The 57,671-nt window shown below is 40.1% G+C and carries 51 protein-coding genes, 3 tRNA genes and 1 pseudogene (1 of these 55 running past the window's edge); 14 read left to right on the top strand and 41 right to left on the bottom strand.

Going from position 1 to position 57,671, the window contains the following annotated elements:
* The 7 genes from AN395_RS16630 to AN395_RS19535 form a co-directional block, all read left to right on the top strand.
* Window positions 1-1,615, top strand: the 3' portion of a protein-coding gene (locus tag AN395_RS16630; protein WP_054983664.1) for a DUF262 domain-containing protein. It extends 176 nt beyond the left edge of the window; only the last 1,615 of its 1,791 coding nucleotides appear in the window; its start codon lies off the left edge, out of view; its stop codon occupies window positions 1,613-1,615.
* A 9-nt stretch (window positions 1,616-1,624) separates the two neighbouring features.
* Window positions 1,625-3,679, top strand: coding sequence for a BREX-1 system phosphatase PglZ type B (gene pglZ, locus AN395_RS16625; RefSeq protein ID WP_054983663.1), 2,055 nt, complete (start codon window positions 1,625-1,627; stop codon window positions 3,677-3,679).
* 10 nt (window positions 3,680-3,689) lie between these two features.
* The gene (locus AN395_RS16620) at window positions 3,690-4,379 is read left to right on the top strand and encodes a DUF6977 family protein (RefSeq protein WP_054983662.1); all 690 of its coding nucleotides are present in this window, start codon (window positions 3,690-3,692) and stop codon (window positions 4,377-4,379) included.
* Window positions 4,380-4,391: 12 nt separating this feature from the next.
* Window positions 4,392-5,285, top strand: coding sequence for a DarT ssDNA thymidine ADP-ribosyltransferase family protein (locus AN395_RS16615; protein ID WP_235576588.1), 894 nt, complete (start codon window positions 4,392-4,394; stop codon window positions 5,283-5,285).
* Window positions 5,286-5,310: 25 nt separating this feature from the next.
* Window positions 5,311-6,531: a hypothetical protein gene (locus AN395_RS16610; RefSeq protein ID WP_054983660.1), complete on the top strand. Its 1,221-nt coding sequence runs from the start codon at window positions 5,311-5,313 to the stop codon at window positions 6,529-6,531.
* A gap of 94 nt (window positions 6,532-6,625) precedes the next feature.
* Window positions 6,626-7,342 (top strand): zeta toxin family protein, encoded by a 717-nt coding sequence (locus tag AN395_RS16605; protein ID WP_054983659.1) that lies wholly within the window; start codon window positions 6,626-6,628, stop codon window positions 7,340-7,342.
* Window positions 7,343-7,355: 13 nt separating this feature from the next.
* Complete coding sequence (locus AN395_RS19535; protein WP_167378567.1) at window positions 7,356-7,514, top strand: hypothetical protein; 159 nt, start codon at window positions 7,356-7,358, stop codon at window positions 7,512-7,514.
* A gap of 76 nt (window positions 7,515-7,590) precedes the next feature.
* On the opposite strand, the gene AN395_RS16600 is transcribed toward AN395_RS19535, so the two are convergent.
* The 23 genes and pseudogenes from AN395_RS16600 to AN395_RS16490 form a co-directional block, all read right to left on the bottom strand.
* A complete protein-coding gene (locus AN395_RS16600; RefSeq protein ID WP_054983658.1) occupies window positions 7,591-8,049 on the bottom strand; it encodes an SEL1-like repeat protein in 459 nt (152 codons plus the stop codon).
* Window positions 8,050-8,093: 44 nt separating this feature from the next.
* A complete protein-coding gene (locus AN395_RS16595; protein WP_054983657.1) occupies window positions 8,094-9,965 on the bottom strand; it encodes a DEAD/DEAH box helicase family protein in 1,872 nt (623 codons plus the stop codon).
* Window positions 9,966-9,969: 4 nt separating this feature from the next.
* A complete protein-coding gene (locus AN395_RS16590; protein WP_054983656.1) occupies window positions 9,970-11,949 on the bottom strand; it encodes a hypothetical protein in 1,980 nt (659 codons plus the stop codon).
* Window positions 11,950-12,035: 86 nt separating this feature from the next.
* A complete protein-coding gene (locus AN395_RS16585) occupies window positions 12,036-12,410 on the bottom strand; it encodes a hypothetical protein (RefSeq protein ID WP_157683956.1) in 375 nt (124 codons plus the stop codon).
* A 67-nt stretch (window positions 12,411-12,477) separates the two neighbouring features.
* A complete protein-coding gene (locus AN395_RS16580) occupies window positions 12,478-12,738 on the bottom strand; it encodes a hypothetical protein (RefSeq protein WP_054983654.1) in 261 nt (86 codons plus the stop codon).
* 117 nt (window positions 12,739-12,855) lie between these two features.
* Complete coding sequence (locus AN395_RS16575; protein ID WP_054983653.1) at window positions 12,856-13,386, bottom strand: hypothetical protein; 531 nt, start codon at window positions 13,384-13,386, stop codon at window positions 12,856-12,858.
* Window positions 13,387-13,452: 66 nt separating this feature from the next.
* Window positions 13,453-14,118 (bottom strand): DUF6998 domain-containing protein, encoded by a 666-nt coding sequence (locus tag AN395_RS16570; protein ID WP_054983652.1) that lies wholly within the window; start codon window positions 14,116-14,118, stop codon window positions 13,453-13,455.
* Between the two features lie 21 nt (window positions 14,119-14,139).
* Entirely contained in the window at window positions 14,140-15,381 is a 1,242-nt protein-coding gene (locus AN395_RS16565; RefSeq protein ID WP_054983651.1) for an integrase domain-containing protein, read from the bottom strand.
* A 187-nt stretch (window positions 15,382-15,568) separates the two neighbouring features.
* Window positions 15,569-15,658: transfer RNA gene (locus AN395_RS16560), tRNA-Ser, on the bottom strand.
* Between the two features lie 166 nt (window positions 15,659-15,824).
* Window positions 15,825-16,865, bottom strand: a complete 1,041-nt coding sequence (gene nadA / locus AN395_RS16555) for a quinolinate synthase NadA (protein WP_004589501.1) — start codon at window positions 16,863-16,865, stop codon at window positions 15,825-15,827.
* Between the two features lie 150 nt (window positions 16,866-17,015).
* Window positions 17,016-17,099 (bottom strand): annotated as a pseudogene (locus AN395_RS16550).
* Between the two features lie 72 nt (window positions 17,100-17,171).
* Window positions 17,172-17,247 (bottom strand) — tRNA-Lys (locus AN395_RS16545).
* A 285-nt stretch (window positions 17,248-17,532) separates the two neighbouring features.
* On the bottom strand, window positions 17,533-18,282 hold the full coding sequence (gene ybgF, locus AN395_RS16540) for a tol-pal system protein YbgF (RefSeq protein ID WP_004587278.1): 750 nt from the start codon (window positions 18,280-18,282) through the stop codon (window positions 17,533-17,535).
* Between the two features lie 13 nt (window positions 18,283-18,295).
* Window positions 18,296-18,838 carry a peptidoglycan-associated lipoprotein Pal gene (gene pal / locus AN395_RS16535; RefSeq protein ID WP_004587277.1) on the bottom strand — a complete coding sequence of 181 codons (543 nt, stop codon included), beginning with the start codon at window positions 18,836-18,838 and terminating at the stop codon, window positions 18,296-18,298.
* Between the two features lie 36 nt (window positions 18,839-18,874).
* Complete coding sequence (tolB, locus tag AN395_RS16530; RefSeq protein WP_004587276.1) at window positions 18,875-20,233, bottom strand: Tol-Pal system beta propeller repeat protein TolB; 1,359 nt, start codon at window positions 20,231-20,233, stop codon at window positions 18,875-18,877.
* Window positions 20,234-20,242: 9 nt separating this feature from the next.
* Window positions 20,243-21,169, bottom strand: a complete 927-nt coding sequence (gene tolA / locus AN395_RS16525; RefSeq protein WP_024032176.1) for a cell envelope integrity protein TolA — start codon at window positions 21,167-21,169, stop codon at window positions 20,243-20,245.
* A gap of 4 nt (window positions 21,170-21,173) precedes the next feature.
* Window positions 21,174-21,605: a protein TolR gene (tolR, locus tag AN395_RS16520; protein ID WP_004587274.1), complete on the bottom strand. Its 432-nt coding sequence runs from the start codon at window positions 21,603-21,605 to the stop codon at window positions 21,174-21,176.
* Window positions 21,592-22,296, bottom strand: a complete 705-nt coding sequence (gene tolQ, locus AN395_RS16515; protein ID WP_004587273.1) for a protein TolQ — start codon at window positions 22,294-22,296, stop codon at window positions 21,592-21,594. Before tolQ ends, tolR begins: the two co-directional genes overlap by 14 nt.
* A gap of 1,279 nt (window positions 22,297-23,575) precedes the next feature.
* Window positions 23,576-24,583, bottom strand: coding sequence for a Holliday junction branch migration DNA helicase RuvB (gene ruvB, locus AN395_RS16510; RefSeq protein WP_054983650.1), 1,008 nt, complete (start codon window positions 24,581-24,583; stop codon window positions 23,576-23,578).
* Between the two features lie 7 nt (window positions 24,584-24,590).
* Window positions 24,591-25,208 (bottom strand): Holliday junction branch migration protein RuvA, encoded by a 618-nt coding sequence (gene ruvA / locus AN395_RS16505; RefSeq protein WP_054983649.1) that lies wholly within the window; start codon window positions 25,206-25,208, stop codon window positions 24,591-24,593.
* A gap of 2 nt (window positions 25,209-25,210) precedes the next feature.
* Window positions 25,211-25,735 (bottom strand): crossover junction endodeoxyribonuclease RuvC, encoded by a 525-nt coding sequence (gene ruvC / locus AN395_RS16500; RefSeq protein WP_004587270.1) that lies wholly within the window; start codon window positions 25,733-25,735, stop codon window positions 25,211-25,213.
* A 128-nt stretch (window positions 25,736-25,863) separates the two neighbouring features.
* Window positions 25,864-28,365 (bottom strand): ABC transporter permease, encoded by a 2,502-nt coding sequence (locus tag AN395_RS16495; RefSeq protein ID WP_054983648.1) that lies wholly within the window; start codon window positions 28,363-28,365, stop codon window positions 25,864-25,866.
* Window positions 28,355-29,068, bottom strand: coding sequence for an ABC transporter ATP-binding protein (locus AN395_RS16490; protein ID WP_004587268.1), 714 nt, complete (start codon window positions 29,066-29,068; stop codon window positions 28,355-28,357). The genes AN395_RS16495 and AN395_RS16490 overlap by 11 nt, the downstream gene beginning before the upstream one ends.
* On the opposite strand from AN395_RS16490, the gene AN395_RS16485 reads away from it, so the two are divergent.
* From AN395_RS16485 to AN395_RS16475, 3 genes are all read left to right on the top strand, one after another.
* Window positions 29,069-29,692 carry an arylesterase gene (locus AN395_RS16485; protein WP_024032180.1) on the top strand — a complete coding sequence of 208 codons (624 nt, stop codon included), beginning with the start codon at window positions 29,069-29,071 and terminating at the stop codon, window positions 29,690-29,692.
* Between the two features lie 163 nt (window positions 29,693-29,855).
* Window positions 29,856-29,932: transfer RNA gene (locus AN395_RS16480), tRNA-Pro, on the top strand.
* 90 nt (window positions 29,933-30,022) lie between these two features.
* Complete coding sequence (locus tag AN395_RS16475) at window positions 30,023-30,346, top strand: DUF2845 domain-containing protein (protein WP_054983647.1); 324 nt, start codon at window positions 30,023-30,025, stop codon at window positions 30,344-30,346.
* A 58-nt stretch (window positions 30,347-30,404) separates the two neighbouring features.
* Here the strand turns inward: AN395_RS16475 and AN395_RS16470 are convergent, their stop codons facing one another.
* From AN395_RS16470 to AN395_RS16460, 3 genes are all read right to left on the bottom strand, one after another.
* On the bottom strand, window positions 30,405-30,653 hold the full coding sequence (locus AN395_RS16470; RefSeq protein ID WP_004587250.1) for a hypothetical protein: 249 nt from the start codon (window positions 30,651-30,653) through the stop codon (window positions 30,405-30,407).
* A gap of 164 nt (window positions 30,654-30,817) precedes the next feature.
* Window positions 30,818-32,386 carry a hypothetical protein gene (locus AN395_RS16465; RefSeq protein WP_054983646.1) on the bottom strand — a complete coding sequence of 523 codons (1,569 nt, stop codon included), beginning with the start codon at window positions 32,384-32,386 and terminating at the stop codon, window positions 30,818-30,820.
* Window positions 32,387-32,559: 173 nt separating this feature from the next.
* A complete protein-coding gene (locus tag AN395_RS16460; RefSeq protein WP_054983645.1) occupies window positions 32,560-35,067 on the bottom strand; it encodes a UvrD-helicase domain-containing protein in 2,508 nt (835 codons plus the stop codon).
* Between the two features lie 297 nt (window positions 35,068-35,364).
* Here AN395_RS16460 and AN395_RS16455 point away from each other — a divergent pair, with 297 nt between their 5' ends.
* The 3 genes from AN395_RS16455 (at window position 35,365) to AN395_RS16445 (ending at window position 37,590) form a co-directional block, all read left to right on the top strand.
* The gene (locus AN395_RS16455) at window positions 35,365-35,949 is read left to right on the top strand and encodes a hypothetical protein (protein WP_054983644.1); all 585 of its coding nucleotides are present in this window, start codon (window positions 35,365-35,367) and stop codon (window positions 35,947-35,949) included.
* Between the two features lie 64 nt (window positions 35,950-36,013).
* Window positions 36,014-36,928 carry a M14 family metallocarboxypeptidase gene (locus AN395_RS16450; protein WP_054983643.1) on the top strand — a complete coding sequence of 305 codons (915 nt, stop codon included), beginning with the start codon at window positions 36,014-36,016 and terminating at the stop codon, window positions 36,926-36,928.
* Between the two features lie 251 nt (window positions 36,929-37,179).
* Window positions 37,180-37,590, top strand: a complete 411-nt coding sequence (locus AN395_RS16445) for a hypothetical protein (protein ID WP_054983642.1) — start codon at window positions 37,180-37,182, stop codon at window positions 37,588-37,590.
* Window positions 37,591-37,608: 18 nt separating this feature from the next.
* Here the strand turns inward: AN395_RS16445 and ccoG are convergent, their stop codons facing one another.
* From ccoG to AN395_RS16395, 10 genes are all read right to left on the bottom strand, one after another.
* The gene (gene ccoG / locus AN395_RS16440; RefSeq protein WP_054983641.1) at window positions 37,609-38,991 is read right to left on the bottom strand and encodes a cytochrome c oxidase accessory protein CcoG; all 1,383 of its coding nucleotides are present in this window, start codon (window positions 38,989-38,991) and stop codon (window positions 37,609-37,611) included.
* A 144-nt stretch (window positions 38,992-39,135) separates the two neighbouring features.
* Window positions 39,136-40,554 (bottom strand): sigma-54-dependent Fis family transcriptional regulator, encoded by a 1,419-nt coding sequence (locus AN395_RS16435; RefSeq protein ID WP_024032193.1) that lies wholly within the window; start codon window positions 40,552-40,554, stop codon window positions 39,136-39,138.
* Window positions 40,555-40,611: 57 nt separating this feature from the next.
* Entirely contained in the window at window positions 40,612-41,931 is a 1,320-nt protein-coding gene (locus AN395_RS16430) for an AarF/ABC1/UbiB kinase family protein (RefSeq protein ID WP_054983640.1), read from the bottom strand.
* 115 nt (window positions 41,932-42,046) lie between these two features.
* A complete protein-coding gene (locus AN395_RS16425) occupies window positions 42,047-42,604 on the bottom strand; it encodes a DUF1439 domain-containing protein (RefSeq protein ID WP_054983639.1) in 558 nt (185 codons plus the stop codon).
* Window positions 42,605-42,697: 93 nt separating this feature from the next.
* Window positions 42,698-45,379: a DUF349 domain-containing protein gene (locus AN395_RS16420; protein ID WP_054983638.1), complete on the bottom strand. Its 2,682-nt coding sequence runs from the start codon at window positions 45,377-45,379 to the stop codon at window positions 42,698-42,700.
* Window positions 45,369-45,650 carry a YeaC family protein gene (locus AN395_RS16415; protein ID WP_004587239.1) on the bottom strand — a complete coding sequence of 94 codons (282 nt, stop codon included), beginning with the start codon at window positions 45,648-45,650 and terminating at the stop codon, window positions 45,369-45,371. The genes AN395_RS16420 and AN395_RS16415 overlap by 11 nt, the downstream gene beginning before the upstream one ends.
* Before the next feature lies 1 nt (window position 45,651).
* Entirely contained in the window at window positions 45,652-45,978 is a 327-nt protein-coding gene (locus AN395_RS16410; protein ID WP_004587238.1) for a hypothetical protein, read from the bottom strand.
* 59 nt (window positions 45,979-46,037) lie between these two features.
* Entirely contained in the window at window positions 46,038-47,705 is a 1,668-nt protein-coding gene (locus AN395_RS16405) for a sodium:alanine symporter family protein (RefSeq protein WP_004587237.1), read from the bottom strand.
* Between the two features lie 158 nt (window positions 47,706-47,863).
* Window positions 47,864-48,991: a M14-type cytosolic carboxypeptidase gene (locus tag AN395_RS16400; RefSeq protein ID WP_004587236.1), complete on the bottom strand. Its 1,128-nt coding sequence runs from the start codon at window positions 48,989-48,991 to the stop codon at window positions 47,864-47,866.
* Between the two features lie 316 nt (window positions 48,992-49,307).
* Complete coding sequence (locus tag AN395_RS16395) at window positions 49,308-50,750, bottom strand: glyceraldehyde-3-phosphate dehydrogenase (RefSeq protein WP_004587235.1); 1,443 nt, start codon at window positions 50,748-50,750, stop codon at window positions 49,308-49,310.
* 174 nt (window positions 50,751-50,924) lie between these two features.
* On the opposite strand from AN395_RS16395, the gene AN395_RS16390 reads away from it, so the two are divergent.
* Window positions 50,925-51,725 (top strand): DUF2989 domain-containing protein, encoded by an 801-nt coding sequence (locus tag AN395_RS16390; protein WP_054983637.1) that lies wholly within the window; start codon window positions 50,925-50,927, stop codon window positions 51,723-51,725.
* A gap of 89 nt (window positions 51,726-51,814) precedes the next feature.
* Here AN395_RS16390 and ihfA read toward each other — a convergent pair whose 3' ends face one another.
* From ihfA to AN395_RS16365, 5 genes are all read right to left on the bottom strand, one after another.
* Entirely contained in the window at window positions 51,815-52,114 is a 300-nt protein-coding gene (gene ihfA, locus AN395_RS16385; protein ID WP_002960690.1) for an integration host factor subunit alpha, read from the bottom strand.
* A 2-nt stretch (window positions 52,115-52,116) separates the two neighbouring features.
* Complete coding sequence (pheT, locus tag AN395_RS16380; RefSeq protein ID WP_054983636.1) at window positions 52,117-54,504, bottom strand: phenylalanine--tRNA ligase subunit beta; 2,388 nt, start codon at window positions 54,502-54,504, stop codon at window positions 52,117-52,119.
* A gap of 15 nt (window positions 54,505-54,519) precedes the next feature.
* Window positions 54,520-55,500, bottom strand: a complete 981-nt coding sequence (gene pheS, locus AN395_RS16375; RefSeq protein ID WP_054983635.1) for a phenylalanine--tRNA ligase subunit alpha — start codon at window positions 55,498-55,500, stop codon at window positions 54,520-54,522.
* An 82-nt stretch (window positions 55,501-55,582) separates the two neighbouring features.
* Window positions 55,583-56,293, bottom strand: coding sequence for a DnaA regulatory inactivator Hda (gene hda / locus AN395_RS16370; RefSeq protein ID WP_004587231.1), 711 nt, complete (start codon window positions 56,291-56,293; stop codon window positions 55,583-55,585).
* Complete coding sequence (locus AN395_RS16365; RefSeq protein ID WP_054983634.1) at window positions 56,293-57,348, bottom strand: DUF2066 domain-containing protein; 1,056 nt, start codon at window positions 57,346-57,348, stop codon at window positions 56,293-56,295. The genes hda and AN395_RS16365 overlap by 1 nt, the downstream gene beginning before the upstream one ends.
* Window positions 57,349-57,671: the final 323 nt, after the last annotated feature.

Below are 57,671 nucleotides of genomic sequence, written 5' to 3'. Positions count from 1 at the left end.
CATAAATCAAAGTTTAGATTCATTAAAGATCCAGGAACTAGAATTAGTAGATGGCCAGCAAAGAATGACTACTTTATCTTTGTTAATGGCAGCTATCTACAAGTGTTATGGCAACTTAGAGTTAACTCTCGATATGCCGCAACAGATAGAACTTTATAACTTAAAAAATAAACTAATATTAAAAAACTCCCCAGAGCTGACTCGTCTAACGCCTCAAGTTCAAAATAACAATCAACAGGATTATTTTTGGGTGCTTAAACAAGCCGGTATTTTAGAAAATGCTGAACATATCTCAAATGCTGGAAATCGACGTGTATTGCGAGCTTTTAGACATTTTTGTAGAAGGATAGACGACGTTTTATATCAAGCTACCGATCAGCTTGCAGCGCTTTCTGAGTTAATAGATAAAGTAAATACAGCCACCTTAGTGAAAATTGAAGTGGCTAGTCATTCTGATGCATATACTTTGTTTGAATCTTTGAATAACAGAGGGGTACCACTTACTGCTATTGATTTAATAAAAAACAAGTTGTTGGCAAAACTTGAGTCGGATGATGCAGGGCAAATAGATAAGCACTTTAATAATTGGATGAAAGTATTAGCTTATCTTGGTGATGATTATGGAATACAAGAACGATATTTTAGGCAGTACTACAATGCATTTAAACCTGAATTAAAGCATATTGTTAGTGTTCCTGTTGCGACTAAATCCAACCTTATTCATATTTACGAAAAACTGATCGCCAATGATGCTAGCAGTTTCTTAAAAACAATGATGGTGCATGCTAATTTGTACGCGCAAATTATTGGCAATAAAGAAGTTCCGGATAACCCTAAATTAACAGGACTGCTGTCTAGCTTAGAAAACATTCAGGGTGTTCCATCGTATCTATTATTACTCCTACTGTTTAGTAAACAAGAAACACTAGAGTTGAAATCAGAACATTTTGAAAAAATTGTTACTTTGTTAATTGCTTTTTTTGTGCGTAGGAATACTACAGATACACCTGCCACGAGAGATTTAACAAAAATATTTATGTCCCTCTCTGATGAGGCTACAAAGCTAAAAGGTGATGCGATTTATGACCTTATTTGTAAGTCATTAGTAAATGTAAGTGCATCAGATGAAGACTTTATTAAAGGGCTATCTGGCAACCTATATGATGATAATAAAGCGGTATGTCGTTTTGCTCTTTGTGCCATTGAAGAGAGTGTAATGACAAGGGAATCAACCGTTAATTTATGGGCGATTGAGGGCAAACAATATGTTTGGACAATTGAACATATATTCCCACAGGGTGACAACATACCTGAGTCTTGGGTTAATATGATAGCTAATGGTGACAAAGAACTAGCCCAAACATACAAACAACAATATGTTCACTATTTAGGGAATCTTACAATTTCAGGCTACAACAGCACATTAGGTAATAAGAGCTTCGAAGAGAAACGTGATAGAACAAATCGGAAAGGCAACCCGGTTGGATATAAAAACGGTCTGTATCTAAATAGTAAATTAGCTTCGGAAACCAGCTGGTCTGTTGATAAAATCAAAAATAGAACAGAACTTTTAGTATCTAAAGTAGTTGAGCTCTTTAAATTACCTAGTATTTGAGTGTATTAAATGCAATTAATTGATTACCTAGCTTCGCAACTGCGAAACTCAGCAACCTATAATTCAGCGGTGCAAGTAGCCCCTGCTGCTATTTTGTGGACTGACATTGAGCGTCAGTGGCAACCTGCTATGCCGTTTATAAAACAACATATACCTGAACTCATTGAGCTAGGTACTTATAATCCAGAAGAGCGCATTGGCCCTGCTATTTGGATAAAGTGTGCGATAGCTGGGATGTTGGAAGATTGTGAATTACCTAAAGATAAAACCCCAATAATTTATTTACCGGGGGTTGGTCGTAAGGATTTACGTGCAATAGAGCAATGCCCTGATGAATTAAGACCTTTAGCCGAATTGCAATACAGAGGCTGCTGGTGGGCTTACAACTCTGCAGGTAGAGATTGGAGTGTTGGCTCATTTTTAACAAACCCGCGTGTGGGCTTAGAGCTTGATGTTGCCAAAGATAAAAAAACGCAAGAAGCCATACTCAATATTTTACCCGATTTACTTGAAACGCCAGCAGAACAATTAAAAGGTAAAAAGCTAGAAGCACAGGACTTTATAAGCATTGTAATGGATGACCCGGCTAAAGATATTTTAGCCTGGTTAAATAACCCAGAGGCAAAAAAACAAGCTTGGGGTGAAAGTAAATGGCCTGTGTTTAAACAAGCCTGTATAAGCCAATTTAACTTTGACCCTGATGCAATAAGCGATATAAGCGGAATTACTTACAACTTATGTGAGGCTGAAGGCGAATGGCAAGCTGTGTGGGAGCGATTTAAAGACACTGCACACAACCTCCCCTGTTTAGTTGAAAAGCTTAAAACTATCACACCTACTGGTTTAGCATTTGAGGCCAGCCATTTTTTATCTGAAAACTTAAAAGATGAAGCGGAGTTAGCAAATAAATTAGCTAACATTATCAGTGAAACGCCAACCGAGTTAAGACAGCAATTAACGAATTTGTTTAAATTACATGAACAGCGTAAAAGCTGGTTATGGCAAAAGCTCGATATGTCGCCTTGGCTGAATATATTAGAACAACTAGTAAACGTTGCTCAGCATACTCAAATTAATTTTACAGGCCCAAATGCAGAGGCAATGGCACAAACCTACAAAGAGCGGTTCTGGCAAGCAGATGCTGCAGCAATTAACGCAATGGCAGCTGCTACTGATTTAAACCAGGAGCAAGTAGTTGCTGATATTCTGGCTGTAATTTATACCCCGTGGCTTGAAGCTGTTACGTTGAACTTTCAGCGCTTAGTAAAGGACGAAGGCTACCCAGGTAAACCAAGTAGTGCCGGTGAAATTAATGAGTCGACCGCAACGTATAGCACCAACGGCCAAGCTGTATTTTTTGTTGATGGACTACGTTTTGATACTGCAAAAATGCTTGAGAATAAGCTTAGTAAATTAAACATAAATGTTAATTTAACAAGTAATTGGTGTGCCCTGCCCTCACTAACTGCAACCGCTAAGGCTGCCGTAACGCCTGTGGCCGATATTTTAAGTGGCGCACAAGAAAACGATAACTTTATTCCCCAGATAACCGACTCTGGATCTGAGTTTAGCTCTTATCACTTAAGTAGTGCATTAGGCAAAAAAGATTGGCAGTTTTTAAAAGAGTTAGACACTGGCAACCCATCTATAAATGCATGGCTACAAACTGGCGATTTAGACAATATGGGGCATAAGCAACAGCTAAAAATGCCGCGCTATATTGATAGTATCTTAAATGATGTAGTCACCCGTATTGAAGGCTTATTAGCTGCTGGCTGGAAAAATATACGCATTGTGACCGACCACGGTTGGTTGTGGGTACCGGGTAAATTGGCCGAGGCTAGTATTTCAAAAAACCAGGTTAAAAAACGTTTAGCACGTTGTGCTATTTTAAAAGACAATGTAAGCACTGAAGAGTTAAAGGTACCATGGCATTGGAACGAAAACGTCTCTGTAGCCATGGCTCCTGGTATTGCAGGTTATGTGGGTGGGGATTATTACAACCATGGTGGTTTAAGTATACAAGAGTGCTTAACCCCTGTGATTAACATAACAACACCCTAAGGTTGATTAAGTGGCTACTAGACCCGTTTTTAAAGTGATTAAGCCGTTTCCTTATGTACAGGAAGAGCTTATTGACTTTGAATGGCATAAAGGAATGGCAGCCACACAAAAACAAAAATCTGTTCGCTCTTTACATAACGCTGCGCATAACTTGTTTAATGATTTAAATGTACTTGAAATCTCGACAAAAAGTGAGAGCACCTTGGGTGTAAGCCTAAGTGCTTTCAATTTGCTTGTTACATTAAAAAATGGTCGCGAAATTCCACTTGAGAATATTTTTCATGCAGCTAAAGTGTTTGAAAATGGCGGTCCTTTTAAAGAGCTTCTAACAATTCCGACACATGAAGTTAAACGAGATAGCCGTTTAGTTGAGAGCGGCTGTTTAACTGGCTTTTTTAGTAATGGAAAAACCTGGCCACTCACACCTAAAACTATATTTTATGATTGGATTTACATTAATACTTTAAAATTAAACAAAGAACTACACTCTCAAATTATTCAATATAATGCGTTTACTGATATTGAATTTAACCCTAAAAAAAGCGTTAATTGCCAGGCTAGAGCAGCTGCTTTATATGTTTCTTTAGTCAACAATGGCACTTTAGAACAAGTTACTCGCTCTGCTGATGAGTTTATAGCTCACTTAAGCCAAAGCATCGGAAGTTGCGCCTCCCCTGTACAAAAGGATTTATTTATTTAAATGGAAATTAATATGTTTGAGCCAATGTTAAACAAGACATTAGCCCTTTTACCTACTCCAGCTATTGCAGCTGAATTTGTAGTAAATGAATTATCTTTCGCTAACAAAAGCTCTCTCCTGGTTCGTAATTTTGCTAAATCCAGTGGTGTAAAACTAAAGACTGAGATGCCACTGCTGGAGTTAAATAGCCCTAACATTCTGTTTTCAACTTTAATAGCTGACTTAGGCAGCTATCAAAATACTATTTCATTACGTCTTGAATTAATTGATGCCGTAATGAAGCATTATGGATTAGGTAAATATGCGAATATTGATGATAAAGAGCTTATTAAACAATTTTGTAGCGAGCGTGGAATTACTACATTAATACACTTTACAAAAGTAAAAAACCTTAAAAGCATTTTGGATATAGGCCTTAATAGTAAAGATTATAATAACGAAATATCTAAAGGTCATATTTACAACGATGCTAATCGATTTGACTACAGAACTCACATGATTTCGTTATCTGTGTCCTACCCTAACGACAAGATGTTTTATAAGTATAGACAAGCACAACCAGAAGAAAGCTGGGCTGTGTTAGAAATATCTGCCCGTGTTTTATGGGAGCTTGACTGCTTATTTTGCCCCGCAAATGCTGCTAGCTCTCCTATAGCATCAGCAACTGAGGCATCCCTTTCAGGAAGTGTGGCATTAAAACAGCTTTTTAATAATCAACCTATCAATTTACGAGCTTGTGACCCTACTGACTCACAAGCCGAAATTCTCGTTAATAGTCATATTCCAAAAGAATATATCCAATCAATATATTTGGATAAACCTAGCGAGTTATTAGCAAATACCGATTTTAAAATCAATAATACTTACTTTCACAATCGACAGTATGCTCTTTCGCACTGCTTTTAGCTCAACCTTATTATAAGGAAATAATATGTCTCTATTTAGCTTTTTCTCAAGAATTAAAACGGACCCTAAGGCAGAAGCCCAAGGTGAACAATTCTTTCGCCAAGCACTTCAGTATCATCAATATGGCAATCAAGATGACGCTATTTTATTCTTTACAAAATCACTTGAAGTCAGCCCAAACCATTCAAACGTATATTTAAATAGAGCTGGCTGTTTCATGATTCAAGAAAGGTACCTTGAAGCGTATGATGATTACCTTCAAGTTATAAAGATGGAAAAAAGAAAGCAGTCTCTCGATGATGGGCAAGCATCTCCGATGGCTTTACAAAACCTAGAGCGAATAAAGCTATTTCTGAGCTTTGAAGAACAAAATGGCGATAAAATTAGAGGGCAACTAACGAGTGATGGCTTCGAGCATTTTACAACTCGCTGGGCTGAAGTTTTAAGTAATACACATTTAAAAAACGATTTTAATGCTATTAAGCACTTTGTGAATGAGGAGATAAAAGAGCTTGAAGAAATGGGTGGAGTACACCAAGAGTATGCTTTAAATTGCGGTATTGATCATTCTGAGTTTGTAAATGTTACTGAAACTAGTAGTACTCAACAGGCTTTTGTCTTTTTTAAAGGCATTCTTTGTTGCTTCAGCCGTGACCCGCAGAAAATGTTTGAAATTAGAACAAAGATACTTAATAAATTAATTTCAATAAGCAAGTATTCTAAGACCGTTAATAAAATTAGCAATCAGAAGATCAATTACAATGGTGGAATGAGGCTAGTAGAAGCTGAAGTCGATATAATGTTTATCGTTAAAAATGGTGAGGTTATGTATGTTAATAATGAAACCTCCCACCTATATGAAATTGATAACGATGGTGATATGAAGCTAGACGGTAGAGTAGTTAACTTTATCTTTAAAGATTCAAATGAAGTCATTGAGATATTTGTTGCATTTGATGATCAAGATTCGCATTCAATGTTTACAATGAATATGGGCCGGGATGAAAGATTAAACTATGTCGCTCAAGCTATTTTTCAATTTATAGCGAAAAATAATATCACCAATGTATTTTCAGCTACTGCGACATATTCAAGCCAATACCACTATGCATTTAAGCTTTATAAAAAGAATGATAAGCACTTTATGGTTAATAACAATCAATCTCAAGCTTACTTGATAAGTGAAAACTTATATAAAAACAATAATGCTGATGATATTAAATCTGAGTTTTGGGGGATGACCTAAGCCAAAAATGTAAAGTGATCTTTAGTATACAACTGGATTTAAAGGGGTTTTTAACCCCTTTATTTATGTTAATTAACCTTAAATTTGATACATTATGACAGATGAAGAAATTACAAAAAAAGCGCTAGTAAAAGCTAAGGCAATGAAGAAAACCCTTGCCAAAAGTATGATTGATCATTTGCCAGAAGAAGAAAGTGCTGTATCTGTTTTTATGGCGGGCTCCCCTGGTGCAGGAAAAACAGAGACTGCTAAAAGTATTATTTCGCAATTTAAAAAAGAGCATGGGGTTGATGTTGTTCACATAGAAAATGATGAACTAAGAAAGGAGTTTGATGACTACCAGGGGTTAAACTCTCCGCTATTTCAAACACCTGCAACTATTTTAGTGGAAGCAATACATGACAGAGCTTTAAAGAAAAAGGTTAGTTTTTTACTCGACTCTACGCTTTCAAGTTTTGAAAAGGCAAAGTCGAATATTGAACGTTCTTTACGTAAAGATCGCTACGTTTTGGTTATATTTGTTTACCAAGATCCCGAACAAGCTTGGTGCTTAGTAAAGGCTCGCGAAATAGTTGAAGGAAGAAGGGTTCCACCTGAGGTTTTTGTAAATCAGTTCTTAGAGTCTCAACGTGTGGTCAGCGAATTAAAAAATATTTTCAAGGATGATATAGATATTATTTTTATGGAAAAAAACCTTGATGGAACAAAAGAAAAGCCTTACTTTAATGTAAGTGATATTGACGCTCTACTTGGCAAAAAGTATAATCGCGCGTCCTTAGAGCGTATAGCCGGTATAGGTAATTCAACATAAATAGGAGTATGGCATGTTAGTTCAATCTCGTGAAAAAGTTAAGTCTACGCCTTTTTCTGAATTTGTACGTAACGGTTCAGCGAAAGAAAAGAGAAAATTCTTCGACAAAGTAATCAAAGAAACAGTAGCTGTTCAACGTGCGATGATCGAAGAATCAAAAGCCTGTAGATAGTTAACAAACAGGTTTGTTATAAAAGCCGTTCAAATAGAGCGGCTTTTAAAACGTACTAACTTATATTAGTTCAGGTTTAAAACGCCATACGGAATAATTCTTCACAATCCTCTAATGCCTTTTGTGAGTTTAAATCACCATTTTGCGCCGCTTTCTCATACCAAAACTCCGCCTGTTTTAGGTATTTGTGATCAGATTGGTGCAATTTACCATCTGACAAATCTACTTTATTTAAGTAAAACTTTGCTAAGTTAAATTGAGAACCAATATCATTATTTTCTGCGGCCATAGTTGTAAAAGTTGTAAATGTTTCCTCTACTTCCAGGGGATAGTCTTTATTCTCATAACTATCTAAATGTAATAAAGAAGCCATAGATATAAAAGTCTGGCAATCGACACTGCCAGCAAATGCTGCTTCTCTTATGATCCTACCAAATTCATTTCCGCTTTTAGTTTTTTGAAGTATTTTAAGGTCCTTATCTGTTATTTTTGATAAGTCCGTTAAATCCACTTTTTTCTTAAATATCCCAAACATCTTTTCTCCCTGTTTTTATACTGACAAACCATAATACTGAATACTTATTTCTGTTGTTTAAAAATAGACTTAAATTGTACTCTTGAAAACAACACTTCTAAGCTATCTTGCTTTTCTACTGTTAACTCATCTGAATATTCACCGCGTAAAAACAATAAAATTATTGTATCGTCAAGTTCAACGCCCAATAGCTCACTTACCTCTTGCAAATCGTCATCATCCATTGAACGCTTAAACGCATCAGTTTTTTTAGATAAATTATATACACTAAATACACTTGCCATAACGCGTTTATCTTTTGTTGTCTCTCCACCACCGGGGTTAACTACTTTATTGAATTCTAATGGATGACCTTGATCTAATAATGAAGTGAATTCTATTGCTCTGCTTTTTGCACAGCTTGGAGTGTAATCATCATAGGTAACACCGTTTACCCATTGCGCTTTGATCCAATTTTGATGCTCACCTTTAAGGGCTCTACCCTGCTTTCTGTGTGGGCCATCCTCCTTTAACAGCTCAGCCCTAATAAGATCAATAGCATCAAGTAATAAAGGGTTTTGGGTGTATATTGAGTAATCGTAGTTTGGTGTAGTTAACTTACCTGGAACAGCTAAATAACTTTGGGTTAAATATGTTCGAGTATCATCTTTCTTCCGAGAAGAAGTGGAATATTCCTTGTTTGATGAGATTTGAATTCCTCTATCAAAACCTCTTACATCATATTTAGCGCAAATATTTTCAAAAACGGCATGTAAGCCTTCGAAGTCGCTTTTATCACTGTTTAATTCAAGGTGATTAAGTAAATCGCTGTAAGCTTTAATAGCGTCAAGGTTAGTATAGTGTTTGGCCTGCGTATTACAGTGATACCCACAAGCACGCCCAATATTGGCCTGGACAATTGCAGCTATATTAGCAATTGTGCTATCCCAGGTATTAATAAGCGTGCTCTTCATTTCTTGACCAAAATTAATGCCAGCTCTAAAGCCTGCAACAGTAATTGCAATGACTTTATCGTCAAACATCGCTGCTGCTTCATATTCACGTTTAAAATCGTCAATACTTGCTAAGTCACTTTCCTCAACTCCCACCAGCTTTTGGCCAATAACCATAATTTGCTCTTCAGCTATGCCGTTTTCTAGAAGGATATTTTTTGCTAAGTTTGCCTGGCTACTAGGAACCCTAATCAATGACCATCCTGATGAAGGATGCTCTTTGAACTGCCTTATGAAACGCTTACGTAGTAAAGAATCATCACAAAAATTACGCTGTTCTTCTGTTAACTTTACTATTTGGTTGTTGCGATGCATCTCCCTGATGCCCAAATACTCATCACTTGTTTTATGAAAAACAAGACTGGTTTTAAAATCGTGACGAAGTATCGAATCTGCGCCTGCTGAGTAAAGTGCGCTAAAAGGTGTGGCTGAAATAAAAGCAACTTTACAGTTTGTGTTTTCTTTTTCAAGATACTCAAAAACCTTAGCATATCTTACAGCTTCTGAACCGGCACCATAGTGGCACTCATCTATTATAATGAGCTTAGGCGGTTGAGCTTTAAAGTTACTTGAGAGTGCGAAACTCATATTAGTAAAGTTACTCACAACAACATTATTACATTTGGCAAGATCTTGCTTGGCCTGCTCTTGTAGCGACAAATCAGCCATGGTGACTAAATAAAGTGTATCTTTTAATTTTGAGCGCTCACAAATATCTGTATCTGATAGACTAAGTCTTTGTAAAGCAGCTAATACTAATGCAATACCAGACTTCCCTGATTGCATTTCAGCAGTTATTACAACAGCACGACTACCTTCTTCAAAATGGCTAAATGCTCTTTGTGCAGCATGCTGTTGATGTTCGAAAGTATCACTAGATACTATTTTCTCTAGATACTCTCTGTGCTTTTCTGCTTGATTCATAGACTCATTTAACCGAAAACTGTGATTCGTCACTCAATGTACCTGACTTTTCAGGTAACTCATTGTGAGATTTTTTTGCTAACGTTCTATCTAAGTCGTACTCACCACGCTTGTATAATACAAATAGAGTATCGTCATGAGGGATATCAAAATAATCACACATGTCCCATACATCTTTTTCCGTCATTATTGTTTTAGACACTTTACGTCTTGATATGTTGTAAACGCTAAACACCGTTGCTGTAACTGACTTATTCTCAGTTAATTCACCAGAACCTGGGGCTACGACTCTATTAAACTCAACATATTCATCATTATCTAACATGCTTGTAAGCATTATTGTTCTATCTTTTTGAGGGCCGTCTACACCAGCTTTTTCTGGATTATCATAGCTATCACCATTAACCCACTGGGCTTTTATCCAGTTTTTCTTTTTACCTCGCATGGCTCTGCTACCTTTTACCGACGGCGCTCCATTTTTGATAAACTCTTCCCGTAAGACCGTTATAGCACTTAAAAGAAGCTTATCTTGGGTATGCTGGGAAAAGTCGTAGTCTTGGTCCAGGAGCCTTGCAGGTACTGCTACATAGTGATCTGTTTCGAATGTTTCAACATCACCTATGGGCCTACGCCTTTTATATTTTATTGTTAAACCTACATCCAAACCATTTACTTGGTACTCTTGGCATACGTCTTCAAAGAACTCTCTTAAACCATCAAAATCAGACGCAGCATGATCGGAGCATGTGCGTTCTAGATAATCCAATATAGCGCCATAGGCTTCAGCTGCATTCCCATTTGTGAAGTGCATTGAAGTATTGTTACCGTGATACCCACACGCACGACCTACATTAGCCTGTACCACAGCTGCAACACTTGCGACTGTGCTATCCCAGGTAGAAATAAGGTTATTCTTCATTAAATTGCCGAAGTTTATTCCTGCCCGGCAACCTGCAACTGTAATCGCGACTAACTTTTCACCAAACAATTCACTGTCTTCAAATGCTTTTTTAAACCTATCAATAGTAGATAGCTCGTCCTCAGGTACACCTGATAGCGAATTTCCTAGTATATAGATGTTCTCTTCATCAACACCTTCAGATATGAAGAACTGCTTTGCATCCATTGCTGTCCCTGCTGGAACTCTAACTAATGACCAGCCCATACCTTCATGGGCATTGAATTGCTGCATAAAGTTTTTGCGGTGTACAGAGTCAACCAGAAAGTTCCTTTCTTCGTCATTTAAATTGTGTAAGCGATTGTTTTTTAGCATCTCCCGTACGCCGTAGTATTCATCACTGGTTTTATGAAAAACCAACCGAGTACCAAAATCACGACGTAAAATAGAGTCTTTAAGCGCTTGATTAGCCGCTTGAGTTGATTCTTTTAAAAGTTTATCGTTATGATCTTCTTCAGCTTCAGAACTAACCTCTAGCGCTTCTTCGTATTCTGTTTCTGCACCATATAGAGCGCCAAAAGGTGTCGCAGAGATAAACACCACTTTACAAGAGTCATTTTCTTGTTCTAGATAGTCAAACACAGAGCTATATCGGATACCGGTAACATTAGAACCATAATGGCATTCGTCGATGATGATTAATTTAGGGGGGTTACCTTTAAAATCTGTTTCTAAGGCTTTTTCGAAATTAACAAAGTTACTAACAACCACATTCTTTGCAAGTCTTAAATCATCTTCTGCTTGATCTCTCAAAGCCGTATCTGGCATTGTAACTAAGTATAATGTGTCTTTAAGTGAGCGCTTTTGGCAAATTGTTTCATCATCAAGGCTTAAACGCTGCAAACAACACAAAGCTAACGCTATTCCAGATTTACCAGCTTGCATTTCAGCTGCTGTTACTACAGCTCTCACATCATTAGAGAATGCATTAAATGTTTTTGTGGCAGCACTCACTTGGTGACCATGTAAAGTATTGCCGTCGAGGATTTCTTGAACTTTTTTGCGGTGCACTTCAGCTTTATTCATAAAACTAGCTCCTTGTCTTTGTTGTAATATTATTTATTGAAGGGGCCTCAAGCTATTTCTAACATTGAAGCTTTTTGTAAAAAGCGTTATACATTCTCACAACTAACGAGCTCTATAGCTTCCTCTTCACTAATTCCAGCCGCGATAAATACATTAAAGTTGTCGCTTTCTACTTCTTTTAAAGTGTTTTTACCCGTCCAAGAGGTATGTGTTGCTAAATTCCAACCCGCTGGTAAATTTCTAAACTTTTCAGTATGGCTTATTGAAACTGCATAATGCTCTTTTTTAAGCTTTTTATATAGCTTCAATGCCTCGCTAAAAGTAAGGACAAAAGCCAATTCTTGCTCAGGCTCTGCATTACGATTTTCATCAGTAATGATTCTGACATTTTCTTTTTTTAACCATATTGATGATTTAATTTCTTCAAACTTTGCCTTCATGGCGTCTTTATTATTTGACACTTGATCTCCCAATCAATTTCATGCTCTTGTAAATCTTTATAATTTTAAATTAATATTCGGCTAAAAATTACTTTGGCGATACCGCTCCGCCTGACACTGTCCACACACTTGCCTTTCGCTTATTAGGATTTTTCTTCTTTTTTGTATTTTTAACTTTGTTAATTAACACCTTTTTCGTATTAAGGCTTTTCTTTGCTTTCAATCTTTTTATATTTTCTTCCCTTTCTATTAGGACAAACCTACAAGCCTCTTGATAACTAAAATGAGGATTAGCTTTTAGTACTTTTATAACCCTTTCTTCAATTGATTTTCGCTTCTTCCTTGACATAAACAAGCACCCACCTTGATATCTTTTATTTGTTAATTAGATAAATTGACTCTCAAAGCTCAGTGCTTTTTAGAGAAGATTTAAAGAACCGCTTAACTTCAAGCATTCAAGAAAACGCTATTTCTTTTTTCCTAAGCTTGGTAAACCTCCTGATCTCACAGCTCTAACGCCAGATTTAAAATATACATCCATAATATCGTTAGACATATTTTTATCTGGCTTTAACTTGGAGTTTAAGTCACGAACAGCGGCTTTTCTTAAATTTTTCTTATCAGATTGTGATACTTGATTTTGTATAGATGAAAAGGCATGCGATATAGCTATCAGTCTTTTTAACTCTTTATCAGAACAGTTCTCGTTAAAGGCTAAAATGGATTCTAGTCGCTCAATTTCCTTTGCTAATTTTTCCTTAGGTGTACTGGTAAAAGCTATCTTTAATTTATTTGATGTAGCCTTGTTACTTTGAAGTAAAGCCCATTCATAAGTCCCTTCTATTGTTCTTCTTGCCTTCAAAAGGCCCTTGGGAATATCACTTTTATAAGATGGCCCTGCAAGATAGGCCTTACGGACACATCTTTTATTATGCTTTTTTTGTTCTGTAGGTGCTTTAAAAGGCCAACCACATTCTGAACAACTAAAAACTGACATATTACATCCTTGTAGTCTGATAAATAAAGTAATTTTAGTTCATGGTTTAGGAATAAAACAACTACTTTATTCACTTAACCCCTTAATCAATAAAGAGCCCAGCTGCCGTGTATTAAATGGATTTCCGTTGCCATTTAAAATTGAAACCCCTAACTCTTTGGCAATATCACGTAAGTAAGGCTTACTAGGTGTTACAAGCTCGTCATTTAAAAAAACTTCTATGGTGCCGTTTTCAAGTTCCACTAATTTATAGTTATGCCATGTAGCTTCTTTTACGTTTAGTAATATACGTGGCTTAACCGGCGGATTTATTAACTTACTCATAGATATAGCGCTCTTACCTGTTGGCCCAATATTCATGAGTAGTTTTGCTTGTTCAACAGTGGTATCTAATAAAGTCTCAACCTGCATTTCTTCAGTATTTATTTTCAAAATAATAATGCGGTCAACCAACGCTAACGTATTTGTGTTAAAGCTTATATGGCCGCTTGACCCCATTTTAGCTGTTGTTTTTACCGATATACGCTCACCACTACTTGATACAACATCGTACCCCGCCTGGTTAACCTCTGTTGCCATGCGTCCATTTGTTATAAGTGCGGCGTAAAGCTCGCCTATTCGGCCGGTCAAGTGTCTTAGCTCTGTTGGAGGTACATCCCAACTTAACTCCCTTTCTAACCAGCTCATTGCCTCACCCAACGACTGAATGATTTGCATTTGTGTTAAAGCCATTTTATATCCTTATTTTATCTTCTAACCAACTTTTAAAAGCTGCTTATGTCCTGATACCGACAATGAACCTTGAGATGCCTTTTCTATATGCTCACTCCACCAATTCATTAGCTCTCTGCGTTTTTCAATATATTCAGCTCTATTATAAGCAGAACGAACTTGGTTTTTATCTACATGTGCCAGTGCGGCTTCTATTATATCGGGATTAAACTCATGCTCGTTTAATGTTGTACTTCCAAGCGAACGTAAGCCATGGCTTACTAAACGGCCCTCAAACCCCATGCGTTTTAGAGCCATATTAGCTGTCTCATTGTTGATATGAGTTCTCGGGTTTCTGTCTGACGGAAAAACAAAGTCTCTATGCCCTGAAATTGGTTTTATTGATTCTAATAACTCTATAGCTTGATTTGATAGAGGAATGGCATGCTCTCTGCGCTTTTTCATTCGTTCAGCTGGGATAATCCATAGTTTATTCTCAAAATCAATTTCATCCCAACGAGTACCGGCCGCTTCACCTGGGCGGGTAAGAGTATGTAACTGCCATTCAATCAAAAAGCGGGTTATTCGTTTAATTGACGCCGTTGCAAGCGTTTGCATCAATTCAGGCAGCTCTTCTGGTTTTAACGAAGGCATGTTTTGTTTTTGCGGCTTTTTAAATGTTTCTTTTATTCCAGCAAGCGGATTAGCTTGAATATAACCACTATTAACTGCATAGGTCATCACTTGGTTTAATCGTTGGCTCAAACGCTTAACTGTTTCTAGAGTACCTTTAGCCTCTATAGGCCTTAAAATTTTTATGACTTGTGGTGCGTTAATTTTGCCAATAGGATATTTACCAATAACCGGCAGTATATGGTTATTTAACGATCGCCAAATATCTTCGCCATGAGCTTGCGTAAAATCAGGCTTTTTAACCTCAAACCACTCTAAAGCTACTTTATTGAGAGTTAACTCTTCTTGAGCCCGTTTAAAAGCTAAGGTTTCATCTCTATGCTCTTTTGGATCAGTCCCTAAAGCAACTAGTTCTCTGGCTTGTTGCGCTAACTTTCTGGCATTTACAATAGATACATCGGGGTACTTGCCTAATCCCATGTTGACACGCTTTTTTGTGATTGGATGGTAGTAATTAAAGTTCCAGAGCTTAGAGCCACTCTTTCTGACTTTTACTTGTAGACCGTTACCATCGGATAAAATTATATCTTTATCCTCTGCTTTAACTTTTTTTAACGCTGTATCGGTAAGCTGCTTGGCTGATCTTGCCATAGAAAATGAACCCCACTCAAATTTAGTATTCTTTTATTATGGCAGCTTATTCAAGGAATACCATTTCAGATACTAAAACTTTGAGCTTGGATGAAACAGCCTGGGACAGGGTGACACTCTAAGTCATTGATTTTAATTAGTTGCAGACACAAAAAAGGACGTCCTGAGACGTCCTAATATTGAATGATGGTGGAGGAAGAGGGATTCGAACCCTCGTTAGGGATTAACCTAAACACACTTTCCAGGCGTGCGCCTTCAGCCACTCAGCCATTCCTCCACGGTGTTGCTTAGCAACAGCGCGTTATAGTATGAAATAGGTTACACAGGTGCAAGGTCTTTTTAAATTTGTGCTGTTAAGTGTCTAATAATCAATCAGCAATTTACTTTAGGCATAAAAAAACGGCTAAACCTTAAGGTTTAACCGTTTTTATGCATTAGGCTAATTACTTAGCCATGCTAGCTGTAAAGTCTAACATGCGATTAAGTGACTTGAGCGCGCCTTCGCGTAAGTCCATATCTACAAACACTTCTTTACCACGGGGGTCTATCAGAGCTTCTTCAATCGCTTTTAAGCCATTCATTGCCATCCACGGGCAATGTGCACAACTTTTACATGACGCGCCTTCACCCGCTGTTGGGGCTGCAAAAAACTCTTTTTCTGGGCATAGCTGCTGCATTTTGTAAAAAATACCGCGGTCTGTCGCTACAATAAACTTATCGTTATCCATTGTTTGCGCAGCTTTTATTAGTTGACTGGTTGAGCCAACCGCATCTGCTAGTGCCACTATTTCTGCAGGTGACTCTGGATGCACCAATACACCCGCGTCTGGGTGCAGGGCTTTCATATCTTTAAGCGCTTTTGTTTTAAATTCATCGTGTACGATACATGCGCCGTTCCACATGATCATATCGGCGCCAGTATTTTTTTGAATGTAGCTACCAAGGTGTTTATCTGGGCCCCAAATAATTTTTTCACCTTGCTCATCTAGGTGCTCTACAATTTCAAGCGCGCACGATGAGGTTACAATCCAATCTGCACGGGCTTTAACGGCTGTAGAGGTGTTTGCATACACTACAACTTTACGATCAGGGTGCTGATCACAAAACGCTGAAAATTCATCAATAGGGCAACCAATATCTAACGAACACGTTGCTTCTAGCGTTGGCATAACAACCGTTTTGTTTGGCGTTAAAATTTTAGCGGTTTCACCCATAAAACGTACGCCTGCAACGATGATCATGTCTGCATCGTGGCGAGCACCAAAACGTGCCATTTCTAATGAGTCGGCAACACAGCCCCCTGTTTCTTCGGCAAGTGCCTGAATTTCAGGATCTGTATAGTAATGGGCTACCAGCACTGCATTTTTATCTTGCAGTAGTTGTTTAATACGTGCTTTATATTCGCCTTGCTCGTCTTTAGTTAACGGCGCTGGCTTAGGAGGAAAGATATAACCTTCAGGCATAATAGTTTGAGCTAGACTCATGTTCTCGACCACTTCATCTACAGTGCATTAATTACGGCAAATTATACGAGAATACACGGGCAAATAACAGCTATCTGGGCATGCTGTTTATAAATAAAAATAAGAAACTGATTTAAATAAAATAAGGGGAGTGTTGAGATTTTTTAGAAGTGGTGGGTCATGATGGACTTGAACCATCGACCAATGGATNAATGGATTAAAAGTCCACTGCTCTACCAACTGAGCTAATGACCCGCTCTGTGTGCTTACTATTTAAGTGAGCTGCGTAAATCCGCCGATTGAACCAATCTTTACCTAAATAAAGAATGGTGGGTCATGATGGACTTGAACCATCGACCAATGGATTAAAAGTCCACTGCTCTACCAACTGAGCTAATGACCCGCTCTNACTTTAACCATCGACCAATGGATTAAAAGTCCACTGCTCTACCAACTGAGCTAATGACCCGCTCTTTTTGCCGCATTTTGAGTGGGGTAACCATTCGTTTGCTGCGGGCGCTTATAATACTTATTTATAAAATGAGTGCAACCGAAAATGTCTCTTTTTTTCAGTTTTTATGCCTAGGTGAGCAAAATTAAAGCGTTTGTGCTCAAACTACATGCAAATACAAGATTCGCCGAGTATTTCTATGTAGTTTGAGCTTTAAATACACCGCTTAAATGCGTCCTAATTAGCTAGACGCTCGGTTGCAAGTTTTGCAGCAGTTGTACTTGGATATTGGTTAATTAGATCACCCAATATTTTTTGAGCCTCTTGATTCAGGCCTTGCTCTTGTAAAAGTGTGCCTAACTTTAACATGGCATCTGGTCGTTTATTTGAGTTAGGAAACTCATTAACCACGACTTTAAAGTGCTCACTTGCTTTTACACCATCATTTTTAATAGTCAGCAACTGCCCAAGCCAATAATGTGCATTAGAGGCATACACAGAATTAGGATAGGTTGTTAAAAATGTTTGAAACTCAGGAATAGCTTGGTCGTAGCGTTTATCTTTCATTATTAGCGCTACTGCACGCTCATACGCTTCGTTTTCAGATAAGTCACTGCTATAGGTTTGTGCGTCGCTCGATTGCGTGTAATCGGTTGCAGGCGCAGCAGCGGGTTGTGTGTACGCTTGGCTTACGCGGTTTTCTATTTCTTGATAAAGCTCACGCTGGCGCTGAAGTACTTTTTCAAGTTTATAACTTTGCTCTTCAGTAACACCGCGAATTTGGCTTACTTCATCTTGAAGTAGATTAAGTTGTTGCTGTAATTCAACTTGTAATAAGTTTCGCGACTGCATCATGTTTTCTAGTGACGCTAAACGCTTCTCTATGCTCGACTGTGAACTTGCAGCTTCTGAAACAGGAGCGGGAGCAGCCAAAACTTGGGTGCTCCCGCTCAATATCATGGCTGCCAAAATAATTTTCGGCTTCATAATATCTCTTATCTTAGTAAACTAGTACCGCACGGCGGTTTTTAGCGAAAGCTGATTCAGTGCGAGATTTAACCATTGGTTTCTCTTCACCGTAGCTAACTACTGACATTTGGCTAGCAGAAACACCTAAGCTTTGTAGGTATTTTTCTACAGCTTGGCCACGGTGCTCACCTAGTGCAATGTTGTACTCAGGCGTACCGCGCTCATCAGCGTGACCTTCAATTAATACTTTTACTGAAGGGTTCTGAACTAAAAACTCAGCATGTGCACGAAGTAATTCTGCGTACTTGTTCTCAACAGTTGCTTTGTCAAAGTCAAAGTAAATAATTTGTTCTTGACGAAGCGCTTCATACTTTTGACGAAGTTGCTCTTCTGCTTGTTGTTCAGGTGAAATTGTTGCTACTTCAACTGTATCCGTGTTTGTTGATTGCTCAACTGCACTTTGATTTGATTGGTTAGCTGCGCCTTCATCAATATCTGAAGATGAGCTACAAGCGGCTAATGTCATTACTGGCACAGCGATTAGCAGGCCTTTAAGTACTTTGTTAAGTTGCATTGAGTAGATTCCTATTTTTGAGTAAACCAGCAAATATTACTGTAAATATGGCGACCAAGCTGGTGCCTTTACTTGTCCGTCTAGCACGGGTAAACGTGCTTTAAAGCGACCGTCCATCGATACCAGCGCGAGTACCTGTTTATTATTATGAAGCGTGCTATAAATGATCATCGAACCGTTTGGCGCTATGCTCGGTGATTCATCAAGGCGAGTTCGCGTTAATACTTGAAACGCGCCTGTAGCCAGCTCTTTCTTAGCAAGATGGTACTGCCCGTTGGTACGGTTAACCATCACTAATTCTTTACTGTCTGGCGTTATAGAACCCGCTAGGTTCATATCGCCGTCGAAGGTCAATCGTTGTGACCTACCAGTTCTTAAATTTAACTTATAAATCTGGGCATTACCACCCCTTTCAGATGTAAACACAATATCCTGGCCATTTGGATACCAAGATGGTTCAGTATCTATACTACGGTGGCGTGTAAGGCGTGTTTCTTTACGGGTTGCTAAATCTAAAACGTAAACTTCGGTTGCACCTGTTTTATCTTTAGAAAGCACCAATAACATTTTTTTGCCATCTGGTGAAAACTGCGGTGCACCGTTAATACCGCGGTAGCTAGTGATCAGCTCACGCTTACCTGAGTATAGGTCTTGAATGTAAATTTGGCTTTGGCGGTTTTCAAACGTAACATACGCAAGCTTAGTACCATCTGGTGACCAAGCTGGCGACATTAACGGCTCTTTTGAGCGCAATAATACTTGCTCGTTAAAGCCATCGTAATCGGCAACCACTAATTGGTATGGCTTAGCTTGGTCTTCACGTACAATTACATAAGCAATTTTAGTTAAAAACGCGCCTTTTTCACCGGTTAGCTTTTCATATACTACATCGCTTATGCGGTGTGAATATCGGCGAAAGCCACTTTCACCAATTACGCTTTCGCGCGCTTCTAAAATATGGTCTTGGCTTTTTACTAGTTTACCGCTGCTCATCATTTGAGTTTGGCCACCGGTAATTTGCCCACGAATAACATCAACTAATTCGTAGCGTACTAAGTAACGCCCATCAGTTTGCTGCTCTACCTCGCCTACTACAACCGCTTCTACACCTTGGTTTACCCATGCTGCGTAGTCAATGTCGCCATCTTTATTCGGAAGCTGTGGCATTTGTGCTACATCTACCGGTTTAAATTTACCACTGCGCATTAAATCGGCAGCAATTACATCGCTCAATTTTTGTGGAATTGGGCCAACACCGTTGTATTTAAAAGGCACGATGGCAATAGGACGTGCGCCGTCTACACCTTCAGTTATTACAATTTCAAGTGCCGCATTTGCTACACCCTGAAATCCTAATAATATAACTACAAAGGCTATTTTAATTTTGCTGAACATATCATTCCTTTAAAATTCTGGCTTGATTGTTAAATTAATATTCTTAAGTTGCTCGAATACGTCTTTGTCTTTAGATACAGGTAATGTATCGGCCATGCGCACAGCTCTAAGTGCAGCTTCACACACTAGCTTATCACCCCCTAACGATTTAACTTGCGTTACTAAACCATTAAACCCAAGACGAATATTTACTCGACACTGTTGGTTTTTCATTTTTTCATCAATCAGTAAGTTTTGCTGAATGCGCGCCATAATTAAAGCACGGTACTTATCAACTTCGCTTACTACTTGCTGTTGGCGTATTTTACTACGTGCAGCCTGCTCTTTAGCAAGTTGTTCTTGTAACATTTGCTCTTGCAGTGCTTGCTGACGTTTACGCTCGGCTTCTTTTGCACGTTCTTTAGCTTCTGCTTCACGCTTTTTACGCTCTGCTTCGGCTTTTTTTAGTGCCTCTTCTTCTGCTTTGCGTTTATCTGCAGCAGCTTTAGCGGCGTTTTCAGCCTCTTGCTTTTGCTTTTCGGCTTGTTTTGCTTTAGCACGCTCTTTTTGTTCAATTTCGCGCGCTTTTTTAGCTTCAGCCTCAGCTTGTGCTTTTTCTTTCTCTTTTGCTTTGCGCTGTTGCTCTAGCTTTTTAATATTACGCGCTTCGGCTTCACGCTGTTTACGCGCATTGGCGGCTCTGCGTTCTAAGTCACGAATGCGTTTATCTTCAGCGCGTTTTTTAGCATCTTCTTTTTTTTGTAGCTCAGCAATTTTTTGCTCAACTTGTTTTTGATCAACCGTGACCGCCGAAACCGCATTATCAGGCTCAGGAATAGCCGAATTAAGAGTCACTTCCATTACTTTAGGTGCCGGTGGGTGTATATTTGCAGTTGCCCACAAAAAGCCCCCTAAACCTAAATGTAAAAGTACTGACTTGATTATAGAACTATTCATGTTACTACTGTGTCCCCTCAAAGGATTCTGTCATTAAACCCACAGATGGTACGCCAGCATTCTTTAAAAAGTCCATTAATAACAACACTTCTTGGTAAGAAACCTTACCAGAGCCTTTAATCATTACTGGTACATCAGGGTTTTTCATTAGCTGTAGCTTAATAACCGCGGCCACATCAAGTGCTTCCATTGGCTCTTCTGGATCAGTGCCTATGCTTACGTAGTACTTACCTGCCGAGTCAATCGAGGCAATAATGGGCGGCGTGTCTTTAGTATCGACTAAATCCGACTCTTCCATTTTTGGTAAATCAACTTTCACACCGTGAGTAATAAGCGGTGCTGTTGCCATAAATATAATTAGCAATACCAACATTACATCAATGTAAGGTACTACATTAATTTCTGCGACCGGACGGCGCTTCTTACGCTGATACATTCGCTTTAGCCTCTATTTGGGTAGCTGCTTGACGGTGTAAAATATTGGCAAATTCTTCCATAAAGTTGATGTAATGTGATTCTAGTTTTTCAACTTTATTAGCAAAGCGGTTATACGCAATAACAGCCGGAATAGCCGCAAATAAGCCCATTGCCGTTGCAATAAGTGCCTCAGCAATACCTGGCGCTACCATTTGTAATGTTGCTTGCTTCACTTCACCAAGTGCTATAAAGGCATTCATAATACCCCACACCGTACCGAATAAGCCGATATATGGGCTAATCGAACCCACTGTCGCTAAAAACGATAAGCTCGATTCTAGTTTTTCAATTTCACGTGACAGTGCCACACGCATAGAGCGATGCGTACCTTCCATTACAATGCCAGCACTTTGAAAGGTGTTCTTTTTATGGCGTGCAAATTCTTTAAAGCCAGATGTAAATAACGCTTCAATACCATGAGATTGACCGCTACGTGATGAGATTTCGTTGTATAGTTTGCTTAAGTCGATACCTGACCAAAATTTTTGTTCGAATTTTTTTGCATCAGACAAGGCGTCGCTAATTGCTTTTTTGCGCTGAAAAATAATTGCCCATGACATAACAGACATTGCTACTAGTGCTAGCATTACTAACTGCACAAGCAAACTGGCTTCTAGAATTAGATCTAAAAAATTAAGCCCTGATCCCACGTTAAACTCCTAAATAATTTCAAAAAACGTCAATTTGGTTATTTTGTGTAAATAAGACCATTGTAACGGCCATAAGTTGCATCTAGTGTATCGAGTCAAGGGTTTACTGACAACGATATTGCTATGAATTGGCAACAAAAAACGTTAAACATACGCTTAATCGCTTGTTTGTTTCTAAAACGCGACTACCGCGTTTAGTAAAACACAATTTAATACTACAAAAGTGCGTAAATATACGCAGTAAACTTAATAAAACGCACCGTTTATTCATAAAAAGTGCATAAGCACGCAAAAGTAATTCACGCCACTTTGCATGTACTAATATAACTAATACTGTAACAATACAGCTCAGAGCAGTTATTTATTAATTTTCAGCCACTTATAAATTTAACGAATAATTAACGTACAAGATTCGAACAACAAAAAAATTCATCAGATTAGTTTTTCTTATCTGAAATTTTAAATTTTCTAGTTTGAACAAAAAATGCTTATTCCGTATTATTCTCCCATACCGAGCTTACGCACTGAATGAAACATTTTTCATTAAGCCAAGTTCTTAGTAATAGGATTTTTAATCGTATTACATTGTTTTACTCTTTTTGGATAAAACCTGATTAAGTAAAACGTAGTTCCCTGGATTACTTCCTTCAACTTGTTGTTTGCCCGCATTATATGCGGGCTTTTTTTTGCCTAAATTTTACCACCAACTTGGCATACAATAAGTATAAATTACACAATCTGTTTAATTGCCAACGGTGTATTTACTATCTTTTTTTACCCGCTCGTATCTTTGAATTATCTACTTTCAGTAAAAAGCATGTTTATTACAAGGTAAAACTTATTAACACAATTAGCGCCGCATCTAGTCTCTTATGTTGCTACTGTTTTAAAGCTAACTGGTTTTAATGGTACGCAGCATAGCCACGCCAGTCTTAACGTTAAGTGAATTACAAAACGATTTTAATTTATTGGTTACATTTGCAACAAAGTGGATGAAAGCTGAGTAAGTTTTAAAAAACTATACTAATTTTCTTAATTAAGTGAGCTATGTTGAGGCTGGAAAAACGTGTTGATAGCTAGGCAAAAAATTCGCTATTTCGTTGTTCTTGGCAATTGCTCCTGCACTGCTATACATTCTGCATGCAGTCGTAAATGAGAGTTATTAAACGCATGTAGCGACACGTTCGCCTCGCAAAATGATTAAGTGTTATTGCAAATTGGTATTACATTTAACAGAGGAAGTAGCCCGCTACATTTACTGTAACAGGCTAAAGAGGGGTTAATCTTGTTTTGGGAGTAAACCAAAGTGATGATACGCATTGTCAGATACAATTCGCCCGCGCGGTGTGCGCTGTATAAAACCTTGCTGAATTAAAAACGGCTCTATTACATCTTCAATGGTTTCTTTTTCTTCGCCTATGGCGGCGGCTAAATTATCTAGCCCTACAGGCCCACCCATAAATTTTTCGATAATGGCAAGTAAGTATTTACGGTCCATGTAATCAAACCCGCTTTTATCTACGTCAATCATATCAAGGGCCAGCTCGGCAACGGAGGCATTTACTGTACCATCTGATTTTACTTGCGTGTAATCGCGCACACGGCGCAATAAGCGGTTAGCTATACGCGGTGTGCCTCGTGAGCGTTTTGCAATTTCGGTAGCGCCATCGTCGCACATTTGTAAATCTAGGTAATGTGCAGAGCGCCCCACTATATGCGATAGGTCAGCTACCGAGTAAAACTCTAAGCGCTGCACTATGCCAAAACGGTCTCTTAGTGGTGAGGTAAGTGAGCCTGCGCGTGTTGTCGCGCCAATAAGCGTAAACGGCGGTAAGTCTAATTTAATAGAGCGTGCAGCGGGGCCTTCACCAATCATAATATCGAGTTGGTAATCTTCCATTGCGGGGTAAAGTATTTCTTCAACTTGTGGGCTGAGTCTGTGTATTTCATCAATAAACAGCACGTCGCCTTCTTCAAGGTTGGTAAGCAATGCAGCAAGATCGCCGGCTTTTTCAAGTACTGGGCCTGAAGTGGTTTTAATACTTACATTAAGCTCATTGGCAACAATATTAGCAAGCGTGGTTTTACCTAAGCCCGGCGGGCCAAATATTAATAGATGATCGAGCGCTTCACCGCGGCTGCGCGCTGCCTCTATAAATATTTCCATTTGCTGCTTAACATGCGGCTGACCTTTGTAGTCGGCTAAAAGCTTGGGCCTTATTGCGCGGTCTATGGTGTCTTCGTTGGTTTTTTTGCTCGCGTCAATTAAACGATCAGCTTCAATCATGGTTTACTCACAACATTGATTTTAAAGATTCTTTAATAAGAACCTCAGTAGACATATCGGGTTTACTTACCGATTTTACTGCTTTTTGCGCCTGTGGCAATTTATAACCAAGCGCAACAAGTGCCGATACGGCATCGTCTGCAGCATTATTGGCAATTGTTGCATCGCTAGGAGGCTCTATAACGGCATTATCGCTAAATGGCGTAAATAAATCGTTACCCCAATCTTTTAAGCGGTCTTTCATTTCTAGCACTAAACGCTCAGCGGTTTTTTTACCCACACCCGGTAATTTAACCAATGTTGTGGCATCTTCGTTGTTTACGCAACTAACAAATTGCTGCGCCGACATGCCCGACAAAATAGCTAAGCCTAGTTTAGGGCCCACACCATTTGCTTTTAATAGTTCTCTAAAAAGCGCGCGCTCGGTTTTATTATTAAAGCCAAATAATAGTTGTGCGTCTTCGCGTACTACAAAGTGCGTGTACACTATGGCGTTTTCGCCAATATTGGGTAAGTCGTAAAAACAGGTCATGGGCATTTGTACTTCGTAGCCTACGCCGCTTACTTCTAATAAAATTTCGGGCGGCTGCTTTTCAACTAAAGTGCCATTTAAACGGCCAATCATATTTATTTCCTTAAACGTCCTCTAACGGTTTTGCTTGCGCTACCCGCTAGTTTTATTAAATTTTGTTCTGAGTGCGCATGGCAAATTGCAATGGCAAGCGCATCGGCCGCATCGGCTTGCGGTGTGCCAGGTAATTTTAAAATATTTTTTACCATGTGTTGCACTTGCGACTTATCGGCACCGCCATTACCTACCACGGCTTGTTTAATTTGCCGTGCTGAGTATTCAAATACGGGTAAGTCGGCCATAGAGGCTCCCACTATGGCGGCTCCTCGGGCTTGGCCAAGTTTTAGCGCGGCATCCGGGTTATGCGCCATAAATACTTTTTCTATGGCAAAGGTTTCGGGGGAGAACTGCTCTATTATTTGCGTGATCCCTTGGTAGATCATTTTTAATCGTATGGGGAACTCATGCTCGGCTAATTTAATGCACCCGCTTCCTAAATAGGTAAATTTAGCGCCTTGATGCGCAACCACACCATAACCGGTTAAACGCGAACCTGGGTCTATCCCTAAAATAATGGCCAAACAGCACACTCATTATTGTTATTTTTCAATAACGGTAATAATGCCAGAGCACTGTATAAATTACCAGTGGCGAGTAAAAACAAAAACGCCCGCAACTTAGTGCGGGCGTTTAGCGTTAAAAGTATAGCTTAGGCTAAAGCACGTACTAAGCCTTGGGTATTTTGTTTAAGTTTACGGGCAATCATAAAGTAGCCAAGCGCGGCTACAAACACCCCGCCCGACACTGGCCCTATTAGCCAAATTGTTGGGTGCAACTTACCGGCTAAGTCAAACATTTGCTGCTGAACAATCAGCAAGGCTACATCACTAAATAATGCAGCTACAAACCCGGCTAAGCCACCTAATAGCAAAAACTCATAAAGCGTCGCATTTTTTATTAGCCGCCCTTTGGCGCCTAACGTTCGCAGTATTACTATTTCTTGCATTCGCTCGCCAAGGCTCGCTTGCACCTGAGATATAAGCACTAATGCGCCACACAAAACCACAATAGCAAGCACAAAGCCAATAGCTAACGACACCTGCTCAATGGTTGACTGTATTTGCTTAACAAAGTTATCTACATCGATGGCGGTAATGGTTGGATAAGTGCGCAGTAACTGGCTAAACGCTTTCTTTTGATCTGGCTCTATTCGCACAGATGAAATATACGTTGCCGGAAAATCTTTTAGCACATCGGGGCTTAAAATAATAAAAAAGTTAGGTTTTAGCGTCGCCCAATTTACTTTACGCACACTGGTAATTTTAGCGTCAAATGATTGCGCACCAATTAAAAATGTTAAGGTGTCGCCTATTTCTACGTCTAGGCGCTCCAACATAGACTCCTCAACCGATGCCTCGCCCACTGCGCCTTCGCCAAACCACTGCCCTTGCACAATTTCGTTTTGGGCTGGTACATTATCAAGCCAGGTTAGATTAAGCTCACGGCCAATGCCTGAACGCGCTTCTTCATCTTTTTTCTCGTTATCTTGCAACGACACTTTACGCGCAACAAGCTCTCCATTTACCGCATTTACACGCCCACGAATGGTTGGATAAAAATCCGAAACTAAAATATCGTTCTCTGCTAGGTAATTATTTACAGGCTCAAGTTCGTTTTGCGTAATATTAACTAAAAATGCATTAGGCGCATCGGCGGGTAATTGAGACTGCCAATCTGAGATCATGTCGTTTTTAAGCACAATCAAAAACAATAGCAATTTTATCGCCAACGAAAAGCTAATAAGCTGCACCGCATTTACGTTGGCACGCTTTTGTATAGAAGCAATAGCTAACGACCAACTGTTGCCTGGTTTTAAGCCTAATTTACGACCTCCGCCAAATATTAGTTTTGAAATAACAAACAAAACCGCAATCAAAGCAAGCGTAGAGACAAATAAAATAAGCGTTATTTTAATGTTATTACTAAATAACCACATTAATAAAAACACCGTAAGCGCACTTAAACCTAAGTGCACACGGCTTACCGCTAGTCTGTCCCCTAAATTACGGCGTAATACTCTAAGCGGTGGAATATCAAATAAATCAAGCAGTGGCTTAATAGAGAACATAACCGCACATATAACGCCTGTGCTAATGGCCACCAGCCAAGGTTTAAACCCGGCGGCAGGTAAGCTCATATCCATACTTTTTGCTAAATAACCAGTGGCTATTTCTTGCAAACCGTAGCCTATGGCTAATCCCACAATAACCGCTAAAGCACACACCATGAGTAAGTGCATAAAATATATTTTACGAATTAATGCACGGCTTCCGCCAAGTGTTTTCATCATTGCTACGGGGTCGTATTGGCGCTCACAATAACGCTTTGCCGACACAGCAATAGCAACCGTAGCCAAAATAATGCCCAGCAAACCTGCCAGTAATAAAAAGCTTTCGGCACGGTTTAAGCTATTTGATATGGGCGACTGCCTATCTTTTACGCCATACCAACGTTGGTTTTCAGCCATTTGCGGCTTTAACCATTCATAAAACCGGGTTATATCTGATTCATCGCCTGCATAAAGCTGGCGATAATTTACTCGGCTGCCAGGTTGAATAACCTCAGTTTTTGCTACATCGGCAATATTTATAAGCACTCTGCGGCTGCTCGAAAATACATTAAACGGCGCATCTGGCTCTTCAACCACCACTTTTTCTACATTAAATACTGCTGCGCCTAGCTCTACTTGGCTGCCAATATCAATATTTAAGCTGTAAAAAACCGATTCACTTAGCCACACATTGCCAGGCTTTGGGCCGCCCTGCGCTACTTGTGTTTCACCAAGCAATGATGATTTTACTTTTAACTCGCCTTTTAACGGGTATTCGTTAGACGCCGCTTTTACCGAGGTAAATTGCATCTCGTCGTTGGCAAATAACATGGTATCAAAGTAGATCATTTGCGCAGTTTGTAAGTTTTCTTGTTTGGCTTTGCTAATAAACGCCGTGTCTAGCTCATGGGCGCTTGCCAGTACTCTATCTGCGGCGATAAACGCGCTACTTTTTTGCGCTATGCTTTGTGCTATTCGCTCAGTGACCATAGACAGTGTGAGCACCGTTAATACCGCCAGCGCAATGGCGGCACTAATTACCGTTAGTTCGCCGCGGCGAAATTCACGCGCAAATAATTTAAGTGCTAACTTAGCCCACATTCGCTACGTCCTCTTTTGAGTTTTTAACTAAGCAGCCCGCTTCAATTTGTACAATATGCTGGCACTTTTGCGCGAGTGCTTCATCGTGAGTTACTAAAATTAGCGTTGTGCCGTGCTGCTGGTTTAAATCAAATAATAGTGACTCCACCATTTTGCCGTTTTTACTGTCTAAATTTGCAGAGGGCTCATCGGCAAATAAAATTTTAGGTGTGCCAATAAAAGCGCGGGCAATGGCTACACGTTGCTGCTCACCACCAGAAAGTTGCGATGGGTAATGGTCAATACGATGGCTCAGCCCCACTTTTTCTAATAGGGCTAGAGCTTGCTCTTTGGCATCGCTTTCGCCAGCGAGCTCTGCCGGCAACATCACGTTTTCAAGTGCGGTTAAGCTTTGTACCAACATAAAAGATTGAAATACAAAACCTACTTTTTCAGCACGCAATGCCGCGCGTTGCTCTTCATCTAATTTATGTAGCGGCTCGCCATCAAGGGTAATTTCACCACTGCTGGCGGTATCTAGCCCCGCTAATAAACTTAATAACGTGGATTTTCCTGAGCCAGAGGTGCCAACAATAGCAACTGACTCGCCATGCTTGACATTAAAGCTGATGTCGCTGAGGATGGGCAACTCACCTTCGAAGGTAGAAACTACTTTAGACAAACCATTTACTTGAATAATATTTAATTGAGAAAGCGCTGACATATGACTCATTCAATCCTACGTTTTGTATTCGTTTTATTTTTAGTTATCAAACCACTTAGTGCGGCGGCCGACAACACGATTTTAATACTTGGAGACAGTTTAAGTGCAGCCTATGGGCTTAAACAAGAGCAAGGCTGGGTTAAATTGTTACAAGATAAATACGATGCAGAGCAGCGTAATATAGAGCTAATTAATGCCAGTATTAGTGGCGAAACTACCGGTGGAGCTTTACGCAGGCTAGATGCCTTACTAGCGCAATACCAACCAAGCCATGTACTTATTGAGCTTGGTGCTAATGATGGTTTACGTGGTTTTCCGGTAACAAAAATGCAGGCCAACTTAACGGATTTAATCGAAAAAAGCCAAGCTGAAAATGCCATGGTCGCGTTAATGGAAATTTATATTCCCCCTAATTACGGGCCGCGTTACAGTAAAATGTTCACTGACAGTTTTACACAAGTAAGTGAAAAAACAAATGCTCATTTACTTAACTTTTTTATGCTTAATGTGGCAGATAAGCCAAACTTAATGCAAAGAGATCAATTACATCCAAATAAAGAAGCACAACCGCTGATACGCGATGAAATGTATGACTCGATCAACCAATGGCTAAATAAAGATTAGGGCGTGTTGTTCTTTGGTGGCTTAACATGCGCTGGCGCCGGATGCTCGCTAAGGGCGATACGCCCTTAGCTTAAAGTTTTTTAGCTCATTTGCACAATAAACACGCAAACAAACAATCACTTATTGATTTTTAATAAAATATACGTACTATTGCAAACAACGTCGGTATGTAGCGCAGCTTGGTAGCGCACTGTCATGGGGTGTCAGGGGTCGCAGGTTCAAATCCTGCCATACCGACCATTTAACCTCCTCTTTATTTCTTTTTCACTGTCATTTTTCTGTATTACCTTGTATACCTAGCATTAAATACTGTGTGTTTAAGGATGACTTATGAAAAAACGTATTGTGTTTCCTCTGCTTTTATCTCTTTTTATTTCAAGCTTTGCGTTTGCCCAAGGTAGTTTTCGACTTAAAAACGGAAATCTATTAAGTGTGGGTAAAACTAAATCTGACATTGTAGCTGTAGTGGGCGCACCACTTTATAAAGATGTGCTTAATGAAGCTGTTGATATTGGTAATGGCGACAAATTAGTTAAAACAGAAGAGTTTACTTATAAACTAAAAGGCTCGATTGGTGGGATGTACATTGTATTGATCCGTTTTGAAAATAATATTGTGACCAGTATTAGTTCAAAACAAGTCGACAGGCTTTAAATATTTTAGAGTTAGTTTTAAGCAGTTAAAAGCGCCATACGGCGCTTTTTAGTTTTTATTAGTGTGTACGCCCTACGCCGTTACGCACCATGTCTTTACCGTTTTCAAATACCTCGGCTGTTATGCCACGCGCCAGTAATAACTGTTGTTTGTCGTCAAATACTGCAACAAAATGGCTGCCGTCTTTATTGCTTGTAGCCATACCTACACCCGATACACCTTTTAAGCCTAAGCCGCCGTTTTCTACCATAACTAAAAAGTTCTCTAGCTCTGCTAGGTTGTCGATTATGTCGTGCTCGTTATTCATAAACTGCTCTCTGTAAATCTGCTTGGTTAATGCCTATTCGCAAAACGTAACCACTAAATTAAGTGAATAGGTATAAATTTCTTGGGCGCTATTTTAAAGCCCATTAAAATAAACATAAACCTTTGTATCGGGTTAGTAAGTATATTTAGTACTAGCGCTTAAGGTTAAAAGCGCTCTACATTCAGTGACAAATTACTTAATGCGCAACCATACGGCTGGGTATTAATGCGGTAATAATGCGTATTTTTTGTGGCAGTTAAATTTATTAAAAGGTCATCTTGTTGCCCTACCGCACTTTGCTCTTGGCTTAGGCACATAGCTTGCGTAAGCGAGCGTAGTTTTGAATCGGTTAAAATATTGGCAAAACGCTGCACCGGTAAAGGTGGTATTTTAATAGGCGCTAATGCTTGGCTAATGGTGCGCTCGCTAAGTTCAAACCCGGCATTAGTAATATCTATTACACTGCGAGCAGGCCAGTACGAGTAGTTATAGCTGTTTGCTTTTTGCTGCGTACTTAAATGCGCAACCCCACTTTGCCCTATTACGGTCATTAAATTTCCTTTGTTGGATTTAATAACAACAAGGGCTGTGTTTTCATCAATACCAAAACCGTGCTTAATATCACCGTTTTTTTGCTTTGCGGTATTTAATGTACTCGCTAGGTTTAGCGTTTGATTTTGCTCACTAAAGCGAGTGCTGAGTGGCCCATAGGTAAACGTGTTTAACCCGTTAAGTGCATTAGGCTGTGGGGCAAGCTTTTCTTTTAATATCGCTTCGCTTTGGTGCTGTGAGAGATAGACGTTTTCGCTTTGTATTTTGCTTCCTGCACCTAGCCCGACAATAACAGGGCGAGTTTTAAGCGCGTTAGTCCAAGGGTAGGCAGTATTATTTTCATCATACAGTGCTTTTAAAGCATTTTTAGCCTTGCCGTCGCTAAATAAAACACCGGTGCTGGTGTTTATTAAATTAACTAACGCCTCAACCCCATTATTACAAAGTGTTTGCTCAGCCTTTATGAGCTCGGGGTATACATTGCTGCGATTATACAGGTTCATTTGTGAGTGACGCAGCGCCGGTAAATCACTACAGGTATTGTTAGTAATTGCTTTAGCAAGTGCTGGTGTAAGCGGCAACCATTGGCTGGTTACACCTTTTGGTAAAAGTGTTTTAAGCGCCTCTACCTGTGCGTATGGGTCGCGCTGGGCTGCGCTAATAATTAATAAGGTAGGTGTTGGGTTAGCAACCTTTAAGCTCCCCGCTATAAATTGCAATATGCCGTTGCTTGGTGGCTCAGCTTTTGGGGTGGTGTTTGCATGAGGCTGTTCGAGCATATCAAACACAAAGTTAAACTCTTGCTTTGTTAGGCTATTGAGTTGCTCGTTGTTTATATCCCGCCATTGCCAAAGCAGCTCACTTTTAGAGACTGCGTTTGCATTTTTGCTACTAAGGGCACGTAAGGTATTTAAAACATTTGCTTGGTTATTTGAATTGTTAGTAGGCCAATTTAATTTTATTTGCTCAAGGTTAGCATTGGTTACCTTAAACACGCTTTGTGACTTTGAGTTATTTTGCGTATTGCAATTTTGCGCCGTATTAGCACTGCAGCTATTAATTGTACTACCGGCTAAAATAAGGGTTTGCTCTTGCTGCTGGGCAGCCCCTTTAAATGAAAATAAAGTAAATAAAACGAATATAAAGCTCACTCGCTTAGTAAAAAAAGCACGGGTACGCATAACGCTCTCAAAAATGATCTAAATAGGCGTTAAGTTTAACAGCATGTAATGGCAGGCTAAATAGTAAATGTGGGTCTCAATGATTGCGACACATGGCATTAGTGTATAAAGCTAGTTACAAAAGCGCGATGTGCGTTTTACGCAGCCAATACTCTTACATTTAATCATTAACCTTATTTATTGTGCTTACTCTGTTTTACAAACAAATTAGAGGCTATATCAATAGGGTAATTATCGTTTATTAGCTCGCTAATAAATTCAGAACACGCAGATGGCGGAGCAATTAAATAGCTTTTATGCTTAGCGCGCGTGATCCCTACGTACAATAAACGTCGCTCCTCTGAATGATTAAAGGTATCTTGTGCGGGCAATAATGCCTCAACAAGTAAATTACCCGGGTTATTGCTTGGAAAACCTAACTTGCCCTGCTCAAAACCTATAATAATACAGTAATCGGCTTCGAGTCCTTTAGAGCCATGCAGCGTCCAAAAATGCAGTGAGTTAGCAAAGTTGTTACCTGCTAAGTGCTGCTCTACTTCATTAAGCATAAACCGATAACGGCTCAATACGGCAATACTGGCTGTGTTATTATTTTTATTAATTGTGGCTATGATTTGCTGCACTTTTAGTGCTACTGACTTTTTACCTTGGTGTAAATCGTCAAGTAACACAACTTGAGGGGTGCTTACTTGCGTATGTGTGGTTATGTGCTTTTTATATTGTTCAGGGTTTTGCATTACAAAGCGCCCCGCTACCTCACTAATACTGTTGTTATATCTAAACGTTTTTTGCAATAACGTGAGTGAATGACTGCCTATTAAATCGTTAAACTGCGTGGTGAGCGCCAAATTACCGCCCGAAAACCGATAAATAGCCTGCCAATCATCGCCAACCGCAGTAAAACAAGGTTGCGGACCACTCTTTATTAAAGTATTTAAAAACGCCATGCGTGCGCATGAAATGTCTTGAAATTCATCAACTAAAATATGGCGCCAAGGTACACTTACCTCCCCCAATTTAACCGCCTGAGCTGCGCTTGCAATCATGTCGTCAAAATCAATAGCATCTTGCTCTTTTAATTTTTCGTAGTATGCACGCTGCATTGCCACCAATAATGTTGCATAACTTTTATGATTCATAATGCCACTTTTAGCTATTCGCGCTGCTATTTGAGCGTTAGATAGTTGCTCACCCCGTATTGCGCTTAGGCAGTTTAAGTACTTATTTATATTTTGCTTTAACAGCCCTGTCGCAGATAAACGCTCGTACACTGCGTGGTTATCTACGGGGTTAATGTGTACTTTATGTTTTTGTAGTTGTGCTTTTAAACGCTGCTCAAGCTGACCTTCTTGCCAGTTATAATGAAATGTTTGCACCAACGCATGACCCTGTTTTTTATGGTGCGCGCGTACATATTTAATATGCTCGCTATTGTGTAAATTAGGTGCATGCTGCACTGAATTACCTTGCCTATCTGTCACAAAATGCGCCAAGTAAACCTGGTGCTGTGGCAAGTAAAAATCGGCGGTGTCATCATTTTGGTAAGTGTGTTCAATACCATACATATAAAGCCAGTTGGCAACTAATAAGTGCTGATAACTGCTTACTTTTATCCCCGATAAGGTGTGATAGGTTTGTGCTTTTAAGGCGGTTTTAGTTGCGGTTCTAGTTTCGGTATTGAGGCTATCAGTAGGTTCATACAGTGTCTCAACAAAAGTTTTACAAAAACGTGAGTCTGTTTTTAGGGTATTACTAAGCCACTGTGTAAACCATTGATTAAGCGCCATAGCATCGTTTGCAAAAGGCGATAAGCTACGTGTTTTATTAGCGCTTTGCAGTAACTTAAGCCCCAGCGCATGAAAGGTTAAAATAGTAGGCGGCGTAACGTTTAAGTTTGCTTGCTGCGCCCTTAAATTAAAGCGTTGATTTAATTCGTTTGCCGCATTTTTATTATAAGCAAGTATCAATATTTGCTCGGGCTTTACACCACCGTGGGCAATTAAATCCAAGGCCTTTGCAACCATTACTGAGGTTTTGCCAGTGCCTGCGGCCGCTAGCACTAAATTTTTGTCGTTATTGCGTATAACAGCAAGGCGTTGATCGTGTGTAAGCGGGTTTGATTCAACCACATTATAGAAGTCGGCTCTTGCCGTTAGTGCTTTTTGCTCATAACTTTTACGTAGCTGCTCTGTGGCATGCGCTACTGTTGGTGAGCTACTTAAAATAGTTAAAAACTTAATATTAATGGCCGATAAATGCTGCTGCCATAGTGCAGGTATTGCGCCGTACTGCTGTACCAGTGAAAACACCGCCGATTTTAATAACGGCACGTTTGAGTCGCGAAGATACTCGTTTGTTGCATAACGTTTTACAAGCGTTTTTGCTGTATTCACTTTTTCTTCTAGGTGATTGGCAAAAACGCTGTTTAGCTGCTCACTAAGCGTTTGAGCCTGCTGTTTATTTAAAAAGCTAATTACCGTTTTTTTATTATGGTTGAGGGTTATTTTCCCGCTAAACAGGCCTTTTTTAAATTGTGTAAAATTAGTAAAGTCGTTAATTAAATAGGCGCGTGAAGTAGTATTTTTAAAATGTATAACGAGTGAACTTTGCTTAATAGTAACGGTGTTAATACGCGTAAAAAAACGTCCTAACCAGCTTGGAGTGGCAATAAACTGCGCCATAAAACCTTGAATAAACTAAAATTAAAAATAAATTTTATCACAGTTTAAACGCCAAGGCGCGCCCCGCCTTAAAAGTGGCTGCGTGGTTAACCAAAGCAAGTACAAGCAGGCCTTATAAAGACCCCATAGGCTGTGTACATTGGGTGTTTAAACTGCGCTAAACACCTCCTAAAACAATCAACTCGTCTTAAGTATTTACTCTAAACAGGTGTTTATATTAGTTTAATTTTTCAGCTTAAATATTGAACAAATCACTGTATTAGTTTAATGTGAAGCTTTAATTAAACGAGAAATAATATGGATTTAACTAAGGAAGAGTTAAGTTTTATTTCGTCTGTTGTAGGCAGTAACAAGGACAATACAAACGATAACTCGCAGCTTAGCTTAAAAACGGCTTTGCCAGATACACTAAAAGGTTTGTTGTCTCACGCTAAATTAACCATGTTAGCTGAGGTGGGCCATTATCAGTTGTGGTTTCCGCTTGAGTTTAAGCTCAACGATGACGGCTACTTAAACCCCGTACTGAGTGCGCCTGAGGTAATTGATACCGAAGGTGTAGACAGAAGCTGGCGTTATTCAGACCTGCATTTACAAAGCGAGCGCTTTTATGTGCTTTCGCTCTCAAGCAGTGGCGTGCTATTAAAGCCGCGCGATCATCGCTATAGCCTTACCCACGCGCAACATATTACGTTTAAACTACCCAATAAGAAAAAAGTCACTCTGCTTATAGATTTAGTCCGTAAAACTAATTTAGGCTATGCCGCAAAAATTGTCAGTATCAAAAGTGGCAAAGAGGTATTACGTGAGTATTTATTTGAAAAACATAAACGTGAAAACGCCACCTTGTACGAAAACACGGCAGGTGTAACTGAGCATTTCTAGTTGCAGGCCGTTAATTGCAGCGATAAGCTAACGCCTTTATAAAGCGACAAGTTAAAGGCACACAATGAGCGACACTTTATACCCAATTGGTACCCCTAATAAACCATGGAACGACAGTGATAAAGCAGCATGGTTACAACTTCAACAAAAAAAACGCGATTATAACCAGCTCGTAGTAAGTAAAATTACCCAGCCTAATGAGTTCTTAGATGTAGAGCAGTACGGCGAATTAAATTATTCGCCGCTTAGCTTTGCACTTTATTTATTTAAAAGTAAAAATTGGCAAAGTGATCGCCCTACCGTGTTAATTACTGGGGGTGTGCACGGCTACGAAACAAGTGGCGTTATGGGTGCGCTGGCATTTGCTCAAACCGCTGTTGCATCTTATACAACGCGTTTTAACTTTATTATTGCACCTTGTATTAGCCCGTGGGGTTTTGAAACCATAAACCGCTGGAACCCAGAAGCTATTGATCCAAACCGCTCTTTTTACGATAACAGCCCTGCCCAAGAATCTGCAGCTATTATGAAATATGTAGCCTCGCTTAACACTGAGTTAGTTGCGCATATTGATCTGCACGAAACCACAGACACAGACAACAGTGAATTTAGACCCGCTTTGGCGGCGCGCGATGGTAAAATTAACACCAACTGGAACATACCAGATGGTTTTTATTTAGTGGCTGATAGCAAAAAACCAGCACCTGATTTTCAAAAAGCCATTTTAAATAGTGTTGAGAAGGTGACGCACATTGCCCCCAGTGACGAAAACAATCAATTAATTGGTGTACCGCAGGAGCAATTTGGCGTTATCAATTACGCAGCACGCGAATTGGGCTTATGCATGGGCTTTACCAATGCCCCTTATGTAACTACAACCGAAGTATACCCAGATAGCCCAACTGCCTCAGATGAGCAGTGTACTCAAGCGCAAGTTGCTGTTATTACCGGCGCGTTAGATTATTTAAAGTCACTTTAGTGGCTTTTAATACCCATGTGCGATAATACTTAATCATTTTGCGGGGTTGAACATATCGCTACCTTCGTTACAAAATGCTCATTTACGCCTGCATGGATGCAGAAGGTAGAGCAATGAAGGAGCAATTACCTAGAACAACTAAATAGCGAATTTTTTGCCAAGCTATCAACATTTTTTTCTAGCCTCAAGAAAGCTAACTTAATTAAGCAAATTGGTATAAGTTATAAACTAATTTAAATTAGGAACCTACGATGAAGTATAAAAATAAGCATGCAGAGGTAACTTTATCCGTTGAGGGCAATATAGTTATTGCCCAATTTAGCGGAAATTTAGACCTAGAGCTATTGGCCAACTTTAAAACTGCCCTTTTTGATACAGTGGCTGAATTTGAAGGTAAGCAATGGGGTTACATAAGCGACTCATCGTGTGTACTTGCAGCTACGCCCGATGCAGAGCAAGAAATGGTCGCCATAAGCACACATATGCAGCACACTAACTGCTTGATAAGTGCATTTGTCCTCACCTCCCCTATTGCTATAAGCCAAATGCAGCGAATAATGCAAAACGCTAAACGCGATGTAGATTTTAACCAATGTTTATTTGATAACCTAGATGCTGCAAAACGTTTTATTTCATCGCAATTAAATAATGGCGTGAGCTAATTTTAGCCCAAGCCATTGCTAGTTTTTATAAAACTGACTTGTTTTAGTAATCGCTAAGTCAGGGTTTTCTACGGCGGTAATCACAAAGCTAACTGGGGTCACTTTTGTTGCTATGTCGTAGCCATCGGCGGTGACTGTAACCGGAATTTTTTTCATCACTCCTGGCAATACCAAAATAGAGCTTGGCGCACTAAGTGTGGCCACAGGTAGGCCTTCAATGGCTACGCCGTAGTGCAATGGCTGCTGGGTTTTATTGATAATAGTGAGTGTGTATGGGTTTTCTACCAAACCTTCATAATTTACACGGTATAAAGCGTTTCTGTCGCGCAGTACCGATGCCTCTATTGGCGTTCGTTGCAATACCCACGCAATCATAGAAATAAGTAATACCCCTGTTAATAAACCATACCCCACTAATTTAAGCCTAAATGGATTGGTTTTTTTACCTTCTAGCTGTTTTTCGCTGGCGTATTTAATTAACCCTTTTTGATAGCCAAATTTATCCATAGTGTCGTCACAGGCATCTATACATAAGCCACAATTTATACACTCGTATTGCAAGCCATTACGTATATCTATGCCCGCGGGGCATACCTCTACACATAAATTACAATCAACGCAGTCGCCTAAATTAAGGGCTTTAGGATCAGCTTTGCGTTTACGAGGGCCTCGGTTTTCGCCGCGCTTTGCATCGTAGCTCACTACCAATGTATCTTTATCAAACATCACCGATTGAAAGCGAGAATACGGACACGCCACGTTACACATTTTTTCGCGTAAAAAGCCGGCATTTCCATAAGTACAAAATGCAAATAAAAACACCCAAAAGCTGGTAATGCCCGACCACTGTAAGGTAAACATTTCAAGGTATAAACTTTTAGCGGGTATAAAATACGCCATAAACGACGTTGCAGTAAGCAGCGATATAACAAGCCACGCAGCATGTTTGGTTATTTTTTTACGCCACTTTAATGCACTCCATGGTGATTTATCTAACTTTATACGCTGATTACGAGTACCTTCTATACGTTGCTCAACCCAACTAAACATTAACATCCAGATTGTTTGGGGGCAGGTATAACCACACCACACGCGGCCAAGCCAATTCGTGACAAAAAACAAAGCAAACGCGCCTACCATAAATAGCAGCGCTAAAATCATAAAGTCTTGCGGCAGTAAGGTTAAACCAAAAATAGTAAACTTTTGCGTGGCTACATCAAGTAGTACGGCTTGCTCACCTTTGTATTGAATCCAAGGAATGGCAATAAACATAAGCATAAGTAACCAACCAAGGTTACGGCGTATTTGTTGGTAAAAGCCTTTTTGCTCACGAATATAAATAGGCCCTGGTGTGTTATAGGGCTTGATGATCATATCTTCTTCTTTAATATCAAACTTCATAGTAGCTACTTAATAGTGACGGTATTAATGCTACTTTTGCAACTTTCAGACCAAGCTGAAACTTTAATTAAGTAATTGATATTAAATAAATTTATAAATTAGCAATAAAATTCATTCGCGATATTTAACGAATAGCGCGATATGTCACGTATTTTTGCTTATTCCTAGTTTGCGCATTTTTGAGCGCAAAGTGCTCTCGGGCAGGCCTAATTTGCAAGCAGCGCCTTTATCGCCAGATATTTGCCACTGTGATAATTCAAGCACCGCAATAATGTGCTGTTTTTGCGCCTCTGCAAGCGTAAGTGATGTATTTACAGCCGTGCTTGCATCGCCATGCAATGGCTGACTCAGTTTAAGGACAGTATGTTTAGTTAAAATAGCTTCGCGCTCTAGTACGTTTTGTAACTCGCGAATATTACCAGGCCAATCATAAGCTTGTAGTTGGCTAATCGCTTTTTTACTCACCCCTTTTATTTGCTTTGCTAAGCGTTTATTTAGTTGAGTAATTAAATTGGTGCATAAATAAGGAATGTCTTCTTTGCGCTCTTTAAGCGCAGGCACTTTAATAGGAAACACATTAAGGCGGTAATATAAATCAATTCGAAAGGTGCCTTTTTGCACCATTTGCCATAAGTCGCGATTGGTTGCCGCCAATACTCTAATATTTACCTTAAGCGTAGTACTACCGCCAACCCGTTCAAACTCTTGCTCTTGTAATACCCTTAGCAATTTACTTTGCGCTTCTAATGGCAGCTCAGCAACTTCGTCTAAAAACAGCGTGCCTTTGTCGGCCAGTTCAAAGCGGCCTTTACGTCGCTCGTTTGCACCGGTAAACGCACCGCGCTCGTGGCCAAATAATTCAGACTCCAACAAGCTTGGCGTAAACGCTGCGCAGTTCACTTTTATAAAAGCTTGATTACTGCGTTTACTTAACCGGTGTAAGTTACGCGCCACCAGCTCTTTACCTGTTCCATTTTCACCTAAAATTAATACTGTGCTGTCGGTTTCGCTAACAAGTTTAATTTGCGCCAACATAGCTTGAAAAACATGGCTTTGGCCAACTAAACCTGAGTCTTGCCAGTCTTCGTTAAGCTCTGCAATTAGGTAGTTATTTTCATCTTGCAGCTGCTCACTCAAATGCTTAACTTGCTCAAGCGCTTGCTTAAGCTCGTTTTGAGTTTGCTGCTGCGCCGATATATCGCGAAATACCGCGACCGCACCAATTAACTCACCTTGCCTGTAAACAGGGGTTGATGTGTATTCTACGGCAAACGAGGTGCCGTCTTTGCGCCAAAATACTTCGTTTTTAACCTCGCGGCGTTTGCCATCAAACATGGTGCAATATATTTGGCATTCATCGGCTGGATAAGGAGAGCCGTCGGCGTGGCTGTGATGATGATACTGATGTATTTTTTTGCCCAACAATTCTTGGGCTTTCCAGCCAGTCATACGTTCAGCGGCTGGGTTAACAAACACCGCATTGCCCGATAAATCAAAGCCGTAAATGCCCTCTCCTACCGCATTAAGTAAAAGTTTAGGGTCATTTAAAAATTGTTTTATCATTGCATCATCCTCGCGAAATATCACGATTATTATGCCATAAAGTGACGCGCTAAACAGTTAAATAAAATGGCCTTTAATATAAGGCTTAAATAAAGCGTTAATATCTATTTTTGCATTTAACTTTGCCGCAATTAAATAAAGCCCAGCTAGCTTACGATGAATAAACAACGCATCAACGGGCGGTGTATGCCATTGCTGCGACTGTGCGCTGAGCTCTAGCCCTGCATTTTTAATATTCGTTGCTAAGGGGCTGTTTTTAAAATCAAACTCGCCAGTGGTTCTTAGCGGCTCACACGCCATTAAAAACAAATCAATAACATGGCTTTTGTAATAATCTAGTTGGGTATCTTTAAAATAACCTATTTCGCGTGCTGCGCTTAACACGCCCACCCGATTGTTTTCAGCGCCTGCAATAAATAGTGACAGGTAAGCCTTGCTCAACTTACTCGAGATCTCTCGGGTTGCCCCAAAGTCAAATAACACAATTTGCTTACTCTGAGTCTGATAATGAAAATTAGCAAAGTTAGGATCGGTTTGAATTAGCTTAAACTCAAACATTTCTTTAAAAAATAAATCTATGAGCCTAGCTGCAATGTTATTTTGCTCACCTTGAGGTAAATTGCTAAGCGCTTCTATAGGCGTTGCTTGTACATACTCCATTGCCAAAATGCGTTTAGTGTTGTGAACACCATATACTTTAGGCACTTTAAAATTAACGTGCTGGCTTAGCAACTCACCGTATCTTTTAAGGTAGTGTGCCTCGCGTTCATAATCAGCCTCGGCAAGTAGCTGCGCTTTAGCCTCATTTATGAGTGGCTGTATATCAAGCTCTTTAGGGATTAACCGCGCAATGTTTAATAGTGCAATAACATTGTCTACATCGCTATGTACACTTTGCGCTATACCTGGGTATTGAATTTTTACCGCCAGCTTTTCACCATTTTCTTGATAAGCTAAGTGCACTTGGCCAATAGACGCCGCTGCAAATGGCCTAAGTTCAATATGCGAAAAACGATTAAGCCAGTCTTCACCCCATTCACTTTTAAGTACCTTAACTAATTGATTGTGCGGCATTGGGTTTGCATCAGCGCGAAGCAATGCGAGTAATTGAGTAAGTTCAGGACTTAATAGCTCGCCAGCATCCATAGACAGTAATTGCCCTAGTTTCATGGCAGCACCACGAAGGTGTGCTAGCTGAACAGCTAGTTTTTCTATGTTTTTAGGTTGTAAGAGTAAAGCTTTATTATTCCAACCATTACCCGAGAACGCACTTTTAGTGCCATCTATAAGCATGTTGGTTGCAACACCACCGGCTAAGGAGCCAAGCTTTGCAAATCGAGAGAGTCTTGAGGTAGGTATGCTGCGCGAAGCTGCCATTATAAAAACCTAATTAGCCTGAGAAACAGGCTAATTAATACGTACATTTTACTGGGCTCGATCTAATTTACCAAACGTTTTGGTAATAAAACTATCGTAAACAGTGTGCTGTACATTACAGGCGCGGTACTAATTTAATTGCCCCTTCAACCACTTTCATATCAAGGGGTAATTTGCTTAGCAGCATCATTTTAGGGTCATCCATATTTAATGTATAAACAGGGTTGAGGGCTAAAAAAGCATTAATAACTTCCATCGCTTCATTATCAAGCGCCGCTAAATTACCTTTAAAGCCACCAGCATCCACACTCGAATCTAGTAGTTTAACATTGCGTAAAAACACGGCTTTTTTTTCACTGTCGTAATACGGGCTGCCTTCAATTTGCAGCTTTAAGCGTACTGGGTATTTTAATGCAAATGCATTTATTTCTGCACTGGAGTCTGCACCAAGTACTACTACATCACGGTTATCTGGACCAATATTTACACTTAAATCGTTTACATCAAACTGCACTGGCAGCCCCATTAAGCTCACCTTTTCGCTTAACTTAGGCAACTGTTTACCTAGCACACTTTCTACTTCTGAGCTGGTAAATGAGTAAACAGACACGCCTTGTGTAGAATTACATGCGCTTAAAAATAGTGTGGTTAAAAACAGTAATAAAATTCTCATGCTAACCTTTATCCTCGTTGTAATTATAAAAAAGCCGCTTAAACAGCGGCTTTTATTATGCAATACCTGTATTTAATACAAGTTAATTACATATTATGCTGTAAAAATAGTTTTAATTTTAGCTAGTGTGTCAGGCTCAACTGAACCCTTACTGAGCGCTAATAGCTGCTTTAAATAATATTTTAAATCAGCATGCTCACCACGGTGTTTATCATCAAGCATGGCTACTTGCTCTGCCATTCTAAGCGCTGCATTTTGCGAGCTTACATTGGCAAGAATTTCCATTCTTGTAATAAGTTGTTCACTACTAAGCGATGTCGCTAACGGTGCTTGAAATTGACTTGGCACTACATCGTTGTTTTCAAGTGCAGTGATCAGCGCTTCAAATTGCGCATGCTGCGCTTGGCTTGTTAGTAAAGCTAGCTTTTCGTCAATAGCACTTAATAATGCTGCCACTTTTGACGCAAGCGATTTATATTGCGCGTAGCCTTTTACTTTGGTTTCTAGGTCATGCAATTGGGCTTTTTGATTAACTTGCTCAAGGGCACTTTCTAGCTCAGCCAGTTCTATTGCAGCTTGTTTATCTGTTTCGTTTTGAGCCAGCTTTTGCTGCTCAAACTCACTGCTACGTTTGCTAAAGGTTTCATCGTTATACTGGCGAAACTTTTGCCACAGCGCATTTTCGGCTTTTAAACCTGCAAAACCTATACTTTGCCATTGCTGTTGTAATTGCTTTAACTCTTGGCATGCTGCAGCTAAATCTTCACTTTGCGAAAGCGCTGAGGCGCGCTCCACTAAGGCATTTTTTTGTGCTGCGTTACCTTTATGGTATGCATTTAATATAGCAAGTACGCTCTGCTGCTGTGTTTTAAAGCTTTCGTTTAATACGCGGTATGTTTTAGGGTCAACTTTACCTACGCTACGCCACGCTTTATTTAAACGGTTGTATTGGCTTTCAAACTGCTTCCAATCAAAGCTTTCAATAGCGGTGTCTTGCTCGCTTAGTGCTTGCATATCGTTTATCAGTACTTCACGCTGGGCTTTTGCCGCTTCGCGCGCCACTTCTTGCTCGGCAAAGTAACTACGACACGGTGCAAACAACAGCTCTATGTTGCTATCAAACTGCTCACCTTGTTGCTTTTCTTGCTCTGTATCTAAACGGCCAAGCTCGTTCCAACGCTTACGAAACGCTTTAACTTGCTCAGCACGCTGTTGTGGGTCGTCACACGGTTGGTCGACTAACCCTGCCACTTCTTCAAGTAAGGCTTCGCGTTTTGGCGCGGCTGCGTACTTTTGCCAATCTTTTGCTTCTGCAAGTTGTGCTTCTAAATCGGCTTTTAAGTTTACTAGTGGCTGCTGAAATTGCGGTGTTAACTTATCAAACAACTCTTCAAAGCCTTTAAATACACCAAAAGCAACATTAAAGCGGCCTTGCTCAATAAGGCGTTTTACATCGCGTGCTTTACGTTTGGCTGTGCTTTGGTTTTTTTCAAGCGGTTTTGTCAGCTCACTCATTTGCGCTAAAAACTGCTTTTTATGCGTATTTAATTGCGATTTAAAGTTTTGCTGCAATGCCACATCAACCACATTTAAATGGCTACGAGTTTGTTTAAATGCGTTATTAAAACGAGTTAAAACATCATCGTAATCAGCTAGCTGCTGCGCAGGCTCAATTGCTTTAAGCTGTTCAAAAGCAATTTTATACTGTGCAATTGCGCTACTAAGCTCTGGTAGTTTAGCCACCTGATTGAATAGTTTTTCAAGCTTTGTAATAACTTGCTTAGTTTGTGCGTTATCGCCGTGTTGGGCATCGGTTAACGTTTGCTTAGCTTGCGCTACTTTAGCCTCTAACCAATCTTGCTGAATTTGCTCTGGGGTTTCTAAGCCTAATTGCAACGCGTTTTCTATTTCTTCGCTCAATGCCTCAAGTGTTGCCAGGGCTAATAATTGGCGTTGTTGCTCGGCTAAACGCTGCTGTTGTTGCTCGTGCTGAGCTTTTAACGTAGCAATATGCGCATCGAGCTTATCAGTAATGCTGATGTATTTTTTATCTAGCTCTTTAACGTGCTCTTCGCTTAACCATTTAAGTTCAAGTGCTTGCCACTGCGCCATTAATTCGCCGGCTTGTGGGTTTACTATGGCGTAATCGTTTTTATCTCGCAGGGCATTTAGCTTTGCTAGAATAACGCGTGTTGCGCTCTCTACCTGAGCGGGCATTTCAATCGCTAAGCGTTCGTTTTCAATGTGTTGCTCAAGCTGCTGCTTAGCATCGCCTTTAGCGTGCTTTACTAATGGCTTAATAAGTTGATGCGTTATAACGAGCTCTACAAGTTGGCTTTGAAGCTCTTCGCTGCCCTCTTTAAACGCTTTTTCAATTAATTTAGGATTAGCTAAGCGCTTTAAAAGTTTAACGCGTACTTGCAGTTCTTTCTCTGCAAAGGCGAGTTTTTCTAGTGTTTTAACCGGTGCAAAACGGTCTATATACTCACTTTTAATTTGCGTGCTCAGTGCGCTTTCGTTGTTTAACACTGCGTTTGAAATTTGTATTTCGGCTACATCTTTTAGCGCGTGATCTTGTTTATAGGCTTTCCACCACAGTGGTAAGTTATTTACTTTTTGTAATGCTTTGCGGCGTATTTCGGCTGAGTTATCTTCCAGCGCTAATGTGCTTAAAATTGATGCGTCGCGCTCTACATCAAGTTTTTCAATTGCGTCTAGACGAACTTGCTGCTTTGGGTGTTTCCACTTAGGTGTAAAAAGGTGTTTAAAGATCATGTTCACTAAACCTAGCTATTTCGTTTTCTGATTTAAATTCTTTTTGTAGTTGTGCTTTTGTCTTTTGGATCATTTCGCCATTAGCGCCAATGGTAAATTGCTCGTTTGATTGCGCTATTTTAGCTTGGTAAAGCATAACAAGTTGCACCGTTTGTTGCTTTTGCTCATCAGAGAGCGGCGTGCCATCGGGCCATTTACCGGTTGAAGCACCGTACTGTAAACGCTCAAATAATTCTGGGGTTATATTTTGTACAAGGTTGTCAATATTCATGTCATCTTTTCTTTTTTAGAGTCACTAAAATAACGCGGTTTACTAAGTACCAAATACAGCCAACACCAATCGCTACTGTATACGCGTACCATTGCAGGGTTTCTTTTGCGGGTTGTAAAAAGTATAAGCAAAAAAAGCCACCTAAAAATAGTATGAGCGCCAAGAAAGAATGGTTCATAAACATTTGCTGTTTTTTAATTCGCTGTTCGCGCTGAAGCTGTTGTACCTGCTCAGAGTTAAGCGCGCCAATGTTACTATTGCAATGCGGACACTGCTGATGTTTATCTGAAATTGATTTTGCACATTTGGGGCAATGAATAATCGCCATACTACTCTCCATACTACGCATAAAAAAAGCGCCTTGCGGCGCCTTTTATTGTACTTGTTTTATTGCTCGTTGTCTTTTTTGAATTTAACCCAGTAGTCATCTACGGATTGTTTCATTTCTTTGCGCAATAACATAATGCCAAATAAGTTAGGCAAGGTCATAACGACAATTGCAACGGCTGCTAATTTCCATACTAAAGTGGTATCGGCAAACGAAGCCCAAAAGAACGCGGCAACATAAAATACGCGATACGGCATAACTGAGCGATTACCAAGTAAGTAAATCATGGCACGGTCACCGTAGTACGACCACGCAATGGCAGTAGAAAACGCGAATAACAATAAGCCTATCGATACTATGTATTGGCCGCTATCGCCAAAAAAGCCTCGGGTAAACGCTTTGGTTGTCAGCTCTGCTGAGTGCACTAACGATTTACCAATTAAACTAATGCTGTCGTCGGTTGGCATGCCGTTTTTAACTTCAACAATACCTGTGTACTTATGTTTGTCGGTAATACCAAAACGTATGTCTTCACCAATTGAGCGTGAATGTAATACGGTAAAGCCATTACTTGTTGGCTCGCCATTAACTACATCAATGTTGCCGTTGAATAGCTCTACCTTGCTATCGTTACCGTTTAGGTAATTGTATAGCTCTTGGCGCTGCGCTTCGTTGGTTTCTGAGTAGTCACCTTTAATAATGCTCATTGACGATCGTTCAAAATGTGTTTCGAATTTTTCATTCCACACACCCGACGATAAAATAACTAAGCCTGTTAATGTACAAATAATAATGGTATCGATAAACGGCTCTAAAATTGACACCATGCCTTCAGACACAGGTTCATCCGCTTTTGCCGATGCGTGGGCAATGGGTGCAGAACCTTGACCGGCCTCATTTGAGAACAAGCCACGGTTTACACCTCTGTTAAATGCATACGCAAAAGAGGCACCTAAAAAGCCACCGGCTGCAGCAGAGCCTGTAAATGCATCAACAAATATTGACGCAAACGAAGGGCCGATGTTTTCAATGTTATAAAAAATAACACCTAACGCACCTATGATATAAATCACGGCCATAATGGGCACAACACGTGATGTAATAGCAGCAATACGACGAATACCACCTAAAATAACCAACGCAAGTAAAATAGATAACACAGCACCGGTTGCCATAGGTGCAAAACCAAATGTGGCTTCCATACCCTGCGCTATGTTGTTAATTTGTGGCAAACTGCCCGTACCAAAAGAGCTAATTACAGTGGCAACAGCAAATAAAATAGCAAGCCACTTCATGTTTAGGCGTTTATCCATGTAATACATAGGGCCACCCGCCATGGTGCCATCTTGGGTTTTTTCGCGGTATTTATGCGAAAGCGTAACTTCTACAAATTTGGTGGTCATACCAAAAAATGCCGTCATCCACATCCAAAATAATGCCGCGGGGCCACCAATAGAAATAGCCAAGGCTACCCCACCAATGTTACCTGTACCTACCGTACCAGAGAGCGCAGTAGCCAGTGCTTGAAAATGTGTTGTGTCACCCTCGGTGCCTTTTTTATCAAATTTGCCTGTAACTACTTTACACGCATGTTTGAAATAACGAATTTGTGGGAACTTTAAATAAATAGTAAAAAATAGACCGACTCCTAGCAGCACGTAGGGAAACCAAACTGCGCCCCCTAACATGCCATCTAGGCTATCTAAAAGTTGTCCGAATGCATCCACGCTAAATACCTCTTATTATTTTATTTGAGACTGTTGATTGTTTATTACTTACTCAGAGCTAGGTAATACGATAACTAAGCTATTGCGCACTTTTATTATTTGTTAATTTTGTAATAAAAAAGGGCAACATTTTAATGTTGCCCTTACCTTATACTAATTTATCTTAATTTATCAACGACATTTACGATTGCCGCTAAAGTATCTTGACCAAATTGATACGAGCGGCGGTCTGACCAGCCGTAATCTGGGTCTGGTAAGTCGTTATTGTCTTTAAAAGGCATCTCAATTGTGTAAGTAAGTGCTTTAAATTCTTCTGCCGTTGCAGATGAGCCAACTGTTAAATTAGCTTTGCCCGGCTCGTCTTTATCGTAACCGTGCTCATCTTGAAACTCTGGCGTTATAGTAAGTAGCGCTGCTTTAAAGCTATCTTCTAAGTCTTTTAAGCGGTCATCGTAGCTTGGAATACCTTCACTGCCTGCCACAAAGTTATAAGGAATAGCTTCATCACCGTGTATATCTAAATGCATATCGAGGCCAGTTTCGCGCATTTTATTCAGTACTAAATACACTTCTGGGCTATTTTCCATGCTAGGCGTTTGCCATTCACGGTTTAAGTTAACGCCTTTTGCGTTAGTACGAAGGTGACCACGTACGCTGCCATCTGGGTTCATATTTGGTACTACATAAAATACAGCTTTTGATAAAAGAGCAGCGGCATGCGGGTCTTCATCATCTAGTAGTTTGTGTAATAGCCCTTCTACAAACCATTCTGCCATAGTTTCGCCTGGGTGTTGGCGCGCTGTGATCCAGATTGTTTTTTTATCTTCACTAGGCTGACCAATTTTAAGCACGCTCATATCACGGCCATCAAGTGTTTCACCTAATGTTTGTAATTGGCAAAGCTCTTCGCTTTGCGCCCAGGCTAATAAATCTAAATGACGGTCGTAGCTATATGGCGCAAAGTAAGCAAAATATACACTGGGGCATTCAGGCTCTAGTTCAAAGGTAAGCGTGCCATTTTCGTAATTTGAAGGCACACGGAACCATGTTTGACGGTCGTATGAGGCAACAGCTTGGTAGCCTTCCCATCCATCTGGGTAGGCAGAATTTTCTAAATTATTAATGTTTAACTTATGCAGTTGATAAGGCGTTGTTTCTAGACGAAAGTGAAACCACTGGTAAAATTCAGACTGGTGATCGTTGTTTATCTCTAATTGAATATTTAACGGATCGTTGGCTTCGATAACCTTTATGTTACCACTATCAAAATTGCTGCTGATTTTCATGAAAAAACCTTAAGGTAGAATAAGTTTATCTGCTTTGTTAGGCACGTTGATATTTTGGATTAAATTGACTCTATTTTTGGTCACTAAATTACAAAAAAGAGCGGCCTAAAAGTGCAGAACTGACACTATTTAAAACCTGTACTGTGGATGATTAAGCTATCTCAAGCAGATTGCAGGTTAAATAGTAAAATGCATTATTGAATGAAATCAAATAAGCATTTCAATAATTAAAGCCTACCACACAGGGTACACTTTAAAAATATAACGCGACTAAAAAAGCCAGCAAAAAAGCTGGCTTAGTATAATTGCGTTTAAATTAGCGAGGTAAGCTTGGGAAAGCAACTTCGGCCATATCACGCATACAACGAACTACTTGGCAGCTGTAGCCAAATTCATTGTCGTACCATACGTATAAAACAACGCGGTTACCTTCAACAATTGTTGCTTGCGAGTCTACAACACCTGCGTAGCGGCTACCGACTAAATCGGTAGATACGATTTCGGTTGATGCGGTGTAGTCAATTTGGTCACGCAGCTCTGAATGCAGTGCTGTTTCGCGTAAAAACGCATTTAGCTCTTCAACAGACGTGCTGCTATTAAGGTTTAAGTTTAATATAGCAAGCGACACATTAGGTGTAGGCACACGAATCGCATTACCTGTTAGCTTACCTTCAAGCTCAGGAAGCGCTTTAGATACCGCTTTAGCTGCGCCTGTTTCGGTAATTACCATATTAAGTGCAGCAGCACGTCCACGACGCTCTGCTTTGTGGTAGTTATCAATAAGGTTTTGATCGTTTGTGTAAGAGTGTACGGTTTCTACGTGGCCGTTATTAATACCAAACTTATCGTTTAATGCTTTAAGCGTTGGCGTAATCGCATTTGTGGTACAGCTTGCTGCACACACGATTTTATCTTCAGGCTTAATGTCTTGGTTATTTACACCATAAACAATGTTTTTAATGTTGCCTTTAGCCGGTGCTGTTAATAGTACTTTTGCAGCCCCTTTAGACTCTAAATGCTGACCAAGGCCTGCTTCGTCTTTCCAAATACCAGTGTTATCAACTACGAGCGCATTTTCGATACCGTAAGCGGTGTAATCAACTTCACTTGGCGAGTTAGCATAAATCACTTGGATGTAGCTGCCATTCGCTTTAATTGCATTACGCTGCGTATCAATTGTGATTGAGCCATTAAATGGCCCATGAATTGAATCACGACGCAGTAAGCTTGCACGTTTCTCAAGGTCGCCTTCTTTACCGCCACGTACCACAATTGCGCGTAAACGTAAGTCGGCATAAGGGCCTGATTTTTCGATTAGTAAACGTGCTAACAAACGCCCTATACGACCAAAGCCATACAATACAACATCACGCGGCTCTTTGGCTGGTGAGTCTGCAATTTCGGCTAATTCGTCTTTAACAAATTCATCAACTGTGCGGCCATTAGCAGCATCGCTGTACAAATAGCTATAAGCAAGTTTACCAATATCAATACGTGCTGAGTTTAGCTCCATTTTACTAATGGCTTCTAAAAACGGAAAGCTCTCGCGTAAACGTAATTTAGTGCCTTCAAATTGCGCTACAGTTTTGTGTGATTTGATAATATCGATAGTACTGGCATTAACGAGAGGACGGCCATATACAGCGATTTCTATGCCACGGTTACGATAAAGCTTACCAATGATAGGTTGCATGCTTTCAGCGTAATCTTGGCGTTCTTGCCAACTATTTGTATATTCTAATTCGTGAGATGAGGTCATTTTATTTACCTAATTTAATCATTTTGAACGGATAGCCTTTAAAAATGCATTAGATTTTGAGAGTAATGCACTTCAGGCAGGGCTATTCTAAGTTAATCTAAAGTTATTCTCTACTGTTAGCGCACAAATGATTGCGCTAGAATAGTAATGTATATATTCATTTGAGGTTAAGGGATGGTTTTAAGAGCAAGCGCAATACTAACAATGCTAGCGTTAACAGGATGCGAAGAACCACTGACTCTCGCTCAGGTATGTAAAGAAACACCTGGCTTTTGTAGTGATTTAAATAAAGATAGCCATTGTAAAAATGAGCGCTCTGAGGTTATTTTAAAACGCTATATAGAATATAAAAAACCCACAGATGAAAACAAATACCAATTGCTTAAAGGATTTGAGTCGTATAATCAATGTATTACTTTAGCCGCAAAAATAGAACATATTAAACTAAAGTCTAAAACAACATCGCGTATTGAAGGTCAGCTTACTAGCATTAAAGAGATGACCCGACTTTATCAAGACACAAAAAACACTAACCACCCAGGTTTGCTTTACTATCATTGGTCACGTAACAATGAGCAAAGTGCGCTGACTCGTTTACTTGCAATGGAAAATGATGAAAGCGTAACCAACAGTGCAGAAATGCAGTTTTATCTAGCTTCTTATTACATTAAGTTTGACGATGAAAAAACAATTGATTTGCTATATAAAACGCTTGAGCTAAATAAACAAGGCCAACAGCCAAATCCTGAAGTGTATACCTCGTTAATCAGCTTGTTTTATAAACATGATAAATATAAGCACGCTTACATTTTTTCGAAAGTGGCGCAAAGCGCTGGCATTGAGAATATAGATTTACTACCCATTGAGCACCAACTGATGAGCGATGGTAAAAGTTTAGATGCGCTTGATGCCCTTGCTCAACAAACGTATGAACAAATACAAAACGGTGAGTTTGTATCGCCGCGAGAATTTTAGGTAAGCAAAACCCCCTGGCAATAAATGTGTTTTAAAACATGATGCCAGATGGTTTTTTAAATAAAAAAGGCAGCTTACGCTGCCCTTTTTTATTTTGCTTTGCTTGTGCCCACTTCTACACGGGTTTTAAGCTTTTGACCTGGTCTAAAGGTCACCACGCGGCGCGCCGAAATAGGAATGTCTTCTCCTGTTTTCGGGTTACGGCCTGGTCTTTCTTTTTTATCACGAAGATCAAAGTTACCAAATCCAGAGAGCTTAACCTGCTCGCCTTTTTCAAGCGCTGAGCGGATTTCTTCAAAAAACGCTTCAACTAAATCTTTGGCATCTTTTTTATTGATCCCGAGCTTTTCAAATAGGTGTTCAGCTATGTCGGCTTTAGTAAGCGCCATATCTAGTCCCTCAACGATGCATTAAACTTTTCGGCCAATGTGGCCACCACGTTATCAACTACCAGATTGATATCTTTCTCTTCGAGTGTTCTATCAACCGCCTGCAGTGTTAGAGCAATCGCCAAACTCTTATAATTTGGCTCAATACCTTTGCCCTTATACACATCGAATAAGTTTAGGTCAACCAATTGATTTCCGCCAACTTTTTCTATTGTGCTTAAAATATCACCTGAATTAACGCTATCAGCCACTAAAATCGCGATGTCGCGGCGGTTTGAAGGGAATTTTGAAACCCCTACAGCTTGCGGTAAATTTCTTTTTTCTATTGCAGACATTTCTATTTCAAATACAAAAGTTGCGTTATTGATATCTAACGATTTTTGCACTTGAGGGTGAAGAGCACCAAAAAATCCTACCTTTTTACCTTCAACATAAATAACTGCTGATTGGCCTGGGTGTAAACCGTCTGACTGTTCTGCTTTAATTTCAAAACGGCTTGTATCGTTGGTGATTGCTAATAAGGCTTCAACATCACCTTTTAAGTCGTAAAAATCAACGTTGCGTTTTTGCTCAACCCAATGCTCGCCGTGTGCAAGGCCAGTGATCACACCGCCAATGACAGGGACTTGCTGCAGGCCATTTTCTGCGCTGTCGTCGCTGATAAATTTAAGACCATGCTCAAATAAACGAATACGTGGTTGTTGACGGTTTTGATTATACGCAACCGATGCTAAAAGCCCTGGCATTAAGCTTACACGCATAGCCGACATTTCAATTGAAATTGGGTGCGGCAGTATAAGCGGATTACTTTGCGGATGTATAATAGCTTGTGCTTTAGGGTCTACAAAGCTGTACGTAATTGCTTCTTGGTAGCCACGTGTCACTAACGTATTGCGAAACTTACTTAGCGCAATTGTTGACTCGTCATGTGTAGTCATTTTTAACTTTGCGGTTGGCGCAACATTTGGAATACTGTTGTACCCATAAACACGAGCAACTTCTTCAATTAAGTCTTCTTCAATACGAATATCAAAGCGGTAGCTTGGAATGTCAGCGCTCCAGCTGTCGTTTTCAAACTTAACGTCTAACCCTAAACGAGTCAGAATATCAGTCACTTTCGCATCGTCAATATGATGACCAATTACACGGTCTAAACGCGCACGACGTAGGCGTACTTCTGTCACTTTTGGTAGTTTATCAGCAGCCACAGCTTCTACAACAGGGCCTGCTTCACCGCCAACAATATCAAGTAATAAAGCGGTTGCACGCTCCATTGCATCGTGTTGCAGGGTAAAATCTACGCCACGCTCATAGCGGTGTGATGCATCGGTATGTAAGCCGTAACTACGGGCTTGACCTGCAATTGCGACTGGGTTAAAAAACGCGCTTTCTAATAAAATATCAGACGTTTTTTCTGTAACACCTGATTGCTCACCGCCAAAAATACCGGCAATTGCAAGTGCTTTATTATGATCGGCTATCACAAGTGTTGATTCGTTCAGTTTTGCAGTATTGCCATCAAGCAATACTAACTCTTCGCCTGCATTGGCGCTTCGAACCTTAATGCCGCCTTCAATTGCATTTAAATCAAATGCATGCATTGGGTGGCCAAGTTCTAGTAATACATAGTTAGTAACATCAACAACAGGGTCAATTGAGCGAATCCCACTACGGCGAAGCTTTTCAACCATCCAAAGCGGTGTTTCTGCATCAAGGCTAATACCTTTGATTACACGCCCTAAGTAACGCGGACACGCATCAGAATTAACAAGCTCGATAGATACTTCATCGTCAATAGTGCCGCTAACAGCTGGAATTTGCAGCTCGTTTACATCAACGCTGTTTAATACACCTACTTCGCGTGCAAGGCCTTTTATACCCAAGCAATCACCACGGTTTGGCGTTAAGTCCACATCAATTATGTTGTCATCAAGGCCTAAGTATTCGCGCAGGTCTGTACCAATTGGCGCATCGCTTGGCAATTCCATGATGCCGTCGCCTTCTTCGCTAATACCTAGCTCAACAAAGGCACACAGCATACCGTGTGATGGCTGACCGCGTAATTTGGCTTTTTTAATTTTAAAGTCGCCCGGTAAAACAGCGCCCACTGTTGCAACAGCTACTTTAATGCCTTGGCGACAGTTAGGCGCGCCACACACAATATCAAGTAGCTCATCGCCGCCTACATTGATTTTAGTAACGCGAAGTTTATCTGCATCTGGGTGCTGTGCGCACTCAACAACTTCACCAACCACTACGCCGTTAAAATCCGCTGCCGCGCTCTCAACTGCGTCAACCTCAAGGCCAGCCATAGAAAGCTGTTCCGAAAGAGCTTGCGTATCAATAGCAGGATTTACCCACTCTCTTAACCACTTTTCACTAAATTTCATTTTATATTTTCACTCTTAACGGAACTGGTTTAGGAATTTTAAGTCATTTTCAAAAAATGCACGTAAGTCGTTTACGCCATAGCGCAGCATGGTTAAGCGCTCTACGCCCATACCAAAAGCAAAACCGGTGTATTTTTCTGGGTCAATACCTACTGACTTAAGTACGTTAGGGTGAACCATGCCACAACCTAATACTTCAAGCCATTTACCGTCTTTACCCATAACATCTACTTCAGCTGAAGGCTCTGTAAATGGGAAGAATGAAGGACGGAAACGAATTTCCATGTCTTCTTCAAAAAAGTTACGTAAGAAGTCGTGTAAAATACCCTTAAGCTCTGTGAAGCTTACATCAGTATCAACCATTAAACCTTCTACCTGATGAAACATCGGAGTATGTGTTTGGTCGTAGTCGTTACGATATACTCGACCTGGCGAAATAATTCGCAGTGGCGGTTGCTCTGTTTCCATAGTACGAATTTGCACACCACTTGTTTGGGTACGCAGTACTAACTTAGGATTAAAATAAAAGGTATCGTGATCAGCACGCGCTGGGTGATGCTCAGGAATATTTAGCGCATCAAAGTTATGAAAATCATCTTCTACTTCTGGGCCTGATTTAACAGCAAAACCTAGCTCGCCAAAAAAGCTTTCTATACGCTCGATTGTGCGTGTTACCGGATGAAGGCCACCTGTAGGCATTACGCGCCCTGGTAAAGTTACATCAATTGTTTCAGCTGCTAGCTTTTCTTCAAGCGCTTTACTTGCTAAAAGCTCACGCTTTTCGTTAATTGCTGCTTGTACATCTTGCTTAGCTTGGTTAATTACTTGGCCTGCTTCTTTGCGTTCTTCAGGAGCAATTTTACCCAGTGTTTTAAGTAAGCTTGTGATTTCGCCTTTTTTACCAAGGTAATTAACCCTGATCTCTTCTAGTTGCGCGATTTCACTGGCACTGGCAACTGCCTCAAGTGCTTGCGCTAAAATATTTTCTAAGTTCATTCGATACCTGGTCTTTCACAGAAGGTGATTACAATTTTGTTGACTAATGATAACTGAAAGCAGGGTCTAGATTCTAGACCTACTACAGCTTTAACGTTGATTTTATGAAGGGAATTGTTAATTTTCGTTGTGCGGCCATTGATGCGTGATCTAATTTGTCTAATACGTCTAATAAAGCACGCATATCACGACTCAAGCGAGTCAATAAAAAGCGCGCGCATTCATCACTTAGTTCAAGCCCACGCATATGCGCTCGCTTAACCAGTGCTTGTGCTTTATCATCATCACTCATTGATCGAATTTGAAAGGTGGTTCCCCACTTTAGCCTAGACTCTAAGTCAGGCAAGGTGATATTAAGCATGTCAGGGAGCAAATCGGCCGTAACCACTAACATTTTCCCGGGCTCGTTAAAGCGATTAAAAAAGTTAAAAAGAGCTTTTTCCCATGCGTCATTGCCAGCGACTAAGTGCACATCATCAATACATAATACATCAAGTGCTTCTAAACCATCTAAAACCATAGGGCCAAAGTCGATAACTTCACGCATAGACAACAGCATGTTTGACAACCCACGCTCTTGGGCTTGTATGCAGGTTGCGTACAATAAGTGGGATTTACCAGAATCGCCTAAGCCGCACAAATAAGTGTACTGAAATTTGTTGGCAAGCTTTGAAAAGCTCGCTTTAAGGTGGTTTACCTCTAAAGAGTCTTCCCCACCAAAATAAGAAGCAAATGTTTCATCATCAGGCAAGGTGACTGGTAGTGCCATTTGCATAGGCTCAGCACTTAGCATTACTCACCGACCCACTGATACTCAAGACTGTTTTTATCTACAACATGGTAAAATGCGCGGGGGTCAACATAATCTCTAAAGGCACTATCAAGGCCAAGGCCTTTTTTAAGATCGCCCACACTGCCGGTGTGGTTAAGCTTAAACTCAACAAATTCTGGGGTTTTGCGCATTATTGTTGCTTGCGTCACTACACTCAAACTTTGTAGACGACGCTTTGCAAGTTCAATATCGACAAAGCTTTGAGTGCCTTTTAAGGTGAGCGTAGCCGCTGCCTGTTCATAATACGCGTTAGGGTCGATAGCGTATTCATTGGCTAATCCCATCGCTAAGCTGTCTATCATCTGGCCTACTATTTGTTGTTTATCACCTTCAAGTCGGTTTGAATCAAATAAATCGTCATTAGTAAAACGCCAGTCTAAAATCCAGGTTTCGCTGTCGGGCTCTTGATACATTCTTGCTGTAATGCTTCGCTCTGCACTATAACGGCGCGACGCCTCTTCAACAGGCTCTGAAAAATTACCCCATACTTCAGGAATGCCAACCAAACGTCTGTCTTGTAAATCTAATAGCGGCACTACAACGGGTAAACCACGTCGACCCGCTTTGTCATATATAAGCTGCTCTAACTGAGGATAGCTTTCTTGCGTAACAAGCTCTCTACGCCAGTTATCTTCAATACCTAACCAAATAGCAACTAATGGGCGCTGGACGCCCCAAAGAGGTAAATTTAATTCTTTAATTAATTCATTTATTTTACGCGCTTCAAATTTAACAACTAGATTAAGCTGTCCATTTGCTTTTTCGTCGTATTCAAACTTGAGCATGTAATCAGAAATGTTTTTGGTGCGTTGCTGAGCAAGCTTATTTTGATCAGCAGATTCATCCCCGCTTACCTTTACTAATACATTGAGTAATGCTTTGCGGCTAGCGGCTAAACGCGTGTCTCTACTTTTATCATCGACTTTTAATATATCTTGATACAGATCAGTTACTTCAACTGCCGATACAGAGAAACAAAATATAAATGATATGGCACTAATTAATAATCTATACACTGGCTATTAGTTCTTGGTTTTAAACTATTTTGATCCTAAATCAAAGCCAGTAACAAAGCAAAATTATATTTGTAATCTAGCTATGTTGAATAAATATTGTTTATCTTAAAGCTTAAATACAGAAACAAACTGCTACTTAGCTATATGTAAAATGGGTTGTGATTGGTGGGGTGAGCCTTATCCGCGGGTTTCGTGATACTCAACCCACGCTACGGAGGTGGTGGAGATTGTGAGAATAATATCTGGAATGTATTTTTACTTTTCTGTAGACGTAAAAAAGCCCGGCTCTTTCGAGTCGGGCTTTCTTGTATTTGGAGCCTGGC

Source organism: Pseudoalteromonas sp. P1-30 (genome assembly GCF_001400005.1).
Taxonomy (GTDB): Bacteria; Pseudomonadota; Gammaproteobacteria; order Enterobacterales; family Alteromonadaceae; genus Pseudoalteromonas; species Pseudoalteromonas atlantica.
The sequence above is the reverse complement of the archived record's forward strand: the minus strand, read 5'-3'. Positions and strand labels throughout refer to the sequence as shown.

Bases quoted from the DNA above. Each gene is read 5' to 3' on its own strand.
- pglZ (WP_054983663.1), top strand. From the start codon at position 1,625: ATGCAATTAATTGATTACCTAGCTTCGCAACTGCGAAACTCAGCAACC.
- AN395_RS16615 (WP_235576588.1), top strand. From the start codon at position 4,392: ATGTTTGAGCCAATGTTAAACAAGACATTAGCCCTTTTACCTACTCCA.
- AN395_RS16610 (WP_054983660.1), top strand. From the start codon at position 5,311: ATGTCTCTATTTAGCTTTTTCTCAAGAATTAAAACGGACCCTAAGGCA.
- AN395_RS16605 (WP_054983659.1), top strand. From the start codon at position 6,626: ATGACAGATGAAGAAATTACAAAAAAAGCGCTAGTAAAAGCTAAGGCA.
- AN395_RS19535 (WP_167378567.1), top strand. From the start codon at position 7,356: ATGTTAGTTCAATCTCGTGAAAAAGTTAAGTCTACGCCTTTTTCTGAA.
- AN395_RS16600 (WP_054983658.1), bottom strand. From the start codon at position 8,049: ATGTTTGGGATATTTAAGAAAAAAGTGGATTTAACGGACTTATCAAAA.
- AN395_RS16595 (WP_054983657.1), bottom strand. From the start codon at position 9,965: ATGAATCAAGCAGAAAAGCACAGAGAGTATCTAGAGAAAATAGTATCT.
- AN395_RS16590 (WP_054983656.1), bottom strand. From the start codon at position 11,949: ATGAATAAAGCTGAAGTGCACCGCAAAAAAGTTCAAGAAATCCTCGAC.
- AN395_RS16580 (WP_054983654.1), bottom strand. From the start codon at position 12,738: ATGTCAAGGAAGAAGCGAAAATCAATTGAAGAAAGGGTTATAAAAGTA.
- AN395_RS16575 (WP_054983653.1), bottom strand. From the start codon at position 13,386: ATGTCAGTTTTTAGTTGTTCAGAATGTGGTTGGCCTTTTAAAGCACCT.
- AN395_RS16570 (WP_054983652.1), bottom strand. From the start codon at position 14,118: ATGGCTTTAACACAAATGCAAATCATTCAGTCGTTGGGTGAGGCAATG.
- AN395_RS16565 (WP_054983651.1), bottom strand. From the start codon at position 15,381: ATGGCAAGATCAGCCAAGCAGCTTACCGATACAGCGTTAAAAAAAGTT.
- nadA (WP_004589501.1), bottom strand. From the start codon at position 16,865: ATGAGTCTAGCTCAAACTATTATGCCTGAAGGTTATATCTTTCCTCCT.
- ybgF (WP_004587278.1), bottom strand. From the start codon at position 18,282: ATGAAGCCGAAAATTATTTTGGCAGCCATGATATTGAGCGGGAGCACC.
- pal (WP_004587277.1), bottom strand. From the start codon at position 18,838: ATGCAACTTAACAAAGTACTTAAAGGCCTGCTAATCGCTGTGCCAGTA.
- tolB (WP_004587276.1), bottom strand. From the start codon at position 20,233: ATGTTCAGCAAAATTAAAATAGCCTTTGTAGTTATATTATTAGGATTT.
- tolA (WP_024032176.1), bottom strand. From the start codon at position 21,169: ATGAATAGTTCTATAATCAAGTCAGTACTTTTACATTTAGGTTTAGGG.
- tolR (WP_004587274.1), bottom strand. From the start codon at position 21,605: ATGTATCAGCGTAAGAAGCGCCGTCCGGTCGCAGAAATTAATGTAGTA.
- ruvB (WP_054983650.1), bottom strand. From the start codon at position 24,583: ATGATTGAAGCTGATCGTTTAATTGACGCGAGCAAAAAAACCAACGAA.
- ruvA (WP_054983649.1), bottom strand. From the start codon at position 25,208: ATGATTGGCCGTTTAAATGGCACTTTAGTTGAAAAGCAGCCGCCCGAA.
- AN395_RS16495 (WP_054983648.1), bottom strand. From the start codon at position 28,365: ATGTGGGCTAAGTTAGCACTTAAATTATTTGCGCGTGAATTTCGCCGC.
- AN395_RS16490 (WP_004587268.1), bottom strand. From the start codon at position 29,068: ATGTCAGCGCTTTCTCAATTAAATATTATTCAAGTAAATGGTTTGTCT.
- AN395_RS16485 (WP_024032180.1), top strand. From the start codon at position 29,069: ATGACTCATTCAATCCTACGTTTTGTATTCGTTTTATTTTTAGTTATC.
- AN395_RS16475 (WP_054983647.1), top strand. From the start codon at position 30,023: ATGAAAAAACGTATTGTGTTTCCTCTGCTTTTATCTCTTTTTATTTCA.
- AN395_RS16470 (WP_004587250.1), bottom strand. From the start codon at position 30,653: ATGAATAACGAGCACGACATAATCGACAACCTAGCAGAGCTAGAGAAC.
- AN395_RS16465 (WP_054983646.1), bottom strand. From the start codon at position 32,386: ATGCGTACCCGTGCTTTTTTTACTAAGCGAGTGAGCTTTATATTCGTT.
- AN395_RS16460 (WP_054983645.1), bottom strand. From the start codon at position 35,067: ATGGCGCAGTTTATTGCCACTCCAAGCTGGTTAGGACGTTTTTTTACG.
- AN395_RS16455 (WP_054983644.1), top strand. From the start codon at position 35,365: ATGGATTTAACTAAGGAAGAGTTAAGTTTTATTTCGTCTGTTGTAGGC.
- AN395_RS16450 (WP_054983643.1), top strand. From the start codon at position 36,014: ATGAGCGACACTTTATACCCAATTGGTACCCCTAATAAACCATGGAAC.
- AN395_RS16445 (WP_054983642.1), top strand. From the start codon at position 37,180: ATGAAGTATAAAAATAAGCATGCAGAGGTAACTTTATCCGTTGAGGGC.
- ccoG (WP_054983641.1), bottom strand. From the start codon at position 38,991: ATGAAGTTTGATATTAAAGAAGAAGATATGATCATCAAGCCCTATAAC.
- AN395_RS16435 (WP_024032193.1), bottom strand. From the start codon at position 40,554: ATGATAAAACAATTTTTAAATGACCCTAAACTTTTACTTAATGCGGTA.
- AN395_RS16430 (WP_054983640.1), bottom strand. From the start codon at position 41,931: ATGGCAGCTTCGCGCAGCATACCTACCTCAAGACTCTCTCGATTTGCA.
- AN395_RS16425 (WP_054983639.1), bottom strand. From the start codon at position 42,604: ATGAGAATTTTATTACTGTTTTTAACCACACTATTTTTAAGCGCATGT.
- AN395_RS16420 (WP_054983638.1), bottom strand. From the start codon at position 45,379: ATGATCTTTAAACACCTTTTTACACCTAAGTGGAAACACCCAAAGCAG.
- AN395_RS16415 (WP_004587239.1), bottom strand. From the start codon at position 45,650: ATGAATATTGACAACCTTGTACAAAATATAACCCCAGAATTATTTGAG.
- AN395_RS16410 (WP_004587238.1), bottom strand. From the start codon at position 45,978: ATGGCGATTATTCATTGCCCCAAATGTGCAAAATCAATTTCAGATAAA.
- AN395_RS16400 (WP_004587236.1), bottom strand. From the start codon at position 48,991: ATGAAAATCAGCAGCAATTTTGATAGTGGTAACATAAAGGTTATCGAA.
- AN395_RS16395 (WP_004587235.1), bottom strand. From the start codon at position 50,750: ATGACCTCATCTCACGAATTAGAATATACAAATAGTTGGCAAGAACGC.
- AN395_RS16390 (WP_054983637.1), top strand. From the start codon at position 50,925: ATGGTTTTAAGAGCAAGCGCAATACTAACAATGCTAGCGTTAACAGGA.
- ihfA (WP_002960690.1), bottom strand. From the start codon at position 52,114: ATGGCGCTTACTAAAGCCGACATAGCTGAACACCTATTTGAAAAGCTC.
- pheT (WP_054983636.1), bottom strand. From the start codon at position 54,504: ATGAAATTTAGTGAAAAGTGGTTAAGAGAGTGGGTAAATCCTGCTATT.
- pheS (WP_054983635.1), bottom strand. From the start codon at position 55,500: ATGAACTTAGAAAATATTTTAGCGCAAGCACTTGAGGCAGTTGCCAGT.
- hda (WP_004587231.1), bottom strand. From the start codon at position 56,293: ATGCTAAGTGCTGAGCCTATGCAAATGGCACTACCAGTCACCTTGCCT.